Below are 52,822 nucleotides of genomic sequence, written 5' to 3'. Positions count from 1 at the left end.
GCCCTCTCCCCCGCCCCTCTCCCGCGTGCGGGAGAGGGGAGAAAAACCTCAGCGGTAATGCTTCTCGCGGCGGATCAGGCCTACTGCCAGCGTGAACGTCAGGATGACCAGCCAGATCAGCGACCATGCCGGGATCGACAGGCCGAACAGCGGTGGCAGCGGCGCGGTGCACAGGCCGTCCGAATAGAACACTTGCGGCAGCAGCTTGGCCGTGGGCAGCGCGTTGACCCAGTTTTCCAGCGGGTCGATGCCGCATGAGGCCTTCGGGTTCAGCAGCAGCGACACGTGATAGCCCGCCACGGCAATCCCGGCCACACCGGACAGCATGCCCAGCCCCTGCCACAGCGTGCGCGTGTTCTGCGCGATGGCGGCCAGCAGAGAGAACACCCCAATGCCGACGAAGGCAAAGCGTTGCATGATGCAAAGCGGGCATGGCTGGTAGCCCTCCACATATTGCATGTAGAGCGCGGCGCCGAGCATCGCGAACGAGACGATGGCGATCAGCAGGAAATAGGCACGGGAATTGGCTTGCATAGGCGCGTCAAGGGGCAAGGATTGCTTCGACGCGAATTATTACCCATTTTTTGCCGGACCATCACGGTGCCTGAACAATCCGCCACAGTGTCCGCTGTGGCGGATTGACGCAGCCAGCTGTCTCCGGGGCGCTCAGGCCGTTGCCGGAGCTGCCAGATAGCGGCGGCGCCAGGGCTTCAGTATCGCAATGGCCAGTACCGCCGTGATGATGTCGAGCGTGATGGCCACGCCGAAGACCGGCATCCAGCTGCCCATGCGTTCATGCATCAGCGCGGCCAGCGGACCACCGAAGATCGAGCCGATGCCTTGCGAGATATAGAGCCAGCCGTAGTTGGTCGTGGCAAATTTCGTACCGAAGGTGTCGGTCAGCGTCGACGGGAACAACGAGAAGATCTCGCCCCAGCCCAGGAAGACCACGCCCGACAACAGTACGAACAGCACCGCATTCTCGCGCGTCAGCAACCACAGCGTCATGGCCACCGCTTCCAGTGCAAATGCGAAGCACATCGTGTTCTCGCGCCCCCAGCGGTCCGAGATCCAGCCGAACATCGGGCGGGTCAGGCCATTGGTCAGCCGATCGATGGTCAGCGCCAGCGGCAACGCGGCCATGCCGAACACCACGGCATTGGCCACGCCAAAGTCCTTGGCAAAGGCCGCCATCTGCGATGTCACCATCAGGCCCGAGGTCGACATCATCGTCATCATCACGAACAGCAGCCAGAACAGCGGCGTCTTGAGCATCTTGCGCGTCGGCACATCCGCCACGTTCGACGGCGTAAAGGTGGGACGCAACGGCAGTTGTTCGCCTGCGGCAGGAGACCGCAGCCCCTGCGACGCCACGAAGCCGATCGCTGCAAACACCAGGCCGAACTGCCACAGCGTGGTCTCGAGCCCCTTGCCGGCCAGTGCCGCGGCAATCGGGAACGTGGTCACGATGGCCCCCATGCCATAGCCGGCCGCCACCATGCCCACGGCAAAGCCGCGGCGATCGGGGAACCAGCGCACCATCTGGCCCACCACGCCAACATAGACAATGCCGGTACCCAGCCCACCGATCACGCCATAGGTCAGGTACAACATGCCCACGCTCTGCGCCGAGGCCGCCAGCACCCACGACAGGCCCGCCAGCACCGTGCCCAATGCGATCAGCCGGCGCGGACCGAAGCGTTCGATCATGGCACCCTGGAACGGCGAGAAGAACGTCTGCAACACGATCAGCAGCGAGAACGTGATCTGCAGTTCGGACAATGGCACGCCAAGCTTGGCCGAAAGCGGCTTGGTAAAGAGCGTCCACACATACTGCGGACTGGAAATCGCCATCATGCACACGAGCCCCAGCAATAGCTGCAGCCAGCGCGTGCGCGCCAATGGCATGGCTTGCGGCACACCTAGTGTCGCGTTATCGGCAACGGAACGCATCGAACCACTCCTTCAAGCGAACATCGAGAGAGACACGCGGCCGGGCTGCACCACGCATTGTTGGAATTCGTACGGCGCTCACCACGCGGCCACGGCGCCGTCGCTGCGCGGGTCGCTGCCGCCCTGGTAGAGCCGGTCGGGCTGCAATACGATGGCGCCGGCGTGGCCCATCGTTTCGTCATAGGGGCGCAGCGTCTCGACTTCATGCCCGAGCTCGCGCAACGCGTGCTGCGTGGCCACCGGGAAGCGCGCCTCGAGCTTCAGCGTGTCGCTGGTCTGGCCCCACGTGCGGCCCAGCAACCAGCGCGGCGCATCGATCGCTGCCTGCGGGTTCATGCCGAAATGGACGATGCGCGAGAACACCGCCGCCTGCGATTGCGGCTGGCCATCGCCGCCCATGTTTCCGTAGACCAGCGTGCGGCCATCGTGCAGACGCGCCATGGCGGGGTTCAGCGTATGGAATGGCTTGCGACCCGGCATCAATGGATTGCGCGCGGCCGGGTCCAGCGAAAAACTGCAACCGCGGTTCTGCCAGTTGATGCCCGATCCGGGCAGCACGATGCCGCTGCCGAACTCGTGGTAGATGCTCTGGATAAAACTGACGGCCACGCCGTTGCCATCGATCACGCCCATCCATACCGTGTCGGCGGGCCCCATGCCCTGCCCCCAAGGCAAGACGCGATCGGGACGAATGCGCGCGGCCGCCGCGTCGAGCCAGGGAGGCGCCAGCAGATCCTGCGGGTCGATCTCCATATAAGCCGGGTCGGTGATATGGCGATCGCGCACATGGAACGCCTGCTTGGTCGCTTCCACACACGCATGCACGAACGCGGGTCCGAACGGATCCATGTCACGCGTGAGAATGCGATCGAGCTGGCCCAGGATCAGCAGCGATACCAGCCCTTGCGTGGGTGGCGGCATGTTGTAGACCGTGCCGTGCGAATGCGGCAACGCCAGCGGTGCTTTCCAGGTAGCGCGATGCGCGTGGAGATCGGCCGCGGTCAGCGGACTGCCACTGAGTTCCAGTTCGCGAGCCAGCAGGCGCGCGAGATCGCCGTGGTAGAAATCCCCAAGCCCCGCGCGCACCAGTTGCTCCAGCGTGGCGGCCAGGCGCGGCTGGCGGAAGCGGCTGCCGGGCGCGGGGGCGACACCATCGACCAGGAAGGTGTCGGCAAACCCGGCCAGGTCGCGCAGTTCGTCAGCCTTGCCGGCCACGCACGCGGCCTGGCTGTCCGTGACCGGCACGCCAACGCGCGCATAGTCAATCGCATCGGCCAGCAGGCGCGACAACGGCAGGCGTCCGCCGAGCGTATCGCGCGACCAGTCGAGCGCGGCCTGCCAGCCCGAGACCGTACCCGCCACGGTATTGGCCGCCATGCCACCGCGCACCGGAATCGACGCGAAGCCTGCCTCGCGATATCGCGCAATCGTGGCCGCACCGGCGGCGGCACCACAGGCATCCAGCGCACGCGGTGCTTCGCCAGGACGCGCGATCAGCCAGAAACTGTCGCCACCCAGGCTGTTCATGTGTGGGTACACCACGGCAATCGTGGCTGCGGCAGCGACCATTGCCTCGACGGCATTGCCGCCCTCGCGCAAGACAGCCAGTGCGCTCTGCGATGCCAGCGCGTGCGGTGCCACGGCCATGCCCCGGCTGCCCCGGATCGGATTCAGGTGGATGCTCACCATGCTTATGCCAGTTCCGCGATTTATGTATACATAAAATTCCTGCGCAGAACGATTGCAATAGGCGTGCCATACCCTGCCCTGTCGGCAGGCACGATGAGGCTTGCGGCCCGCGAAGCCGCATGAAATCTGGAAATCGGAAAATTAAGCCGAGGCACGCCCAGCGTTGCCGGACGTTGTGCGGATGGGTGAAGCGCCAGTCAGCCGAAGCGCCTGCGCCGCCCGGGTGCAACCGCGTCGGCCGGCCGCACGAGGCTGGTGCGCGCCTGCTCCAGCCGCTCCATTGTCAGGCGGCTGACTTCGGCGCGGCCATCCTCGATATGCGCCGACAGCAAGGCCACGGCGCGCCCCCCATCGGCGGCATCCAGCGCGGCCAGGATGGCGCTGTGCTCGTCATAGGTCAGCGCCATGCGGTCGTCGTAGGCAAAATCGAGCCGACGGATGATGCGGATGCGATCGGTGACCTGCTGATGTACGGCGGCGGACTCGGGATTGCCAGCCGCATCGACGATCGACAGGTGAAACGCCTCGTCGAGTTGCGCCACGGTATTGCCGTCGGCAAGGCGTTCGCCGCGGGGCACACGCCAGATCGGGTCGAGGGTAGCCACCAGTGCCCTGCGCTGCGCGGCGTGGGAAGGTTGGCAGAGCCGCGTTACCGCATGGGTTTCCAGCAGCGTGCGCAATTCATAGAGCGCTTCGAAGCGGGCCAGGTCCAGCGGCACCACTTCCCAGCCATTGCGGTAGTAGCCGCGCACCAGGCCGTCGCCCTGCAGACGCTGCAGCGCCTCGCGCACCGGCGTGCGCGAGATGCCGAGCCGCTCGGCCACATCGTTTTCGGTAAAGCGGTCGCCGGGCAGCAACCGGAACGCGAAGATGTCGTCGCGCAGCGTCTGGTAGGCAGCCTGCGAACGCTTGGCGCGTGCAAAAGAACGTGCCGCCGCACTGTCCTCGGGTTCCACGGCGGCGTCGGTCATGGCGTGTCAGTCCAGGTTTCGTACGCGGTCGATGGCCTGTTCCAGCCGATCCACCGCAATGACTTCGAGTCCGTCGACCGGCTGCTTCGGGGCATTGGCCTTCGGTATCACCGCCATCGTGAAACCAAGCTTGGCGGCCTCCTTGAGGCGCTCCTGCCCGCGCGGGCTGGGACGGATCTCGCCGGCCAGGCCCACTTCGCCAAACACCACCAGGCCACGCGGCAACGGCTTGTTGCGCAACGACGAGTGGATCGACAGCAGTACGGCCAGGTCGGCCGCCGGCTCCGTGATCTTGACCCCGCCCACCGCGTTCAGGAACACATCCTGGTCGAAGCAGGCAATTCCCGCGTGCCGATGCAGCACGGCCAGCAACATCGCCAGCCGGTTCTGTTCCAGGCCCACCGCCAGCCGCCGCGGGTTGGGAACGTTGGCCGTATCGACCAGCGCCTGTACTTCCACCAGCAGCGGCCGCGTGCCCTCTTGCGTCACCAGCACGCACGATCCGGCCACCTGGTCTTCATGCTGCGACAGGAACAGTGCCGACGGATTGCTGATACCCCGCAACCCGCGCTCGGTCATCGCGAACACGCCCAGTTCATTGACCGCGCCAAAGCGGTTCTTGAAGGCACGGATCAGCCGGTGCGAGGAATGGGTGTCGCCCTCGAAGTACAGCACCGTATCGACGATGTGCTCCAGCACGCGTGGCCCGGCCAGGCTGCCTTCCTTGGTGACATGGCCGACCAGGATGATGGTGATGCCGCTGCTCTTGGCAATGCGCGTCAGTTGCGCCGCGCATTCGCGCACCTGGGCCACCGAGCCCGGCGCCGAGGTCAAGGCCTCCGAATACAGCGTCTGGATCGAGTCGATCACGGCCACTTCGGGCTTGTCGATTTCCAGTGCGGCCTGGATCTTCTCCAGCTGGATCTCGGGCAACAGACCCAGCGTGGCGGCTTCCACGCCAAGCCGTTGCGCACGCAGTGCAATCTGGGCGCCGGACTCCTCGCCGCTGACATACAGCACCCGCTTGCTGGCCGACAGATTGGCCAGCGCCTGCAACAGCAGCGTGGACTTGCCGATGCCGGGGTCGCCGCCAATCAGCACCACCCCGCCCGATACCAGGCCACCGCCCAGCACGCGGTCGAATTCGTCGATGCCCGACGAGAAGCGCGGCACGTCGGCCGCCTCGATATCGCTGAGCTTGCGAACCACGGCCGACGCGGCCAGCGGCTGGAAGCGCCGGGCCCCGGACGGACCCGAGTCCGCCACGGTTTCCACCAGCGTATTCCAGGCATTGCATTGCGGGCACTGGCCGGCCCAGCGCGGCGAGCTGCCGCCGCACTCGGTACAGGTATAGACAGTCTTGGTCTTCGCCATCGATCGGAATTATCAGGCAGGTCAGGCCGAGACCACGGGGTCCGCGGTGGTCAGCGTGGCAACCGTGGTCGGTACACGCGGAGCCAGTGCGCACATGAGTTCATAACCAACCGTACCGCTGGCCGCGGCCACGTCATCGATCGGCAAGCCGTGGCCCCAGAGCGTGACCGGCGAACCGACCCGGGCTTTCGGGCATGGCGTCAGGTCCACACAGATCATGTCCATCGACACGCGGCCCACCAGCTCGGTACGCACGCCATCGACCAGCACCGGCGCGCGCTTGTCGCCCCATCCGGCCGCGTGGCGCGGGTAGCCGTCGGCATAGCCGCAGGCCACCACACCGATACGCATCGGGCGGTCGGCCGTAAACATCGAACCGTAGCCAACCGTATCGCCAGGCTGCAGGTCCTGGACACCAATCAGTTCACTGTGCAGCGACATGGCCGGCTGCAACCCGGTAGTGGCGATATCGGCAGACAGCCCGGTTGGCGAGGCGCCGTACAGGATCACGCCGGGACGCACCCAGTTACGGTGCGCCGACGGATGCCAGAGCACCGCGGCCGAATTCGACAGCGTGGCCTCGCCTGGCAAGTTGGCTGTGGCGGCGTCGAACGCTTCGATCTGGTGCGCAATGCCGCGCGGGCTGTCGGCATCGGAAAAATGCGTCATGTGGACGATACTGCCCACGCACGGCATGGTCCGGGCCCGTTCCCAGGCCGTTCGGTACTGCTCGGGGCGGAAGCCCAACCGGTTCATGCCGGTGTTGAGCTTGAGCTGGATGGCCAGCGGCCCCTTGGGCCGGGCAATCTCCAGCATGCGCAACTGCTCTTCGCAATGGATGGCGGTGGTCAGGCGGTATTGCTCGAGCAGGGGAACGTCCTGCGGCTGGAAGAATCCCTCTAGAAGCAGGATCGGTCCCTGCCAGCCAAGTTCGCGCAGCAGCACGGCCTCGTTGAGGTCCAGAAGTCCGAACCCGTCGGCGGCCTTCAGGCCGGCAAAGGCGCGGCGGATGCCGTGGCCGTAGGCATTGGCCTTGACCACGGCCCAGACGCGGGCGTCCGGCGCATGGCGGCGCACCACGTCCAGGTTGTTGGCCAGCGCGGGCTGGTGGATGACGGCGTGAATGGGTCTAGGCATGGATATGACAACTGACGTGGGCTACCGAACGCGTCTTGCACCAGATGCGGGAAGACCCGGTCGGCAGCCCACTGGATTCGGGCGTTGAGATGGCACGTACTGTGCGGCGGCAGGCATTTCGGAAAATTGCCTGCGCAATCGGGCGATGCCATCCCGCGCAGACGATATTTGACCACATCCGCAAGAAGATTCCGGGAATCCATACGGGCATGTACTGTCCAATGCGCGTCCGCCAGTGTGCTGAAATGTCGTGGTTTCGTGATATAAAGCCGGACGCTACGGCCATGTTTTAAAAGAGAAGCAATATGTCAATGACGGTCAGGCAAGCCGCAAGGCGCGCTAAAGTTGCGCACCCGCCCCAGTTTGACAGAGCCGGCGCTACAGGTTCCGCGCAAGCCGCGACGCTACCCGCCGGCTCGCTCTTGCCCGTCCACACGGACATCCGCGATGGAGACAGAGTCCAAGGTATGAAGAAGGGTTTCTACACGATCATGGCCGCGCAGTTCTTTTCGTCGCTGGCCGACAATGCCCTGCTTATCGCGGCCATTGCCCTTCTCACCGAATTGCATTCCCCGCAGTGGATGACCCCACTGCTCAAGCTGTTCTTTGTCTTGTCGTATGTGGTGCTTGCCGCATTCGTGGGCGCATTCGCCGACTCCATGCCCAAGGGCAAGGTGATGCTGATCACCAATGCGATCAAGATCGCCGGCTGCGCCATCATGATGTTCGGGCTGCACCCGCTACTGGCCTATGGCATCGTCGGCTTTGGCGCCGCGGCCTACTCGCCGGCCAAGTACGGCATCCTGACCGAACTGCTCCCCCCGGAAAAACTGGTCATGGCCAATGGCTGGATCGAGGGCCTGACCGTTGGCTCGATCATCCTGGGCACGGTCGTGGGCGGCGCATTGATCTCGGTCCATCTGTCGACGATCCTGTTGCGCTTCGACCTGCCCTATGTCGATACCGGCATCAATACCCCCGCCGAAGCGGCGATGGTGGTGATCATGCTGTTCTATTTCATTGCGGCGCTGTTCAACGTGTTCATCCCTGAGACCGGCGCGCGCTATCCCCAGCAGGAAAAGAACCCGATCAAGCTGATTGCCGAATTCGGTGACTGCTTTATCGCGCTGTGGCGCGACAAGCTGGGCCAGATTTCCCTGGCCGTGACCACGCTGTTCTGGGGCGTGGGCGCCACGCTGCAGTTCATCGTGCTCAAGTGGGCGGAAAAGTCGCTCGGCCTGAACCTGTCCCAGGGTGCGCTGCTGCAGGCCGTAGTGGCCGTAGGCGTGGCCGTGGGCGCCATCGCGGCCGCCGCGCGCATTCCGCTGCGCAAGTCGCTGTCCGTGCTGCCGTTCGGCGTGGCCATGGGCGCGACCGTGATGCTGATGGCGTTCTACACCAAGGACACCATCCCCGCTGTCATGCTCGACGTAATGGGCATGCACATGCCGCTGTACATGGCCATTGCCTATGTGTTCCTGATGATCGTGGGGGCGATGTCCGGGTATTTCGTGGTACCGATGAACGCCCTGCTACAGCATCGCGGCCATGTGCTGTTGTCGGCCGGCCATTCGATCGCCGTGCAAAACTTCAACGAGAATGTTTCGGTGCTGCTGATGCTGTGCCTGTACGCACTGCTGATCAAGCTCAACATTCCGATCGGCTTTGTCATCGTCGCGCTAGGCCTGTTCATCGTGGCGACCATGCTGTTGGTCATGCGCTTGCACAAGCACAACGTAAAGCTCTACAACTCGCTGGCGATGATCGGCGAAGACAAGCACCACTGACCAGGGTCGCAATTGCGACTTACCGTAAAGAAAAGAAAAAGCCGCCTGATTACCGGGCGGCTTTTTCCTTTCCAGGGGGCTTCAGGTTCGGCTGACTAGGGTTCGGCCGCCCGGGCATGGGCCTTCGATTCCCATCCCGGTGGCACCACGAAGCCGCGTGAACGCTCGATCCAGATGCCGGGCTCGGCGGCACCCGCCGGTTCCAGTTCGCAGATCATGACCGGCGCCTCGCGCCGCCATGCCTGGTGCGGATCGGTAAAGCGCTGCCGCAGGGTTTCGCCCAGTGCGGCGGCGCACTCCGTATCCGCCTCATCAACGCGTGCCCCCGAAAGCCAGTCCACGCGCGGCAGCCGGCACCAGCGCACGCCTTGCTTTTCATGCTCGACGGCCCACGCCGACCACGCGTCGAGCGTCGACCACCAGCCATGCTGGTGGTCGGGCGCAATCCCGAGCGCGTCGAGTCCCGCCGGCACCACGCCGTCGCGATAGAACAGCCAGCCCAGCAGATAGACCTCGCTACGATGCACCGCCTGGCCAACGATGGCCTGTGCCTCGGCGGTACGGCCCAGCGGCAACTGCCGGCGCACGATGTGGTCGAGCTTGTCGCCCAGCCGGTCAACGAGGTTCGGACCGACAAACGCGCGGCGATCCACCGTGCCTTCGACCATCAGGTAGAACTTGGCCGCCATTTCCCAATGCACCGTTTCGGCCGTGGCAGGATCGCGCCAGACCACATCGAGTTCGCCGAGCGTCTGGATGCCATGGCCATTGGCGCGCCGGATCGGCACATTGGCAGCCAGCAGTTCGATGCCGGTGCCATGCTGCAAGGCAAAGTGGAGCAGTCGCTCGGCGTGCCGGCCGAGCCGCAGGCTGCGGCTACCGGTAGGATCGGGATGGCCGCTCAGTTCGGCGATGGTCTCGGGAAGCAGTGCCGGATCGGCCTGCGCCAGCCATGCCTGCCACGCGTTACGCGTCCCAGTGGGCCAGCGGGCCAGTCGCGCCGCGCCTGCCTGGTACTCGTCGGGCAACCGCGACAGCAACATCGGCGACAGTGAACACCAGGCCAGATCGCGCGTGCGCTGGGAGGCCGCGCCGCGCCACAGTGGCAAATGCGGCGGCGGCAGCGGCGGATGCGCGTCCGCACCGGTCAGCGCGGAGCCACCCGGTGCAATGGGTTGCGCGGGATCAGGCTTGAGCTCCCGCACGATCATGTACCTCACGGGCCAGGCACAGGTCTTCCCACGCACGCGCCTTGTCGGTCAGCGTGCGCAGCAGGTATGCCGGGTGATACGTCACTACGACAGGAATGCCTTCGTAGGTATGCACCGTGCCCCGCAGCTTGCCGATCGGGGTGGTCGAGCGCAGCAGTGACTGCGCCGCAAAGCGGCCCAGCACCACGATCACCTTCGGCTTGAGCAGCGCGATCTGGCGCTTCAGGTAGGGCTCGCACTGCGCCACCTCGTCGGGCTCGGGATTGCGGTTGCCCGGCGGACGGCACTTGAGCACGTTGGCGATATAGACATTGCGGCCGCGCGCCAGTCCGAGCGCGCCGAGCATGTTGTCGAGCAGCTTTCCTGCCTGGCCGACGAATGGCTCGCCCTGCAGGTCTTCATTCTCGCCTGGGGCTTCGCCAACCAGCATCCATTCGGCCTGCTGGTCACCCACGCCGAACACGGTATTGGTGCGCGTGTTGCACAGGCCACAGGCCGTGCAGGCGGCCACGCTGTCGGCAAGCACCGGCCACGCCATCTCCGCGATCGCGGCCTCGCGACCGGCCTGCTCCACTGGCCGCACCGGCACCGGCGCTGCCGGACGCCCCGGATCGGGCGCATCGAACGCCTCGACGGTTTCCGCCAGATCGGTCAGATCCGCAAGATCCGCTTGTGCAACGGCTTGCGCATCGGGCTCGGCGATGACCTCGACCGGTTGGTCGGCCCGGGCCGCCGGCGCATCGATGATCCTCGGCGCTTCAACGGCAACCTCGGCAATCTCGGCGACTTCAGCGACTTCAGCGACTTCAGCCACGTCCTGGACCAGGGCGACCGGCTGGTCGACCACGGCGACCGCATCGGCCTGCGCGGCAACCTCGACCGCCAGGGCATGGCGCGGCACCCACTCGGCCGGGATGCCCAGCACCTCGAGAAACATCGCGCGACGGCTCATTGCGGATCTCCGCCATCGGTTGCCGGCCAGACCCGGCGTAGCACCAGCGCGTCCTCGCGCCCCAGCGCCGTGGCCGGGTAGTACCCCTTGCGGCGGCCAATCTCGGCAAACCCGGCTTCGACGTACAACGCGAGCGCGCCCAGATTCGACGGCCGAACCTCGAGCAGCATCGTATGCAGGCGATGGGCATGCGAGGTGGCCAGCGCGATGGCCAGCATCAGCCGCCCATAGCCACGACGCTGCAGCAACGGCTCGACCGTGATATTGAGCAGATGCATCTCGTCGACCACGGGCATCAGCATCGCGTACCCGACCAGCGCGGCCGACGGATCGCGCAGCGTCAGGCCAAAATGTCCGGCCTTGAGTGAGTTCTCAAAATTGCCACGTGTCCACGGATGGCTATAGGCACGTTGCTCGATCTCGGCCACGGCCTGCAGGTCGAGTGCGCTCATATGGTCGAGCGCCCAGCCGCGCGGTAGCACCGGCATCACCGGTACCGCCGGCCACTCGGGGCGCTCGGACGATTCCGGCATCAACGCGGCGCTCATGCGGCATCTCCCTGTGCAGCCAGCGCTGCCGCCTTGGCGGCCGCCACTGCTTCACGCTCGACAATGGTCTGGGCGACCTTGTCGCGTACGTAGATCGGCATTGCATCGGCGGCATTGACAGTCTCGCCCCGCGCCAGCGCGCGCAGGCCGATCGTCACCATGGCGCGGGCATCGGGCATGGCTTCGGGTATTACGCGCGCGGCGCGTGCCGCGACGGCCAGGCGTTCCCCGAAAACCGTTGCGGCATTACCGGCCAGCCAGAAATCGCCCTCAGGCGCGGCAATGGCTTCGGGCGCATCAACGTGCATGGCAACGTCCATCAGCCATTCGCCCGCGGCAGCATCCCAGCGGAACGTGGCGGCATAGGCCTGATCCATGCGCGCATCGAGCGCGACCAGTACCGAGGTACCGGGCGGCAGCGCAGGCGTGCCGGCACGCGCACTTTCGGCGCATGCCATCAGCACGTTGACGGGAATGACAGGCAGTTCGGCGCCGAACGCGAGGCCCTGCGCCACGCCGCACGCGGTGCGCAGGCCGGTAAACGAACCAGGGCCAGCGCCAAACGCAACGGCGGCACAGTCCGACAGGCGAATACCGGCTTCGGCCAGTACTTCGCCGGCGGCGGGCAGCACACGCGACGACGAACGCGCGCCCGTGTGCTCATGGCGGGAGAAACACTCGATGGCGCCATCAGGGCCGGCGCGGCCGAGTGCGACGGAACACCACTCAGTGGAGGTCTCGACAGCAAGAATCCAGGACATGGCAGCGATTGTATCCGTTGCCGGGGCAAAGCTGTATTGGCAACGGCACGCACCACGCCCTTGCAGCGGCAGTGCAACCGAAAGCTTCCTCGGTTTTTTTGCACCGAAACGGACCAGTGTGCCGCGTATCATCGGCACTGTTATCGACTTGCCACCCCGGAGACACCATGAGCGACCTGCAGGCCCGTTTCGACCAGGCTCAAATCGACGTCAAGACACTGTCCGAACGCCCCAACAACATGACGCTGCTGCGCCTCTATGCGCTGTACAAGCAGGGAGCGGAGGGCGATGCCCATGGCGACAAGCCCGGCATGACGGATTTCGTCGGCCGCTACAAGTTCGAAGCCTGGGAGGCGCTCAAGGGCACCAGCCAGGACGACGCCAGGCAGAAGTACATCGAACTGGTAGGCGACCTGCTGGCGGGCAACGCCAGCTGATCAGCCTTGCGGCACCGGCCGCGGGCGAATCCGCCACGCGGCCAGGATGGCCGTGGCGATCACCACGCCCACGGCCAGGAACGTTTCATCGAACGCATGGATGCGCGCGGCCTGTGCCGCCGCATCGCCGCCCTGGCCCAGCACCGCGCCGTGCTCGGCCAGGCGCCACTGCAAGCCCACGCCGGCCAGGCTCACGCCAATCGCCCCGCCCAGTTGCCGCAGGAAATTGATGCAACTGGAACCTTGTGCGATCAGCGAGAAATCGATGCCCCGCATCGAACCCAGCGTCAGCGACGGCAGGACGCAGCCAAGTCCGATCCGCCCGATTACCGCGTACAACACCAGCAGCAGGTATGGTGTGGCCATCGACCCGGTGGCCATCAGCAGGAATGACCCCGCCAGCAGCGCCAGTCCGAATGACACCAGCCGGTGCGGCGGGATGCGATTGGTCAGGCGGCCCGCCACGGCGATCGTCACGGCCAGCGCGATACCCGCCGGCATCAGCACGATGCCGGCCGCCGACGGCGTATAGGCCAGCGCCATCTGCATATAGACCGGCAGCAGATAGGTGGAACCAAACAAGCCTGCCCCATAGATGAACGCCACGATCGCGCCAGCCGAAAATTGCCGATAGCTGTACAAGCGCAAGTTCATCAGCGGGTCGGGCGCGCGCAGTTGCCAGGCCACGAAGCCCGCCAGCATGACCACGCCGAAGGCTGCCAGCCCGAGCCCTTCGCCCACGCTGTTGCGCATCTCCACCAGTCCGTTGAGCAGGCTTACCGTGGCCACGCCCACCAGCGCCAGGCCGCGCCAGTCCAACGGCTTGCGCTCGCCCATCATGGCCGAATCCACCGCCATGTAGCGACGCGCCATCCACAGCCCGGCCAGGGTCAGCGGCACCACCACAAAGAAGATCGAGCGCCAGCCAAACAGTTCGACCAGAAAACCGCCGAGGCTCGGCCCGATGGCCGGCGCCAGCACCACCCCGAATCCGAACAGCGACAGCGCCTTGCCCTGCTCGCGCTCTTCGAACACGCGCAGGATGAAGATATTGGGTAGCGGCTGCATGATGCCCGCGGCAACACCCTCGGCCGCTCGCATGGCCAGCATCACGCCAAAGGTTGGGGAGAAGCCGCCGATCAGGCCACCGGAACCGAGCAGCACCAGCGCGCCTATAAAGGTACGCCGCAGGCCGTAGCGGTTCAGCAGCCACGGGGTGAGCAGCATCGACAGCGTCATGGCAATCATGAAGCTGGCCGCCACCCACTGGGCGCGCTCCTGGCCCAATGCAAAATGGCGGCTCAGGTCCGGAATGGCCACGTTGACGATCGTCGACGACATGATCGACGACATCGTCCCGAGCATCAGCGTGACCAGGATCAGCCAGCGCAGCCGGTCACCATAACGCGCCCGCAACTCCGCGCGCGTGGGCCCGCCCCGCTTGCCGGACGGGTCGTTCGGCCCGGATCCGCCCGAGCCGCCTCCTCCCTGAGAATCCCCGCTACCGGTACGTGCCGGCGCAGTGGACGGGCGGTTCACCCGAGCTGCCCCGTGGCAGCGATTTCGCGGATCTTGCGCACGGTGTCGAGGTCCGCCTCGTGATAGGCGGACTTGACGATTTCCGCATAGCGGTCGTCGCCGGTCTCGTCAACGTTTGGCAACGTGGTCTCGTAGATGAAGCGCACCAGCAGCGCGCTGGGCGTAGGTGTCTCGATGATCATCGACAACGTGCCGCCAGCATGCTCGGCCGTGGCGGCGGTTTCATAGCGCACGGCGCTGCGCGGTTCGTAGACCACGCGATCCCGCACACTGGCCTTGCCGAAATGCAGCACGCGCCCGATCCAGCCATCGCCGCGCTCGACGATCTCGGCGCGATCCAGCCCGAGCACGAACAGCTCGGGCGACTCCGCCCGCAAAACAAGCCCCTGCCAGAGTTGTTCCGCGGTCAGCGGTTCCAGTGCGGGGCTGCCTGGGTCATTGATTTCCACCAGGTGTTCGAAGCGCAACTTGAATCTCCCAATCATGAATGGCCATATTATGAGCCCTCCGGGCCAGTCGTTGTCGGCCGTTTCGGGTGGGCTACTCCACATCACTCCTGACAGCGGCTGTCAGGAGCGCGGGCGCACAATGCCTGCCCGGTGTCCAGCCAGCGTCAGGAGTCGTCAGGAGCGGCTGCGCAGCGCACACGCCGGACGAACGCTCAGGAGGCAGGCATGGAGTTGTTAATAAACATCGACGTCGATGACCTGGAACGTGGCATCGGCTTCTATGAGGCAGGATTGGGGTTGCGGCTCGGCCGCAGGCTGTTCGACGGCACGGTGGCCGAATTGCACGGTGCCTGTGCACCGATCTATCTGCTGGCCAAGGCACCCGGGACGGTGGCGACCACGCGAACTGATTCCCGGCGCGACTACGCCAGGCATTGGACCCCGGTGCATCTCGATTTCGTGGTCGAGGCACTGGAACCGGCCATCGAGCGGGCGCTCGAGGCAGGCGCCGAACTGGAGGACTGGCCACGCGAGTTCGACTGGGGCCGCCAGGCCATGCTGTCGGACCCGTTCGGGCACGGCCTGTGTTTCATCGAGTGGAAGGGCGAAGGGTACGGAATGCCCAACCAAAGCTGAAGACACGGCTCCCCTCGCCCGCCATGCGGGCGAGGGGAGCAAGACAGCATCTACCCTCAGACTTCCTCGTACAGCGGCAGCGTCAGGAATTCGGCAAAGTCTTCCGAAGTCGACATCTGCTCGAAAATCTGCGCAGCACGGTCATAGGTTGCGCCGTTGCCCGCCACTTCCTTGACCTTGGCCAGTTCTTCCGGAATCAGCGCGCGCACGAGTTCGGCGGTTACCTTGCGGCCGTCTTCGAGCTTGCCCTTCGGCGAGCGGATCCATTGCCACACCTGCGAGCGCGAGATCTCGGCGGTAGCGGCGTCTTCCATCAGGTTGTGGATCGGCACGCAACCGTTGCCGGCCAGCCAGGAACCCAGGTAGTGGATGCCGACGTTGATGTTCATGCGCAGGCCGTGCTCGGTGATCGGGGCTTCCGGCTTGAAATCGAGCAGGTCGGCGCCCTTCACTTCCACATCCGGACGTTGCTTGCCGAACTGGTTGGGCTTGTCGCCCAGCACGGCCACGAATTCCTTCATTGCCGGCTCCACCAGGCCCGGGTGGGCCACCCAGCCGCCATCGTAGCCATCGGTAGCGTCACGGCGCTTGTCGCTGATGATGCCTTCCATGGCGATGGCGTTCTTTTCCGGATCGTTCTTGATCGGGATCAGCGCGCTCATGCCGCCAATGGCGGGCGCGCCGCGCTTGTGGCAGGTCTTCAGCAGCAGCAGCGCGTACGAACGCATGAACGGCGCGGTCATCGTCACCTTGGCGCGGTCGGCCAGGCAGAAGTTCTTGTCCACCTTGAACTTCTTGATGCACGAGAAGATGTAGTCCCAGCGGCCGGCGTTCAGGCCAGCGCTGTGGTCACGCAGTTCGTACAGGATTTCTTCCATTTCGAACGCGGCCAGGATCGTCTCGATCAGCACCGTGGCCTTGACCGTGCCTTGCGGCAGGCCCACTTCCTTCTGCGCCATCACGAAGACATCGTTCCACAGGCGCGCTTCCAGATGGCTTTCCATCTTCGGCAGGTAGAAGAACGGGCCATCGCCGCGAGCGATCTGCTCCTTGGCGTTATGGAACAGGAACAGCGCGAAATCGAAGATGCCGCCCGACACACGCTTGCCGTCGATCGTGACGTGCTTTTCGTCAAGGTGCCAGCCGCGCGGACGCACCTGCAGCGTGGCGATCTTGTCGTTGAGCTTGTAGTGCTTGCCGTTGCTGTCCAGCGTCAGCGTGCGGCGCACCGCGGCCTTCAGGTTCACCTGACCCTGCAACTGGTTGTGCCAGTTCGGGGTGTTGGAGTCCTCGAAGTCGGTCATGTAGCTGTCAGCGCCCGAATTGAAGGCGTTGATCACCATCTTGGCTTCGACCGGGCCGGTGATTTCCACGCGGCGGCATTCCAGCGCCTTGGGCACCGGGGCTACCTTCCAGTCGCCTTCACGGACACTCTTCGTTTCGGGCAGGAAGTCGGGGATCTCGCCGGCGTCCAGGCGCTTGGCGCGTTCCACGCGCGCGGCCAGCAGTTCCTGGCGGCGCGGCTCGAAGGCGCGATGCAGCTTGTCGACCAGGGCCAGGGCTTCCGGCGTGAGGATGTCTTCGTATGCCGGCAGGATCTCGCCGGTAATCTTCATGCCCGAGGGCAGCGTGATAGCCATCAGTCTTCTCCTGTAGGTGCGATGGTGTGTTGAGGGGTAGCCTGACGCGTCAGACCGTGGCGCCAGATGCGGCCACGAACGCGAGCAGGTCGTTCATGTCATGCCCGGTACCGGTGGGCGCCACGTCGAGGCGCTCCACCGGATGCCCGGCACGGTTGATCCAGAAAGTGGTGTAGCCATACCAGGTGGCCCCGCACGCGTCCCAGCAATTCGACGAGACAAACAGGATCTCGCTTGCCGGCACATTGAACGCTTGCGGACCCAGTGCGTAGGCTGCCGGTGCCGTCTTGTACTGTTTCACGGCATCCACCGACAGCACGTGGTCGAACAATCCATGCATGCCGGCGCTCTTGACCGCGATGTCGAGCATTTCCGGATTGCCGTTCGACAGGATGCCCAGCGGCAGTTCCGCGCGGCGCAGCCGCTTGAGCGCGCCCAGGTTCTCCGGAAACGCCGACAGGCATGCGTACTCCTTGAGCAGCTGCGCCTGCGTGGTGTCGTCCAGCTTCAGCGCCAGACGCTCCGCCGCATAGCGCAGCGCGTCGATCGTGATGTCCCAGAACGGCTTGTAGCGGGCGCCGTCGGGCGCCGCCAGCGAACGCAGCCGCGTGTAGTCGATCTGCCGTTCGCGCCACAGCAGCGCCAGCGCCTCGCCCTTTCCAGGGAACAGTTGCTCCGCACGCGCGGTGACCGAGTACACGTCGAACAGCGTGCCGTAGGCATCGAAAACGACTGCGCGAATCTTGTTCATCTAAGCACGCCAGAGACTGAATGGACCTGTACACGATTGAATGCATCGAATTGTAGAGAGACGTTGCAGTGCGGCAAAGCCGCACACGGTCACTTGATCTTTTACTTTTGCACTACTAATCTTGGCCATTCTCATCAAGACTTGTGTACAGACAAGCGAACATCCGTGGACCACTTCAAGCAACTGGAGACTTTTGTATCGGTCGCATCACGTGGCAGCCTGTCCGCCGCCGCTGCCGCCGAAGGTGTCGCACCGGCCATCATCGGGCGCCGCATCGACGCACTGGAAGAGCGCCTCGGCGTCAAGTTGCTGGTGCGCACCACGCGCAAGATCACGTTGACGTTCGAAGGCTCCGCGTTCCTGGAAGACTGCCAGCGCATCCTCAACGACCTCCACAATGCCGAAGCCAGCGTCTCCGCCGGCGGCGTCAAGGCCAGCGGCCACCTGCGTATCACGGCACCCGCCGGCTTTGGCCGCAAGCATGTGGCACCACTGGTACCACTGTTCATTGAATCCCACCCCGACGTGACGCTCACGCTCGATCTTTCCGATCGCGTGGTCGACCTCGTCAACGAGGGCTTCGACTGCGCGATCCGCCTTGGCGACCTGCCCGATTCGAGCCTGGTCTCGATCCGCCTGGCCGAGAACCGCCGCGTCGTGGTGGCCTCGCCCGAATACCTGGCGCGTGCCGGCACGCCGCAACTTCCCGAAGACCTGGCGCGCCACAACTGCCTGGCCTTCGGTGCCAGCGCCAACGTGCAGCGCGGCTGGGTGTTCCAGCAGGACAACCGTACCGTCACCGTCAAGGTGGGCGGCACCATGGAGTGCACCGACGGCGCCGTGCTCCATGCCTGGTGCCTGCAGGGCCACGGCCTGGCCTGGCGTTCCTGGTGGGAAGTCGGCCAGGAAATCGTCAGCGGCCGCCTGGTGACCGTGCTCGACGAATTCCAGGCGCCGCCAATCGGCATCCACGCCGTATTCCCGCAGCGCAAACACCTGCCGCTGCGCGTGCGCCTGTTTATCGACCATCTCAAGAACACCTATGGCAATCCGGCCTACTGGCGCCGCGCGGAACAGGCCCCGAGCAGTGCTGCCGCCGAAGTCCATGCCGTGGTTGCCTGATCCAACTCACCAGTTCAAATCCGTGCGCAATCGCACAACCTTGATATTTCGCAATGACGCAGACTGCACACTGACTACAATCAAGTCAGACAGGCGCAGGTCCGGCCTGCCACCTGCCCCACTCGTGAAAGGAGGTCCGGTATGTTCAAGCACATCCTGCTACCCACCGACGGTTCCGAGCTGTCCAAGAAAGCCATTGATGGCGGCCTGGAACTTGCCAAGGTGATTGGTGCACGCGTCACCGCCTACGTCTGTCTAGAGGAGTATCCGTATACGCCCTTCAGCGAGATCGTGGTCGAGGCCCCGCAGGCGTTCAAGGAACGTATCGAGAACCAGGCCAGGCTGTACTTGAAGGAAATCGAGGCCGCCGCAGTGGCCGCGGGCCTGCCGTTCGACGCGGACATGACCACCTTCGCGGTGCCATACCTCGGCATCATCGACGCGGCAGAGCGTCATGGCGCCGACGTGATCTTCATGGCGTCGCACGGCCGACGCGGCCTCTCGGGCCTGCTGCTAGGCAGCGAAACCCAGAAGGTCCTAACGCATACGGATATTCCAGTAATCGTCTATCGATAAGCGCCCTTAAAAAACCGCGCCGCAGATCGTGCGGCGCGGTGCCAAACTGACGGCGCGATGGTCGCGCGCCGTCCCCGAATTTTCCTTCCCTACCCGAAGGCTCAGGCCACCTTCTTGTCGAAGAACTGTTCGTCTTCGGTCGAGCCCTTGAGCGCGGTCGTCGACGACTGGCCGCCTTCGATGGTCTGCGTCACGGCGTCGAAGTAACCGGTGCCCACTTCGCGCTGGTGCTTGACGGCGGTGAAGCCCTTCTCGGCAGCGGCGAATTCCGATTCCTGCAACTCCACGAAGGCCGACATCTGGTTGCGGGCGTAGCCGTAGGCCAGGTTGAACATCGAGTAGTTGAGCGAATGGAAGCCCGCCAGCGTGATGAACTGGAACTTGTAGCCCATGGCGCCGAGTTCGCGCTGGAACTTGGCAATCGTGGCGTCGTCGAGGTTCTTCTTCCAGTTGAACGACGGCGAGCAGTTGTAGGCCAGCATCTTGCCCGGGAATTTGGCGTGCACGGCGTCGGCAAACTTCTTCGCAAACTCCAGGTCCGGCTTGCCGGTTTCGCACCATACAAGGTCGGCCACTTCGGCATATGCCAGCGCACGGGCAATCGATTGCTCGATGCCGGGTCGGGTACGGTAAAAACCTTCCACGGTGCGCTCGCCGGTCAGGAACGGCTGGTCGCGCTCATCGACGTCCGAGGTCAGCAGGTCGGCGGCTTCGGCATCGGTACGGGCAATCACCAGGGTCGGCACGCCCGACACATCGGCAGCCAGACGTGCGGCGGTCAGCTTGGCCACCGCCTCGCGGGTCGGCACCAGCACCTTGCCGCCCATATGGCCGCACTTCTTGACCGAAGCCAGCTGGTCTTCGAAGTGCACGCCCGCGGCGCCCGCCTCGATCATCGACTTCATCAGTTCGAACGCATTCAGCACGCCGCCGAAACCGGCTTCGGCATCGGCCACGATCGGGGCGAAGAAGTCGGTATCGCCGGTGCCTTCGCTCCACTGGATCTGGTCGGCACGCTGGAACGTGTTGTTGATGCGCTTGACGACCATCGGCACCGAGTTGGCCGGATACAGCGACTGGTCGGGATACATCTCGCCGGCCAGGTTCGCGTCGCCGGCAACTTGCCAGCCCGACAGGTAGATCGCCTTCAGCCCGGCCTTGACCTGTTGCATGGCCTGGTTGCCGGTCAGCGCGCCCAGCGTGTTGACGAACGGCTCGGTATTGAGCAGATGCCAGAGCTTCTCGGCGCCGCGGCGGGCCAGCGAATGCTCGATGTGAACCGAACCGCGCAGGCGCACGACGTCTTCAGCGGTGAAGTTGCGCTGCACGCCTTTCCAGCGCGGATTGGTGTCCCAGTCCTTCTGCAGGGCGTCGATCTGTTGTTGGCGCGTCGTCATGTTCGCACTCCCGATAACTATTGCGGATTTGGCGTGGAAATCTGTGACACCGCCCGGCGCTGTGTCCGGGGCATCGTAGCGCCGCTTTTTGGCGCCAAGGTCATGTGTCTTATATAAGAGTGTAGAGAAGGCTGCCGCGTCGCAACAAGCGCCGAATGTAAATGAATTACGGTTTTTTTATTATTCAAATTCAACTAGTTACGCAGCTCATTTCACGATACGGCACGTGGTCTTTCATCATGAGAAATGCCGCTTGTGCCCCGCACCCAAGGATTTTTGCGCATCAAAACAACATTCCGCATCGTGAAAAATTGGCAGCCTCAGGGGTAACATGAAGCAGGCGAGACGAAGCCGCGCCCTGGCTGGCAGCCAAGGCGCATCGACAAGAAAACCGGGCGGGGAAAAAACAGGAGGGAGGTGAAGCGGGGAAAAACGGGGGGATCAGGCCGCCGCAGCGGTATCGCGTGCCTGGCGGTAAGCCACCCAGTCACCGCTGTCGATGCGTGCGAGCCCGGCCACCGCGCTGTCCGCTACCGGGTATAGCAGGCAGTCCAGCGGCGCGCCATCGCGCATCACCGGCCGGGATTCGCGAACAAACAGCGTGGCCTGCCCCGGATAGACTTCCTCGATCTCGTCCAGCACCGGCAGCAAGGCATCGGGAATCTCGTAGATATCGCCGATCACGGCGCCAGCCGCCGCGTCCAGTACGAAGCCCGGATACGTGCCGAAGTCATACAGGCGGCCCGCGATGGTGCCGGTCCCGACCAGCGTCGGGGCCTCGATACCGTGACGCTCGGCCGCACGGTTCAGATCGTTGACTTCGCCGGCACGCAACGTGCCATAGACAAACACTCGCAGCATCGTGCGCATTCCCGTCATTTGCAAAGTGCCTATGGTAGTGGATTACGTGCGCGTCTTGCTGCGCTACATCTGCTTGAACAGGTGCGCATACTGCCTGGCAACCGGCAGTGACTCGGGGCGATCGCGCAGTTTCAGCGACAGGCGTCCCAACGACTGGTTCACCGCACTGGCCACGCAATCGATATTGACCACGGTACCGCGATGGATCTGCCAGAACCGGTCCGGATCAAGCTGCTGGGTCAGTTCGCGCAGGCTGGTGCGGATCAGGGCCGCGCCGCTGGTGGCCACCACATTGACGTACTTGTCGGTCGCCTCGAGGTAGACCACCTCGTCGACGGGAATGATGCGTACCTCCTGCCCCACCAGCGCCTTGATAAAGCGCAGGTACTGGCCCCGCGCCGCTGCCGGCCGTTCAAGCGATTCGAGCCGTTGCAGCAGTTGTGCGAGCCGGTCGGTGTCGACCATCGTGCCGATATCGGCTTCCGCATCGTCATCGTCCTCGCCAGTCTTGAGCTCCATGCGCGCCTTGAGCCGCGCCACCGTGGCTTCGAGCCGCTCGTGCTGCACCGGCTTGAGCACATAGTCGACCGCCGCACGCTCGAATGCTTCCAGTGCGAACTGATCATAGGCCGTGACAAATACCACCAGCGGCGGACGGTCGAATTCGATCAGCTCGCGCGCCACGTCCATGCCGCTCATGCCCGGCATGCGGATATCGAGAAAGGCCACATCGGGCTGGTGCTCGCGCGCAGCATCGAGCGCCGCCATGCCGTCGTGCACCACGGAGACGATCGTGGCCTCGGGCCACAGGGCTTTCAGTTCGGATTCGAGCACGCGTGCGAGCAGCAGCTCGTCATCGGCGATCAGCAAGGTTGGGGACATGAGGGGCGTATGCCAGGGGCTGGCGGTCAGGTGCGTGAAATCGCGGCAGCAACGGTGGTGGCAGGTACCGGTGGGCGATGGTCGGGGCTGCTGTGCATTGGCGCGAAGGTCGGATCATTGCTGCGCGTCAGCGGCAAGGTCAACCGTACCACCACGCCGCGTGGCGTGTTCTCTTCCATCTGCATCGACGCCGCCGCTCCAAAGATGCGCGCCAGTCGCTCGCGTACATGGGTCAGGCCCAGACCCGAACCGCCCTTGCCACCCTGGCAGAAGCCCACCCCGGTGTCGGTAATGCTGACCTCCAGGTTGCCATCGCCGGTTTCACGTGCGGAAAGCAGTATCTTGCCGCCGCGCATGCAGGGTTCGATACCGTGTGTCACGGCATTCTCCACCAGTGGCTGGATCAGCATCGGCGGAATCTCGGCCTCGGCCAGCGCCCGCGGCAAATCGATCTCGTACTCGAGCCGCGCGCCAAATCGCATGCCCTGGATGTCGAGGTAGCTGCGCAGCAGTTCGAATTCCTGCGCCAGCGTGCAATGCTCGGCGCGTGTGTGCGACAGCGACATGCGCAGGAAACCGATCAGGCGCTGCAGCAACTGGCGTGCCGCGCGCGGGTCGGTGGCAATCAGCCCATCGAGGTTGGCCAGCGAATTGAACAGGAAGTGCGGCTCGATCTGCGCCTGCAGCGCCATCAACTGGGCGCGCACCAGTTGCTTTTCGGCTTCCTCGCGCTGCAAGGCGTCCAGCGCGGCCTGGCGTTCGAGGTAGGCGAGTTTCTCGCGCGACCAGTAGAAATAGATCATGCTCGCCGAGGCCAGCATCCCGACGATCAGGCACATACGCAGCATGTCGCCAGTGGCCGCGGCGGACTTCTCGGGCAGGCTCAGCAGTTCGCGCGTGGCCCAGCTGCCCAGCACCACGCCCAGCGGCACCGCCACCACGGCCAGGCACATGAATGGCCAGCGGCGCGGACGGTCGTTCCACCAGATCAGCACGCGTGGAATGTCGATCAGCATCCAGATCGACAGCCCGATCAGCTGGCTGTAGACAAAGTTCTGCACCAGCGTTCCGCCGGTCTGGAAGCCATAGTTGAGGCTGACGGCGATGACCGTGTTCATGCAGACCACGAACAGCAGGTCTCGCGCCAGAATATTGAGCCGCGACGGCACCGCGCATGACATGCGCATGGGTTCTCCCTCCTTCTGCTCCACAATCCGCGTGCAAATCTGTGATGCACTGCAGCACAAGCAGCATCCCGGGCATTCGGTCGGACCCGGGTAGCTGCGTTGAAGGGCACTTTACGCCGGACCGGCGCGGGAGGAAAGCGTCGTGCGACGAACCGGCGGCAGACGGCGCGAGAGGTTCAGGGCCCGGACCGGAAGGGGCCACGCGCGCTGGAACGCGCGTTTGACAACCGGCCCGGTCCTGTCTGAGTGGCGCTCAGGCGGCCACGGCCAGTCGGCTCGACGCCTCGGCCAGTGCGGTCGACACGGTGTCCCGTGACAGGTGCGGGGCGAACATGTTGATGAACGCATGCGCATAACCACGCAGGTAGGCGCCACGCCGCACGGCCACGCTGGTGGTGTTGGGCGAGAACAGATGGTCGGCCTTGATCTGCACCAGGCCGGCATCCTTGCGTGCGTCGTAGGCCATCGACGCAATGATGCCCACGCCGAGATCGAGTTCCGCATAGGTCTTGATCACGTCGGCGTCCATCGCGGTCAGCACGATTTCGGGCTGCAGCCCCGCCTCGGCAAACGCGCCATCGATCTTGCGGCGGCCCGTAAAACCCGCGTCGTAGGTGATGATCGGGAAGTTGCTCAGGTCTTCGAGCGTGGGCTCGGGCAGCCGCGTCAGCGGGTGCTCGGGCGATACCACGATCACGTGCTGCCAGCTGTAGGCCTCGAACGACGTCAGCCCCGCCTCGTTGGCCACGGCCTCGGTGGCGATACCGATATCGGCCTGCCCCGTCAGCAGCAGCTCAACGATGTGCGATGGCGACGCTTCCTGCAGCGCCAGCGTCACGTGCGGATACTCGCGCCGGAAGCTTTGCACGACTTTCGGCAACGCATAGCGTGCCTGCGTGTGGGTCGTGGCCACGGTCAGGCGACCGGTATGGCGACCCGCGAACTCGTCGCCGGCCTGGCGCAGGTTCTCGGCCTCGAGCAACAGACGCTCGACGATCCTGACGATCTCACGCCCCGGCTCGGTCAGCCCGGTCAGGCGCTTGCCGTAGCGCTCGAAAATCTCCACGCCGAGTTCTTCCTCGAGCTCACGGATCTGGCGCGACACGCCCGGTTGCGAGGTGTACAGCGCGTTGGCCACTTCGGTCAGATTGAACTGGCGGCGCACCGCCTCGCGAATCGATCGCAGTTGCTGGAAATTCATCGTGCCGCCCCCTGTTCTTGTGTAGTTGTCTGGCCCCGGTTGAAGACCCGCAACTGGCGCGGACGCACCGCGAGCAGTTCGCCTTCGCGGAAACCCTGATGGCGGAAGCGTTCGAGCGGCAGCGCCACTTCGATCACATCCTGGTTGTCTTCGCGTTCCAGTTCGAGCTGGGCCACCGGACCCAGCGTCAGCGCACGGCGCAGTGTCACGGCGATACCGTCGGTGCCCGGTGCATAACGTTCCAGTTCCAGGTCATGCGGGCGCACATACGCCACCGCGTCGCCGGCCGTCTCGTGGCCGCTGCCAATCACCGGCAGGACCGAATCGCCGGTATGCAGCAGGCCGCCGCTGTCGCCCACTTCAAGCCGGCCATGGAACAGGTTCACATTGCCCAGGAAGCCGAATACGAATGGCGTGGCGGGGTGGTTGTAGACCGCTTCGGGGGTGCCGAACTGCTCCACGCTGCCGCGGTTCATCAGCACCACCTGGTCGGCCACTTCAAGCGCTTCTTCCTGGTCGTGCGTGACGAACACGCTGGTCACATGCAGTTCGTCATGCAGGCGGCGCAGCCAGCGGCGCAGTTCCTTGCGCACCTTGGCATCGAGCGCGCCAAACGGCTCGTCCAGCAGCAGCACGCGCGGCTCCACCGCCAGCGCGCGGGCCAGTGCGATACGCTGGCGCTGGCCGCCCGACAGTTGCGTCGGGTAGCGGTCGCCCAACCAGTCGAGCTGCACGAGTTCGAGCAGCGACTTCACCTTCTCGCGGATCTTCTCTTCCGACGGGCGCTCGGCGCGCGGCTTCACGCGCAAGCCGAAGGCCACGTTCTCGAACACGGTCATGTGCTTGAACAGCGCGTAATGCTGGAACACGAAGCCCACGTTGCGCTGGCGCACGTGCTGCGTCGACGCATCGCGCCCGGCCAGCACGACCTGCCCCGCATCGGCACGTTCCAGGCCGGCGATGATTCGCAGCAGCGTGGTCTTGCCGCAGCCGGATGGCCCCAGCAGCGCGGTCAGTTCACCTTCGGCGAAATCCAGCGAGACGTCATCGAGCGCCACGAAGTCGCCGAACTGCTTGTGCACGTTACGAACCTGAATGCTCATGATGGCTGCCCTTGCGTTGCATGTTCCTTGCTGGCGCGAATCTCGACCAGCGTCTTGATACCGAGCGTGACCAGCGCCAGCAGCGTCAGCAGTGACGCCACCGCGAACGCGGCCGCGAAGTTGTATTCGTTGTAAAGAATTTCCACGTGCAGCGGCATCGTGTTGGTCAGGCCGCGGATATGGCCCGACACCACCGACACGGCGCCGAATTCGCCCATTGCGCGCGCATTGCAGAGAATCACGCCATACAGCAGGCCCCAGCGGATATTCGGCAACGTGACATGCCAGAAGGTCTGCCAGCCCGATGCGCCCAGCACGATCGCGGCCTCCTCTTCCTCGCTGCCCTGCGCCTGCATCAGCGGGATCAGCTCGCGCGCCACGAACGGGAACGTGACGAAGATCGTGGCCAGCACGATGCCCGGCACCGCGAACATGATCTTGATGTCATGCGCTTCGAGCCACGGGCCGAACCAGCCCTGTGCGCCGAACATCAGCACGTAGATCAGGCCCGAGATCACCGGCGACACCGAGAACGGCAGGTCGATCAGCGTGATCAGCAGGTTCTTGCCGCGAAAATCGAACTTGGCAATGGCCCAGGCCGCAGCCACGCCAAACACCAGGTTGAGCGGCACCGCGATTGCCGCCACGGTCAGCGTGAGCTGGATGGCCGCCACGGCATCGGGCTCGACCAGCGCCGCCAGGTAAGTGTCGGCGCCCTTGCGCAACGCTTCATAGAACACCGAAGCCAGCGGAACGAACAGGAACAGCCCGAGAAACAGCACGGCCACACCGATCAGCGTGTAGCGCACCCATGGCGATTCGCCGGTGGCGTCGTGCGGATGCGCGGCGCCGTGCGCGCCAAGACGGGAAATTGCGCCGGCCATGTCAGTTCACCTCCGGGTTCGCATCGGGCAATGCCGCGGCGCGGGCACCGGTCTGGTGGCGGCGCGTCCAGGCTTGCAGCAGGTTGATCAGCAACAGCAGCGCGAACGAGATCACCAGCATCACCACGGCCACGGCGGTGGCACCGGCGTAGTCGTACTGCTCCAGCTTCGAATAGATCATCAGCGGCGCAATTTCGGAAACCATCGGCATGTTGCCCGAGATAAACACCACCGAGCCGTACTCGCCGGTGGCCCGCGCAAACGACAACGCAAACCCGGTCAGCAGCGCCGGCAGGATGGCCGGCAGGATCACGCGCCAGAACGTCTGCAGTCGCGACGCACCCAGGCTGGCGGCAGCTTCCTCGAGCTCACGCTCCACGTCTTCGAGCACCGGTTGCACCGTGCGCACCACGAACGGCAGGCCGATGAAGGTCAGCGCCACCACGATCCCCAACGGCGTGAAAGCCACCTTGATACCGTGCGGTTCCAGCCAGCGGCCGATCCAGCCATTGCCGGCAAACAGCGCCGTCAGCGCGATACCGGCCACGGCGGTGGGCAAGGCAAACGGCAGGTCGACCAGCGCATCGATGAACCGCTTGCCAAAGAAGCGGTAGCGCACCAGCACCCAGGCCACGATCAGTCCGAAGACGGTATTGATGATGGCCGCGACCAGCGAGGCGCCAAAGCTCAGTTCCAGCGATGCCACCACGCGCGGGTTGCTCACGGTCGTCCAGAAGCCGTCCCAGCTCAGCGTGAACGTCTTCAGGAACACCGCCGACAGCGGGATCAGGACAATCAGCGTCAGGTAGAAGATCGTGAAGCCCAGCGACAGACCGAAGCCCGGCAACACGGTAAAGCGCTGGCTGGCGGGCAATGGTCGCCGTGGGGCGGCGTCGGCCGTCGGCGGGGGCGCGTCCGCCAGGGAAATCGTGGAAGGCATGCGTGTCTCGTCTTTATGAAACCGGCGCATAAGGCGCCGGTGTACGAGACAAATTTTGCAGATACGCCCTTATAAGTGAAACGAATCTTTTCGAATTTTCTTAGACGTTTTAGATATATGGAGCGGACTGCGTCACCTCTGCGGACGCTTCCCAGGTGTCCGTTCCGTCACCCATGGCCAGAATCCGGCCATTCGAGTCGATCCGCTGCAGCAAAGCGGCGAGCAAGCCCTGCCCTGCCGACCAGTCGTCGAGGCGTGAGTCGGCATTGATATGCCCGAGCGCGCCAGCATCGACGAGTTCGCTGCCCCATAAGGTGCCCCAACTGAAAGCGGTGCGTTGCGACATCCACGGATCGTTGGTGCTGGCGACCAGAACCGTCGGGAACGGCAAGCGCCATGTCGGCAACAAAGCACCCACGCCGAACTTGTCGGGATCGGCCGGCGCCACCAGCAAGGCCCCGGCAATTCCCACCGGGTCGAGCGATGCCTGCCGTAGCGTGGCCAGGCACCCGAAGCTGTGTGCCACCAGCACCGCCCCGCGCGACGCCACGCGCAACGCCCGCGACACGCCTTCGGAAACGCGCTCCGCCCACAGCGGCAGGCTGGGACGCCCCCAGTCATGTTGCTCGATTCGTTGCCAGTCCGGATAGGCCGCTTCCCAGCGGCTCTGCCAATGTGCCGGGCCGCTGCCATGCAGCCCCGGAACGGTCAGGATCTGCAAGCCACGCGGCACTTCCAGCCGCGCGGAACCGCCCGATAGTGTCGATGCCGCCATACGCGCTCCTTCTCCGTCTTCCCTTCGTTATTCACATCCTTATGGAGTACTGCCTGCCGTTTCATGCCCGCGCAATTGACGCGCGGGCACCGGCCCGCCGGCCACCGCCTCGCCCTGCCCCAACGCAATGCCTGCGTTCTGCAGACGCTCGACCACTTCATCGTTCTGCAGGCGCCGGCCGATCAGCGTGACGCCGGCACCATCGGCACTGGCGCGCAGGCCAGCCAGTTGCCGGTCGGTCCAGGTACGGCGCATGTCGAGCTTGAGCCAGTCCGGCAACGCATGCGCCATCAGGGCACCGGCTTCGGCCGGATCGGAAGCCTGCAGGCTCACGGCAAAGCCATTGCGCCGATAGTTGCCCACCACGTGCAGCAGCAACGGCAGATCGTCGTTGGCGCTGGCCGGCACCTGGATCACGAAGCGGTCCACGGGCAGGCCCAGCGATTCCAGCGCGCGCCGGAACGCCGCGCCATGATCGTCGGCTACCGCGGCCAGCAGGCGGTTATGGACATTGAGCACGAGCTTGTGCTCGCCATGTGCCGCAAAGTAGTTCATTGCATGCACCAGCCGCGACAGGCGGTCCAGCGACACCAGCGACGCATCGTCCGCCGCCATCGCGAACAGCTTCCATGCGGCCAGCCCCACGCCGTCCTCGGCGTACGTGCGGATCGACCCCTCGTGGGCCACTACCTCACGTCCGGCCAGCGTCACCAGCGGTTCGAATGCGCTGGTCAGCGAGCAGTTGAAATACTGGCCCTGCACCTGCCCGCGCGCGTCGCGCCACAGCTCGCGGCCGGGCACCGGTTCACGGGGCAGTGTTTCAAGATAGCGTTCGAGTGCGGCAGCAATGGTCATGGTTGTTCCATGTCGTTACGCGCCAATCGCCTGATTGCTCATGATAGGAGCTCTCCGGCAACCGGGGCATGAAGTTTCGTTGATGTCGAAGGGGGCAACGATGGCTGCTGCATTACGCGGCGCAGCACCGTGTCCTCGAGTTGCGCAAACGCCGCCGCGCCGCGCTGGCGCGGCCGTTCCAGCGGTACGCGCTGGTCCAGCGCAATGCGGCCATCCTCGATCAGCACCACGCGGTCGGCCAGCGCAATCGCCTCCGACACATCGTGTGTGACGAGTAGCGCCGTGAAACCGAGTCGGCGCCACAGCGATTCAATCAGCGCCTGCATGTCGATACGCGTCAATGCATCGAGCGCGCCCAGCGGCTCGTCGAGCAGCAACAGGCGCGGATGGTGTACCAGCGCACGCGCCAGTGCCACGCGTTGCCGTTGCCCGCCAGACAGGCGCGCGGGCCATTCGTCCGCGCGCTCGGCCAGTCCCACCTGGGCCAGCACCGCGGCGGCATCGGCACGGCGCTCGCGCGACAGGCCCAGCGCCACGTTGTCGAGTACACGCTTCCACGGTAGCAGCCGTGCATCCTGGAACATCACGCGGATGCTCTCCTGCAACGCCCGGCCCGCTTGCTGGTCGAGCGTGATCGCGCCGTCATCGGTGTCTTCCAGTCCTGCCACGAGCCGCAACAAGGTACTTTTGCCGCAGCCGCTGCGACCCACGATGGCGACGAACTCGCCCGGCGTGACCTCCAGATCGATGCCGTGCAAGACCTCGCGGCCGTTGTAGCGCTTGACCACCTGCTGCACGCGCAGCGCGATGCCACCCTCCACGCGCGCCGGACGTACCTCGGGACGCGCAGCCTCACGCCGGGCGAGATCGCGTTCGAGCCACGCCTGCGCTGCCTGTTCCACCGGGAAAAGCGTTTGCATGATTTTTTCTCCTGAGGTTACTGATCAGGTTGCCGGTCAGGCCGTCTGGTAGCCGGGATGCCAGCGCAGCCAGAAGCGTTCCAGCGTGCGCGACAGCACATCGGCCAGTTTGCCCAGCAGCGCATAGAGCAGGATGCCCACCAGCACCACATCGGTCTGCAGGAATTCGCGCGCGTTCATCGTCATGTAGCCGATCCCCGATTGCGCCGAGATGGTCTCGGCCACGATCAGGATCACCCACATCAGGCCCAGCGAAAAACGCACCCCTACCAGAATGTTCGGCAACGCGCCCGGCAGGATCACCTCGCGATACAGGCGCCAGCCGGACAGGCCATAGCTGCGTGCCATCTCGACCAGGCCCGGGTCCACCGCGCGAATGCCGTGATAGGTGTTCAGGTACACGGGGAAGAACACGCCAAGCGCTACCAGGAACAGCTTGGCGGTCTCGTCGATACCGAACCACAGGATCACCAGCGGAATCAGGGCCAGCGTGGGAATGTTGCGCACCATCTGCAACGTGCTGTCGAGCAGCGTGGCGGCAGTGCGGAACGTGCCGGTCAGCAGGCCCAGTACCAGGCCCAGGCCGCCGCCGACGGCCAGCCCCACTACCGCGCGCCATGTGCTCACCCAGACATGGCGCCACAACTCGCCGGACACCGCGAGCGACCACGCGGCCTCCACCACGGCCAGCGGCGCGGGCAATACGCGATTCGACAACCAGCCCAGCTGCGATGCCGCCTGCCAGACCACGATCAGCAGCACGGGCACGATCCACGGCGCGATGGCCTGTGCCAAGCTCCGTTTCGACTTCAGTTCGGAAGCAGCCATACTCGTCTCCTTAACTCTGCGAGGCGCGCGGCACGATGCCCGTGGCCATCACTTCGCCAAACGGGCCCGACAGCACTTGCCCCGGCAACTTGTCGCGCACCTGGCGCGGCAGCAGCGGGAACACCAGTTCGGCAAAACGGTAGGCCTCTTCCAGGTGCGGGTAGCCCGAGAAGATGAAGGTGTCGATGCCCAGCGATGCGTATTCCTCGATGCGCGCGGCCACGGTCTTCGGATCGCCAACCAGTGCGGTTCCGGCACCGCCGCGCACCAGGCCCACGCCGGCCCAAAGGTTCGGGCTGATCTCGAGCGCCTCGCGGGTCCGCCTGGCGCCGCCGGCATGCAGCGCGGCCATGCGGCGCTGCCCTTCGGAATCCATCTTCGCGAACACCGCCTGCGCACGCGCCACGGTCTCGTCATCGAGCCGGCTGATCAGGTTTTCCGCGGCGGCCCATGCCTCATCCTCGGTCTCGCGCACAATCACGTGAAGGCGGATGCCAAAGCTGACCTTGCGGCCGTGCTGCGCGGCGCGCGCACGCACATCGGCAATCTTCTTTGCCACCTCGGCCGGCGGCTCGCCCCATGTCAGGTACTTCTCCACCTGTTCGGCAGCCAGGTCATGCGCGGCTGCCGACGACCCACCGAAGTACACCGGCGGATGCGGGCGCTGCACCGGCGGATACAGCACGCGCGCACCCTTGACGGTCAGGTGCTTGCCTTCGAAGCTGATTTCGCCGTTGTCGTGGCTCGCCGCCAGCACGTCGCGCCAGATCCGGATGAATTCGGACGAGGCCTCGTAGCGCTCGGCATGATCGAGAAACAGGCCATCGCCTTCGAGTTCGGCCACGTCGCCGCCAGTCACCAGGTTCACCAGCAGTCGCCCACCCGAAATGCGATCGAAGGTGGCGGCCATGCGCGCGGCCAGCGTTGGCGTCATCAGGCCCGGCCGCACCGCCACCAGGAACTTGAGCTTTTGCGTGACCGCGGCCAGCGCCGATGCGGCCACCCAGGGGTCCTCGCACGAGCGGCCGGTCGGAATCAGCACGCCTTCATAGCCCAGCGTATCGGCAGCCACTGCGATCTGCTTCAGATAGTCGAAGCTGACTTCGCGCGCGCCTTCGGACGTGCCAAGGTAACGGCTGTCGCCATGAGTGGGGATGAACCAGAAGACTTGCATGTCGTGCCTCTCTAATTGGAATTGGGGGTTCAGCGTTGCGCCTGCTGTGGCAACGCAGGGGCCGTCCAGGCGGCGTCGGATACCTTGATCGGCTTCGGAATCAGCTTCAGGGTCACGAACGCATCGGCAATCCGTTGCTGTTCAGCCAGCACCTCGGCCGTGACGGGCTTCGCGCCGTACGAGAAGCGCGAGACGGCCAGGTCCAGCACACTGGTATCGAGGCCGGTTTCCTTGACCAGCACCTGCGCTGCTTCCTTCGGGTTCTTTTCGGCCCACTGACCGAGCGCGAACAGTTCGTCCAGAATCACGTTGACCACGTCGGGCCGGGCATTCGCATAGGGGCGCGACGCCAGGTAGAACTGGTGATTGCTGACCACGTTCTTGCCGCCGGCATCGCGACCATCGGCCAGCACGCGCGCGCCAAGCTGCTTTTCGGCGGCGGCCAGGAACGGGTCCCAGATCACCCAGGCATCGACAGCACCGCGCTCGAAGGCCGCGCGCGCGTCGGCAGGTGGCAGATAGACGGGCTGGATGTCGCCATAGGCCACGCCCGCCTTCTCAAGCTGTTTCACCAGCAGGTAGTGAACGTTCGAACCCTTGTTCAGCGCCACGCGCTTGCCCTTCAGTTCAGCCACGCTCTTCAGCGTGGAGCCCTTGGGCACGACGATGGCCTCGGCGGTAGGGGCCGGCGGCTCATTACCGATATAGGCCAGTTGCGCACCGGCAGCCTGCGCGAAGATCGGCGGGGCCTCGCCCACGGTGCCGAAGTCGATCGCCCCCACGTTGAGGCCTTCCAGCAATTGCGGGCCGGCCGGGAATTCGGTCCATTTGACGGTGATGCCTTGCGGCGCAAGACGCTTTTCCAGCGTGCCGCGTGCCTTGAGCAGCGTCAGCGTGCCGTACTTCTGATAACCGATGCGCAGTTGCTTCGGATTCACGGTTTGCGACTGCGCGGCGGCCGGCGTGGCCGTCAGTCCGTAGACCAGGCCGGTGGCCAGCACCAGCGCACCAAGCAGCAGGCGCCGGCGCAGCGAGATTGGTTTGAACGAAGCGTTGAGCGAGGTCATGTCAGGTTCCTGAAGATGGGGAAAGCGAATTCGATGGCGGCACGACGCCCTGCCGGCTTGCATCAGCGGCATGCGGAACATCAGGCGCGGGGAGAGTCAGGTCAGGCGGGACATCGCCCCATGGCGATGCGGGATGGCAAGACGGGGACAGCGCGGACAGCGGACATCGCAGGCTCCTTCCTCAGGACTGCCGGGGCAGCTGGACCGCCCCGGCATCAGGATTACCGCTTGCCAGGCTGGTACACCTGGTCAAACGAACCGCCGTCGGCAAAGTGTGCCTTCTGCGCCTTGGCCCAGCCGCCGAACGCCTCGTCGATCGTGAACAGCTTCACCTTCGGGAAGTTGGCGGCATACTTGGCTGCCACTTTCTCGGAGATCGGACGGTAGTAGTTCTTGGCCGCGATCTCCTGGCCCTCGTCGGTGTACAGGAATTGCAGATAGGCCTCGGCGGCCTTGCGCGTACCCTTCTTGTCGACCACCTTGTCGACCACGGCCACCGGCGGCTCGGCCAGGATCGACACCGACGGCGCAACGATATCGAACTTCTCCGGTCCCAGTTCCTTGATGGCCAGGATCGCTTCGTTTTCCCAGGCAATCAGCACGTCGCCAAGGCCGCGCTCGACAAACGTCGTGGTGGCGCCGCGCGCGCCGGAATCGAGCACCGGCACGTTCTTGAGCAACTGGCCGACAAATTCCTTGGCCTTGGCCTCATTGCCACCCGGCTGGCGCAACGCATAGCCCCACGCGGCCAGGTAGTTCCAGCGCGCACCACCCGATGTCTTCGGATTCGGCGTGATCACCTGCACGCCCGGCTTGACCAGGTCGTTCCAGTCCTTGATATGTTTCGGATTGCCCTTGCGCACCAGGAACACGATCGTCGACGTGTACGGCGATGCGTTGTGCGGCAGGCGTTTCTGCCAGTCCGGCTTGATCAGGCCCTTCTCGGCAATCGCATCGATGTCGTAGCCCAGCGCCAGCGTGACCACGTCGGCGTCCAGCCCGTCGATCACCGAACGCGCCTGCTTGCCCGAACCCCCGTGCGACTGGCGGATCTGCACCGTATCGCCGCCCTGCGCCTTGTAGGCCTTGGCAAACGCGGCATTCACATCGACATACAGCTCACGCGTCGGGTCATAGGACACGTTCAGCAGATTGGTATTGGCCGAGGCGGTCTGGGCGGCGCCGATTACGGAAAGTGCGGCGAGGCCAATGGCCAGCTTGCGAATCATCTTCTTTTGCTCCCGTCAGAGTGTCGTGAAATGTCCCTGTCTTGGTGCGACAAGGCTTCTGTCAGGGAGAAAGGCTACCGGCCGGCCTATCTGAACGGAACGAATGGTTTCGCCGATCCAAGCACGTTTTCTGCATAAGATCGGACGGGAATATGGACATGCCGGGGAAGGCCAGAAAATGACTTGACACCGCAACATAAATGTTGCATTTTGCTTCTTGCGCAACACAACATATATGTTGCAGAATCATCCCCTCTCAACCGACAAGGGAGGGACATGAAATACAGCGAGTTCAAACGGTGGCTCGAACAAAACGGCGCGACGTTCCAAAAGCACCGTGCCGGCTCCAGTCACTACCGGGTCACGCTTAATGGCTTCACGACTATCTTCCCCTTTCACGGCGCCAAGGAGATGGGGAAAGATCTGGAACTGAGGATCAGGAAGCAACTCGGCCTGAAGTAAAAGGCAGGCCCGCGAAGGGCCTTCCCACTTCTCCACTCGCCATGCCTGCACCCCTGGATTGATTAACCACAGGATTCAAGCAATGTTCTCGTACCCCGTAACGCTGACGCCCGACAGCAATGGCACCCTGCTTGTCACGTTCCCGGATATCCCGGAGGCCAACTCGGTTGGCGTCGATGAAGCTGACGCACTGGAACAAGGGCTGGACGCCCTGGAAGCGGCGCTCGACATCTACTTCGACCTGCGGCGACCGATTCCGCTACCGTCGAAGCCAAGGCGCGGCCAGCGCACCGTCACATTGCCTGCACTGGTGACGGCAAAAGTGCTGCTCGCCAACGAGATGCTGGCGCAAGGCGTTCGCAAGGCCGAACTGGCACGCCGACTGGATGTGCATATGCCGCAGGTAGACAGGCTGCTGAACCTGCGGCATTCCTCGAAACTGGAAATGATCGAAAAGGCGTTGGGCTCGCTGGGCCGTCGACTGGACGTACAACTGGCCTGATCGGACACCGCCGTCCGACGCCCCAAAAGAAAAAACCCGCAGCGCCGGAGTTGCGTTGCGGGTTAAGTTTCCATTCCGGAAACGGGTAGACAAGTCATGAAGAGCGCCCCCGCATCTCCATGACGGTTTAGATATTAGCCACCCATTCCCATTTGCAGGTTGATGCAGGTCAAGCGGTTGGCAATCATGGCTAGAAGCACTGGAAGCGCTGCTTATGCCCTGGGTTGCCTCCCCTCTCCCGCACGGCGGGAGAGGGGAGTAAACCGTCAGTGCACCATCCGTCCAAACGTGAACTCGCCGTCCACGTAGTCCACCGGCACCACGTCCTTTGCCGCGAACTTGCCTTCCAGGATGGCCTTGGCCACCGGGTTTTCGATCTGCTGCTGGATCGCGCGCTTCAATGGCCGCGCGCCGAACACCGGGTCGTAGCCCGCGCTGGCGATCTTCTCCAGCGCCTTCTCGCTGACTTCCAGCGTCATGTCCATGCGCGCCAGACGCGACTGCAGGCGATGCAGCTGGATGCGGGCGATCGACTCGATGTTCTTCTGGTCCAGCGAGTGGAACACCACCACCTCGTCGATCCGGTTCAGGAACTCGGGCCGGAAATGCGTCCGCACTTCCTGCCACACCGCGCCCTTCACCGCTTCCTGCGGCTCGCCGCTCATCGACTGGATGATGTGCGAACCAAGGTTCGAGGTCATCACGATCACCGTGTTCTTGAAGTCCACGGTGCGTCCCTGGCCATCGGTCAGGCGGCCATCGTCCAGCACCTGCAGCAACACGTTGAACACGTCCGGGTGCGCCTTCTCGACTTCGTCGAGCAGGATCACCGCGTACGGCTTGCGGCGCACGGCCTCGGTCAGGTAACCACCTTCGTCATAGCCAACATATCCGGGCGGCGCGCCGATCAAACGGCTGACGCTGTGCTTCTCCATGAATTCGCTCATGTCGATGCGGATCAGGTGTTCTTCGGAGTCGAACAGGAACTCCGACAGCGCCTTGCACAGCTCGGTCTTGCCGACCCCGGTCGGGCCCAGGAACAGGAACGAGCCATATGGCTTGTTCTCGTCCGACAGGCCCGCGCGCGAACGCCGGATGGCATCGGACACCAGCCGCACGGCTTCGTCCTGGCCCACCACGCGCTGGTGCAGGCGCTCTTCCATCTTCAGCAGCTTCTCACGCTCGCCCTGCATCATCTTGGCCACCGGAATACCGGTGGCGCGGCTCACGACCTCGGCAATTTCCTCGGCACCCACATGCGTGCGCAGCAGCTTGTTGGGCTGCTTCTGCTCGCTGGCCTCGGCCTTGCTGGCGGCCTGCAGCTTGCCCTCCAGGGCCGGCAACTTGCCGTACTGGAGCTCGGCCACCTTGTCGAGCTTGCCTTCGCGCTGCAGGCGCGTGATCTCGAGCTTGATCTTCTCGATCTCTTCCTTCAGTGCGGCCGTGCCCTGTGCAGCACCCTTCTCGGCACGCCAGATCTCGTCCAGGTCCGCATACTCCTTCTCCAGCCGGACGATTTCCTGCTCGATCAGCTCCAGACGCTTGCGCGAAGCCTCATCGGTTTCCTTCTTGACAGCCTCGCGCTCGATCTTGAGCTGGATCGTGCGACGCTCGAGCTTGTCCATCGCCTCGGGCTTCGAGTCGATTTCCATCTTGATGCGGGCGGCAGCCTCGTCGATCAGGTCGATTGCCTTGTCCGGCAGGAAGCGGTCGGTAATGTAGCGGTGCGACAGCTCCGCCGCGGCCACGATGGCCGGATCGGTGATCTCCACGCCGTGGTGCAGTTCGTACTTTTCCTGCAGGCCGCGCAGGATGGCAATGGTCGATTCCACGCTCGGCTCATCGACCAGCACCTTCTGGAAGCGGCGTTCGAGCGCGGCGTCCTTCTCGATGTACTTGCGGTACTCGTTCAACGTGGTGGCGCCGATGCAGTGCAGTTCGCCGCGCGCCAGCGCCGGCTTGAGCATATTGCCTGCATCGATCGCACCCTCGGCCTTGCCCGCACCAACCATGGTGTGGATCTCGTCGATAAAGACGATGGTCTGGCCTTCGTCCTTGGCCACGTCGCTCAGCACAGCCTTGAGCCGCTCCTCGAACTCGCCACGATACTTGGCGCCGGCCAGCAGGCCCGCCATGTCAAGCACCAGCACGCGCTTGTTCTTGAGCGTCTCAGGCACTTCGCCGTTGACGATACGTTGCGCCAGCCCTTCGACGATGGCGGTCTTGCCCACGCCGGGTTCGCCAATCAGCACCGGATTGTTCTTGGTACGGCGCTGCAGGATCTGGATCGCGCGCCGGATTTCGTCGTCGCGACCGATCACGGGATCGAGCTTGCCCGCACGGGCGCGCTCGGTCAGGTCCACGGTGTACTTCTTGAGTGCTTCGCGCTGCGACTCGGCATCGGCGCTGTTCACGCTGTCGCCACCGCGCACGGCCGTGATGGCCGCTTCGAGCGACTTGCGCGACAGGCCGTTCTCGCGTGCGATGCGCCCCGCGTCGCCCTTGTCGTCGGACACGGCAAGCAGGAACAGTTCGCTGGCAATGAACTGGTCATTGCGCTTGATCGCTTCCTTCTCGGTGGCATTGAGCAGGTTGTTGAGGTCGCGTCCGATCTGGACCTCGTTGGTGCCCTGAACCTGGGGCAGGCGCTTGATGGCCGCGTCCAGCGCGGTCTGCAGGCCGCTGATATTGACGCCGGCGCGCGACAAAAGCGTCTTGGCGGCGCCGTCGTCCTGGGCCAGCAGCGCGCGCAGCACGTGCTGGGGTTCGATGTACTGGTTGTCGTTGCCCAGGGCCAGGCTTTGCGCTTCGGCGAGCGCTTCCTGGAACCGGGTAGTAAGTTTGTCGATACGCATCAGGATCCCTCTCTCTTGAACGAAAGTGTGTCCTGTTACGGGGCCACGTGCCGGCAGCATGCCAGTTGCCGTTTCACGTATGCCCTGCCGGACACGTTACTTCCGAAAGATAGGGCTTGAGTGAGCCATTTCAAGATTCCGCCACACAACTTGTACAGACCGCAGGTGCATGGCGGGTTACCTGATCAAAACAAGGCTAGTTCGGCACATCCACGGTCCCGCCCGCAGACAGGATGGCATCGCTGCCGGACGGCGCCAGCAGGATCGGCGGCACGTTGGACGGCAGGATCTGCGGCCCGACGACATCGGTGTCGTTGCCGCCACGCGGGGTAGTCCGCACGACTTGTGACGGCGGCAACACCGCCCCGGTCTTCAGGTTGGCGTACACCGCATCCAACGCCCGGTTCACGTAGACATGCATCGGGATAAAGCGCTTGGCGTAGCCCGGCACCACATCGATAAAACCGTCGAAATGCTGGCCGTTGGTTACCTCGATATACGACAGCTTGCTCTCCGGCCCTTCCACCGACTTGTTCAGCCCCAGGTACGGGCGTGACGTATGGTTGACCGGCAGCAGCGCATCGCTGCGCCCATGGACGATGATCGCAGGCTTGCCGCGCAGGTTGCCGGTGCGGTAGGTCTGCTTGATACCGGCCAGCAGTGCCGCATTGCTGGTATCGAGCAAGTTGCGCAGGCACAGCGCGCCATCGAGGTTGGCGTCGGCAACACTGTTCGACTTCGACTGCGACGCGAAATCACGCACCGGGCCGCCCGGTGCATCGTCATTCATGATCGTCACCGAGGTGGTCGGCGGAATGCCATTGCCGGTGGAGAACAATCCCGCCAGCGAGATCGCCGGGATCGTGGTCGGTACGAGCGTCGAGGCGGCCGGCGAGGCAAAGCTGAAGTTGCACAGCCGATCGGTCACGCTGGCGCGTGAATACGAGTTGGCATACGTCAGCGAAATCGAACTGGCCACCTCCAGCAGCGACAGCGAGGTATGCAGTTCATCGGACTCCGGTTCCCAGCCGGCATTGCGCAGCGCTGCCAGTGCCGCGCTCGCCTGGGCCGAGGTCGACGCACCGGCGATCTTGCCCGCGGTCACCAACGACGCGCAGCGGTTGACGGTCTGCGGCGGGAAGGTGCCGATCTTCGGCGCATTGGCCAGCGCCGGATCCTGGCTCGCACAAAGCTGATACAGGTTGGCGATGGTCGTGTAGTCGTACAGATGCTTGCCCGTCGATGCCACCACCGCCCCGCCGCGACGCACCGTGATGGCCGGTGAGGGCGGCATTTCTACATTGGGCTCGCCCACGGCCACACCGTCGATCAGGCCGGTGGTGTCCTGTTCGGCGGCGGCAATCGCGGCGCCTCCGCCGTTGGAGATGGCCGAGGCAATCACGATCGTGTTGGCGCGCGTGAATGTCGAGGTCGCAGCCCCGCTGGCATTACGCACGCCAAACTTGTCGTTGATCGCGAACAGCGTGAACTCGATCGCCTGCAGCGTATTCAACCCCCAACTGGCTTCGGGGTTCTGCTTCGAATGCGCGTGCTTGAACGCCAGCCGATGCGGATTGGCGGTGGTGAAATCCGCCAGCGATTGCGCACCAGGCTGGGCGGCAAACTGTGCCAGCTTGGCCGCGCCAAGTCGCGTCGTGCGGGTGCCATCGATCAGCGGCACGGTGTCGCTGTCGAGGTCATGCGGCGCGGCGCCCGTGCCCTTGTCGGTATAGGCCACCGCGCAGCCACGCTTGAGCCCCCATTCGGCCACGGCGATCCCGCCGTAGATGCCCCGCGACCCTGACGAGGTAGCCGAGATGATGCAGGGGTTCTTCGGATCGAACGTGTCGGGCACCTGGGCCATGAGCGTGACGTTCAACTGGCCGGTACCGTCGTCGGCGTAGGCAATGTACTCGGTGCCCGGCACCTTGCCCTGCCCTGCGGTCACATTGCCCTGCGCATCGATGTTGGGCCCATAGAGCGAGCCATAGCCGCCCGCCGCCGAGACATCGACGATGGCGCGGTAGTTGACGAAGATTGCGTTGCGGCGCAATTCGGCGGCCGTGGGCGCATTCGGGTTGGCAAACACTGGCGCAGTCCCGCCCAGTCCATCCTTGCCCAGCCCGCCGGTGGCGAGATCGTCGGATACGCCGTCATAGGTCTTGACGCTGATATTGCCCGACACGAAGGCCGGGCGCGTAATCGGATCGCCAACACTGGTGCCATTGCCGGGCGAGACAATGGTGGTCGAACCGCCGCCGCCACCGCAACTGGTGGCAAACAGCACCCCCACGGCGGCGGCACTGGCGGTCAGGTATCGGGAAGCAGGCAAGGAACGCGTGGAACCACGGGCATTACGGGGCTGCATGGGGATGTCTCCTTGTTATGAACCGAAGCGGGCAAGAACCGAAGCGGGTAACACACAGGGACTGCAACTGCCGAACTGCTGCCGGATACTTGGCTGCCACGGCGAACCGGCTGGCGCGCGTGGCTGAGTGGAAACGAACCTGGCAAAGACGTGAAATCCGGCAGGACGCCGGAAAAAAGGCGGGCAGGCGTGGAGAGGCGCGTTACGCACCCGCATGCCATGCCGCAATAGTAGACGCTCCGCGCCTGCTAAAGGGGAGCGTTTGTATCGGGACTGTTACCTAGTGAACAGCGTGGTGGAACCTGCTTGCCCCTACCTTCAGACATTCGGTCAGACATTCACTCACCGGCATGGATGTCACCAGGACACCAGAAACGGGGAGCCCGGCACATCAGGACAGCACGCGATACGTCCAGATGCCAAATGCCGTCAGCACCAGCGAGCCGCCGAGATGCATCACCAGGTGCATCACTGCCCAGCGGTAATCGCCGGCCAGCAGGTTACCAATGACTTCGCTAGAAAACGTGGAGAACGTGGTCAGGCCGCCCAGGAAGCCGGTCACGGCCAGCAGGCGCCATTCCGGCGGCAGCGTGGGATGGGTATCGAAGAACGCCACGGCCAGGCCGATCAGATAGCCGCCCACCAGGTTCGATGCCAGCGTGCCATACGGCAACGCCGGATTGACGGCATTCCACATGACCGAGAAAAACCAGCGCAACCAGGCGCCCACGGCGGCACCGACGCCGACCGCCACAAAACCCAACGGAGCCATTATTCGCCCTTGTTCTTGTCCGGATTGTTGGAGGTCGTGACTGCATTGAACGATTCGATACCCCAGCGGCGCAGCGCCGCATCGTCCGACACACGCGCATCGACCCAGCGCGCGCCTTCCGGCGTGGCTTCCTTCTTCCAGAACGGCGCCTCGGACTTCAAATAGTCCATGATGAATTCGCACGCGGCGAATGCATTGCCGCGATGGGCCGAGGCCACCGCCACCAGCACGATCTGGTCCAGCGGTTGCAGCAGACCCACGCGATGCACGATGGTCACGCCCAGCAGTTCCCAGCGTTGGCGCGCGGCGGTCTCGATCTGCGCCAGCGCCTTCTCGGTCATGCCCGGATAGTGTTCAAGCTCCATCGTGCTGACACGCGAGCCATCGCTGACATCACGCACGGTGCCGATAAAACTGGCTACCGCACCCACGCCGGGATTGTCCGCCCGCAGGGACGCCACCTCGGCGCCCAGGTCGAAATCCTCCAGTTGTACGCGCACGGTCATCTCAGCCCCCGGTTACCGGCGGAAAGAAGGCCACTTCGCAGCCATCGGCCAGCGGCGTATCGGCATGTGCCACGGCATGGTCCACGGCCATGCGCAACGCCCGGCCCTCGGCCAGCGTCTCGCCCCAGGCCCCGCCACGCTCGCGCAGCCAGCCGCGCAATTCACCCACGGTGCGGACTGAGGGCGGCACCTCGACACGCTCGGCGCCCTGCCCTAGCTGTTCGCGCACGCTGGCGAAGAATCGAAGTTCAAGTTGCATGATCAGGCCAGCAGGCTGGCAAACGGAATGAACTGCACGGTATCGCCCCGCGCAATCGTCTGGTTAGGTGGATTGTCGATCAGGCCATCGCCCCACACCGTCGACGTCAACACGCCCGAGCTCTGGTTCGGGAACAGGTCAAGGCCGCCGGCATCGTTCAGGCGCGCACGCAAGAACTCATTGCGGCGGTCTCCCTTTGGCAGGTCGAAGTCGGCACGCATCGCGATGCGGCGCGGGGTCACGTCCGCCACACCCTGCAGGCGCAGCAGGAACGGCCGCACGAACAGCAGGAACGTGACAAAACTCGATACCGGGTTGCCGGGCAGTCCGATGAAAAACGTCGGCTGCGCCGTGCCATTCGCCACCTGCCCGAATGCCAGCGGCTTGCCGGGCTTGATTGCGATCTGCCACAGGTCCAGGCGTCCTTCGGCAGTCACGGCCGGACGAATATGGTCTTCTTCGCCAACGGAAACACCGCCCGAGGTAATGATCAGGTCGTTGCCCTCGGCGGCACGGCGCAGCGTATCGCGCGTAGCAGCCAGCGTATCGGGCACGATGCCAAAATCGGTCACCTCGCAGCCCAGGTTCTCAAGCAGGCCACGCAGCGTAAAGCGGTTCGAGTTGTAGATCGCCCCGGGCTTGAGCGGTTCGCCTGGCATCGCCAGTTCGTCGCCGGTAAAGAACACGGCAACCCGCACGCGGCGAATCACGTCCAGACTCGCCTGCCCCACCGAGGCCGCCAGCCCCAGCGCCTGCGGCGACAGCCGCGCCCCCACCGGCAGGATCTGGCTGCCCGCCTCGATATCCTCGCCGGCGCGACGAATCCACTCACCCGAGCCCGGCACATGATTGACGATCACCGCATCGCCATCGGCCTGGCACTGCTCCTGCATGACCACCGCATCGGCACCCGGCGGAATCAGGCCGCCCGTAAAAATCCGCGCCGCCGTACCCGGTGCCAACTCGGCGCCAACGTGGCCGGCCGGAATCCGCTGCGACACCGGCAGCCGCGTACCTGCTACCGGTACGTCGGCCGCACGCATTGCATAACCATCCATCGACGTATTGTCGGCGGGCGGCACACGCAGCGTGCTCGTGACCGGCGCAGCCAGCACGCGGCCGTTGGCCTCAAGGGTGTCGACGGTTTCCGTATCGGTGATCGGACGAACGCCGGCCATCAGGGCTTCAAGCGCCTGGGCCATGGTCAGCATCGGGGGACGCGCTGCGGATTGGGTCATGGAATCGTGATCATCAGGGTTGGCCCCGCAAATGAAACGGCCCCCGGCGTGAACGCCTGGGGGCCGCGGCAGCGGCGCCCGGCAAACCCGATTGTAGCGAGTTGGCGCCGGGACCGTAGGGGTACGGAAGCAATACCCGTTATCAGAGCCCCGTGTGCTGTGCGATGTACGCCTTGACCTGATCGGCGTTGGCGGGCATGACCTCGAAACGCTGCGGCAGCTTCTCGATGCCATCGAACGCGGCCGGACGCTCGGGTTCATGACCCAGCGCCTCGCGAATCGTATCGGCAAACTTGGCCGGCAGCGCCGTTTCCAGCACCACCATCGGCACGCCCGCGACCAGATGCTCGCGCGCCACCTTCACGCCATCGGCGGTATGGGTGTCGATCGTCACGCCGTAGCGGCTGTTCACATCGCGAATCGTCGCCAGGCGGTCCTCATGCGTACTGCGGCCCGAGACAAAGCCGAACTGGCGGATACGGTCGAATTCCGGCGTGCCGGCCAGGTCGAAGCCACCCTGGGTATCGACGTCACGGAACAGCGCCGCCAGCTTGCCCGCATCCTGACCCAGCAGGTCGAAGACAAAGCGTTCGAAGTTCGAGGCCTTGGAGATGTCCATGCTCGGGCTCGACGTATGGTACGTCTGCGCCGAGGAACGCACGCGGTAGGTGCCGGTGCGGAAGAACTCGTCGAGCACGTCGTTCTCGTTGGTGGCCACCACGAGCTTGTCGATCGGCAAACCCATCATGCGCGCGATATGCCCTGCGCACACGTTGCCGAAGTTGCCCGACGGCACGCAGAACGACACCTTCTGGCCCGGGCCATCGGTGGCCAGCAGCCAGCCCTTGAAGTAGTACACGACCTGGGCCACCACACGCGCCCAGTTGATCGAGTTCACGGTACCGATGCACTGGCGCGCCTTGTACGCGTGGTCGTTCGACACCGCCTTGACGATATCCTGTGCATCGTCGAACACGCCTTCGATCGCCAGGTTGAAGATGTTCGGGTCCTGCAGGCTGAACATCTGCGCGGTCTGGAACGCGCTCATCTTGCGATGCGGGCTCAGCATGAACACGCGGATGCCTTCCTTGCCGCGCATCGCGTACTCGGCGGCGCTGCCGGTATCGCCCGACGTCGCGCCCAGGATATTGAGCTTGAGCCCGGCACGCTTGAGCGCGTACTCGAACAGGTTGCCCAGCAACTGCATGGCCATGTCCTTGAAGGCCAGCGTCGGGCCATTCGACAGGCCCAGCAGTTGCAGCTTCGTGCCACCTTCCTCGCCCAGCGTACGCAGCGGCGTGATGTCGGCGGTATTGTCGCCGGGGCGCGCGTTGCAGTACACGTCAGCCCGGTAGGTCTTGCGCGTCAGCGCACGCAGGTCTTCGGCCGGAATGTCGTCACAGAAACGCGACAGCACTTCGTACGCCAGGTCGGCGTACGGCAGCTTGCGCCATGCCTCGAGTTCGTCGGCCGTGATTTGCGGGTACTGCTTCGGCAGGTACAGGCCGCCGTCCGGGGCCAGGCCACCGAGCAGGATCTCAGAGAACGTTTGCGGCACGTCATGGCCGCGCGTCGACTGGTATTTCATGGGCGCCTTAGTTCAGTTCTTCCATGCGCAGGCGCGTCACGGCGGACAACACCGTCGACAGGCCCTCGATGCTCTTGATCGCAGCATTGACGTGCTTTTCGCGCGTCAGGTGCGTCAGGATGATGATGTCGGTCTGCGGCTCACCTTCACGCGATTCCTTCTGCAGCATCGCGTCGATGCTGATGCCCGCCTCGGCCAGGATGCGCGTGATCTCGGCCAGCACGCCGGTTTCGTCGGACACGCGCATGCGCAGGTAGTACGAGCTCGTGACTTCGTCGATCGGCAGCACCGGTACGCTCGACAGTTCGTCCGGCTGGAACGCCAGGTGCGGCACGCGGTGGTTCGGATCTGCGGTGTGCAGGCGCGTCACGTCGACCAGGTCGGCGATCACGGCCGAAGCGGTCGGCTCGGCACCGGCACCCTTGCCGTAGTACAGCGTGGCGCCCACGGCGTCGCCCTGCACCAGCACGGCGTTCATGGCGCCTTCCACATTGGCAATCAGGCGCGAGGCCGGCACCAGCGTCGGATGCACGCGCAGTTCCACGCCCTCTTCACGGCGGCGCGTGATACCCAGCAGCTTGATGCGGTAGCCCAGTTCCTCGGCATACTTGATGTCGATGGCGGACAGGCGCGTGATGCCTTCCACGTGCGCCTTGTCGAACTGCACCGGCATGCCGAACGCAATCGCGCTCATCAGCGTGACCTTGTGCGCGGCATCGACACCCTCGATGTCGAACGTCGGGTCGGCTTCGGCGTAACCCAGTTGCTGCGCTTCCTTGAGCACGGAGTCGAAGTCCAGGCCCTTGTCGCGCATCTCGGACAGGATGAAGTTCGTGGTGCCGTTGATGATGCCGGCAATCCACTGGATGCGGTTGGCCGTCAGCCCTTCGCGCAGCGCCTTGATGATGGGGATGCCACCGGCCACGGCCGCTTCGAACGCCACGATCACACCCTTCTTGCGCGCGGCCTCGAAGATCTCGTTGCCGTGCACGGCCAGCAGCGCCTTGTTGGCGGTGACCACGTGCTTGCCGTTCTCGATGGCCTTGAGCACCAGCTCGCGCGCAATGCCGTAGCCGCCAATCAGTTCCACGACGATGTCGATGTCGGGGCGCGTCACCACTTCGTTGGCGTCGCTGACCACGTCCACGGCGCCACCGGTCAGTTCGCGCGCGCGTTCGGTATTGAGGTCGGCCACCACCGCAATCTCAATGCCGCGGCCTGCGCGGCGGCGAATTTCTTCCTGATTGCGCTGGAGCACGTTGAACGTGCCGCTACCGACGGTACCGATGCCGAGAAGGCCGACTTTGATGGGATTCATGGACGTCTGACTCTGGGTTGCTTGATACGGAAAATGGGGACGTACGGCGGCTCAGGCCGTGCCGTGGCGCTTGCGATAGTTTTCAAGGAAGCGTGCCACGCGGCCAATGGCCTCGCGCAGGTCTTCCTCGTGCGGCAGGAACACGATCCGGAAATGGTCCGGTGCGCCCCAGTTGAAGCCCGTGCCCTGTACCAGCAGCACTTTCGATTCCTGCAGCAGTTCGTAAATGAATTCCTGGTCGTCCTGGATCGGATACATCGACAGGTCGAGCTTCGGGAACAGGTACAGCGCGGCCTTGGGCTTGACGCAGGTGACGCCCGGGATCTGCGACACCAGTTCATGGGCCAGGTCGCGCTGGCGGCGCAGCCGGCCGCCTTCGGCCACCAGGTCGTTGATGCTCTGGTAGCCACCCAGCGCGGTCTGGATTGCCCACTGGCCCGGCACATTGGCACACAGGCGCATCGACGACAGCATGTTCAGGCCTTCGATGTAGTCCTGGGCGGGACGCTTGTCGCCCGACACCACCATCCAGCCCGCGCGATAACCGCACGAGCGGTAGTTCTTCGACAGGCCGTTGAAGGTCACGGTCAGCACGTCGGTGGACAGCGAGCCGATCGACGTATGCGTGTTGCCGTCGTACAGGACCTTGTCGTAGATCTCGTCGGCGAAGATGATCAGGCCGTGCTCGCGCGCGATGACCACGATCTCCTTGAGCAGGTCGTCCGAGTACAGCGCGCCGGTCGGGTTGTTCGGGTTGATGATGACGATGGCACGCGTGTTCGGCGTGATCTTGCGACGGATGTCGTCGAGGTCGGGCATCCACTCGTTGGCCTCGTCGCAGACATAGTGCACCGGCGTTCCGCCGGACAGGCTGACCGCGGCCGTCCACAGCGGATAGTCGGGCGCAGGCACCAGCACTTCGTCGCCGCTGTTGAGCAGCGCGTTCATCGACATCACGATCAGCTCGGATGCGCCGTTGCCCACGTAGATGTCTTCCAGCCCCACCCCCTGGATCTTCTTTTCCTGGGTGTAGTGCATGATCGCCTTGCGCGCCGCGAAGATGCCCTTCGAATCGGAGTAACCGGCCGAGTTCGGCAGGTTGCGCATCATGTCCTGCTGGATTTCCTCCGGCGCATCGAAGCCAAACACGGCCAGGTTGCCGATGTTCAGCTTGATGATCTTGTGGCCCTCTTCTTCCATCTGCCGGGCCTTTTCCAGCACCGGGCCGCGGATGTCATAGCAAACGTTCTGGAGCTTGTGCGATTTCTGGATGGGTTTCACGGCGATGTTGGCGATGTCAGGGCAAGCTGCCGGTCTCTGCGGCAGCGGTCTTGGGAATCTTCTGGATTGTCCTGGGCGTCTGGCGGCGCGAGTCGCCGTGCGGCGGGCGAGCGTGGCAGACCGGGAGGCAAAAGCTATAAGATATCGGATTATGACAGACTTCGGCATGGATTCTTGCATTGCAGCGAGGCTTTTGGCCCGGCGCGCGCACGATCCTGCCACCAACCCGCCGCCAGCCCGCCCCGCCATCGGGACCGGACACCCGGAACGCCCGGCGGCATGAGGCCCCCGACTTGAAACTCCACGCCGATAAAGCCCAGAGCCTGAATACCGTGACCAGCTACGGTCCCGGCTACGTTGAAATCAACGCCGTACGCCATGGCCAGTCCGTGCTCGTGATGCCCGAAGGCGACATCGAGCCCTGGCCTGTCAACCGTTTCGAGGACCTCGAACCGGCTCATTTCGAGGCGTTGCTGGAACGCAAGCCCGAAGTGGTGCTGCTGGGAACCGGCGACCGCCTGCGCTTTCCGCACCCCCGCCTGACCGCGGCACTGGCGCGGCGCCATATCGGCGTCGACGCCATGGACCTGCAGGCCGCATGCCGTACCTACAATATCCTCATGGCCGAGGGCCGCAAGGTGGCGGCGATCCTGCTCGTGGAGCCCGCCATTCCAGGCTGAGAGCTGGCCGCATCGCCGTTGCCGGCCTGATTTCGTCCAGGTTAAGCCTGCGCCACGCTTGAAGTCTGGCGGACTGCCCCAATCTGCACCCGCCATGGCGCAAAGCCCAGCCCAGGCCATTCAGACCGGCCAGATACATGGGCCCGCGCCGTCACCGATGATGCATCGCCATCCAGGAGAGCCACCAGCATGACCGTCAGTCTCAACAAGGCCATTCCCGACTTCCAGGCGCCCGCTACCGGCGGCGACTTCCGCCTTGCCGACCAGCGCGGCAAGACCGTGGTGCTGTACTTCTACCCGAAGGACAACACGCCCGGCTGCACCACCGAGGCCATGAACTTCCGCGACCAGTACGATGCATTCGAGAAAGCCGGCGCCGTGGTGTTCGGCATTTCGCGTGACAGCCTGAAGTCGCACGAGAACTTCAAGGCCAAGCTGGAGTTGCCGTTCGAACTGATCTCGGATGGCGACGAGGCGATCTGCCAGATCTTCGACGTCATCAAGATGAAAAAAATGTATGGCAAGGAGGTGCGCGGCATCGAACGCAGTACATTCATCGTCGACGCCAAGGGTGTACTGCGTCACGAGATGCGCGGCATCAAGGTGCCCAACCACGTTGACGGGGTGCTGGAGATCGTCAAGGGGATGTGAAGCGGGACCTGAAACGGGATGTGCAGCACGGCATCCTCGGGCTGGTGATGCAGGACCCGCGCATGCCAAAGATAGTTGCGTGGCAACGACGCGAATCTGACCGATTGCAAAACCGAAAACGTTCGGGTAGATTGGGCCTCAATGCGTTCAGATCCCAGTTGCCACGCTGCCTCTTCGTACCGGCCCAGGAGCCTCAGTCCCCGGGCTGGTAGCGGACCTGCAGCGTCGCGGGTCCGCCAGCAAGCCGCCACACCTGTTCATCAGGCCTGGCGGCTTTTTTGTTTCCCCTCCAGCTTTTCTTTTTGCTTCTCCATTCCTTCAACCCCTGACCCCTCCGGTTTTCCGGAGCTTTGCCGTTCATTGGTTGTACGCCAGCTTTTTCGCCCCCTTTAGACGCCCTGAAAGGAAAGCCAAGCATGCCGCTGCCTACCATGCCCGCCAAGCCTGCCCAACTGCTGGACCCGAGCGAATTCGCCCCGGTCACACTGCCCAAGGCCAAAGTCGCGCAGGGTAAGAAACCTGTGCCGGTCCTCGAGCGTGTGTCCTTGCTCGAGACCGGCGATACCCAGGCGCCCGCCACCCGCGCACGCGCCGGCAGCACAACCCGCGCCAAGACCGTCGATGCTCCGGCACCGGCCACCACCGCGCCCGCGGCGCCAGCCGTGAGCCTGGTCAAGCCTGCCGCCGGCCCGACGCGACGCACGCGCAAGACCGCCGGCCCGAGCAAGCTGTTCGTGCTCGATACCAACGTGCTGATGCACGACCCGAGTTCGCTGTTCCGCTTCGAAGAGCACGACGTCTATCTGCCAATGATGACGCTCGAGGAGCTGGACAACCACAAGAAGGGCATGAGCGAAGTCGCGCGCAATGCGCGCACGGTCAGCCGCACGCTGGACCAGCTGGTCGGTGGCACCGATGGCGTGCTCGACGAAGGCCTGCCGCTGGCCAAGCTTGGCAACCGCGATGCGGCCGGCAAGCTGTTCTTCCAGACGCGCCTGAACGACATCAAGCTGCCGGAGGGCCTGCCACAGGGCAAGGCCGACAACCAGATCCTGGGCGTGGTCAGCGCGTTGCAGCAGCAGTTCCCGGAGCGCCAGGTGGTACTGGTGTCGAAAGACATCAACATGCGCATCAAGGCGCGCGCACTGGGACTGCCGGCCGAGGACTATTTCAACGACCAGGTCCTGGAAGACAAGGACCTGCTCTACTCGGGCGTGATGCAACTGCCCAATGATTTCTGGGCCCGGCATGGCAAGGGCGTGGAAAGCTGGCAGGACCCGAAGTCGGGCACGATGTTCTATCGCCTGACCGGTCCGCTGGTGCCGTCGTTCCTGGTCAACCAGTTCGTCTACCTGGAACCGATGGACGGCAGCCTGCCGCTCTACGCACAGGTCAAGGAAATCAACGGCAAGACCGCACTGCTGCAGACGCTGAAGGACTACACCCACAACAAGAACAATGTGTGGAGTGTGGTGGCGCGCAATCGCGAGCAGAACTTCGCGCTGAACCTGCTGATGAGCCCCGACGTCGATTTCGTGACGCTGCTGGGCCAGGCCGGTACCGGCAAGACGCTGCTGGCATTGGCCTCGGGCCTGGAGCAGGTACTGGACCAGAAGCTCTACAACGAGATCATCGTCACGCGCGCCACGGTGCCCGTGGGCGAGGACATCGGCTTCCTGCCGGGTACCGAGGAAGAGAAGATGCAGCCGTGGATGGGTGCCTTCGACGACAACCTCGAAGTCCTGCAGAAGAGCGATGACAGCGCCGGCGAATGGGGTCGCGCGGCTACGCAGGAACTGATCCGTTCGCGCATCAAGGTCAAGAGCATGAACTTCATGCGCGGCCGGACCTTCGTGAACAAGTTCGTGATCATCGACGAGGCGCAGAATCTGACGCCAAAGCAGATGAAGACGCTGGTCACGCGGGCCGGCCCGGGCACCAAGATCGTCTGCCTGGGCAATATCGCGCAGATCGACACGCCGTACCTGACCGAGGGTTCGTCTGGCCTGACCTACGTGGTGGACCGCTTCAAGGGCTGGAGCCACAGCGGTCACGTGACGCTGGCCCGCGGCGAACGTTCGCGGCTGGCCGATCACGCTGGCGACGTGCTGTAACGGCAGTCGAAAGTCTGGCGACGCCATTGGCCGGCCGGTTCCATGGCCGGCCAATGGCCGCATCGCGTAGTGTGGCGAACCCCACGGCGTCGGCGTTTGACCGACAGCCAGCGTCGCACGGCCCGGCTATGATGGCCAGGTGTTCATGTCGATACGGGAGGCGTCGATGAACAGGCAGCAGTCATTCAGCAGGTACCTGTCGAGCAGCAGGACCCTGTTTTCACAGAACGCGCGTACAACGCGGCGCAAGCGTATTGCGCTGGCCACGCTGATTGGCGCGACGGTATTGATCGCCGCCGCCTGGCACCCGGCCAATGCGGCCGACGAGATGGTGATTCGCACCATGGGGCCGGTCAGCTATGTTTGCGGCGGCATTGCCGAGGACGAACGCGCAAAACTGGACCAGCAGGAAAAGAACTTCAACATGGGCATCCTGTTCACGCAGGGGGCCAATGGCGAGTTCCTGTCGGACGTTGATGTCAAACTGACACGCGATGGCCAGACAGTGGCCGATTTCCGCGCAGGCGGACCGCGTTGCCTGATACGTGCGCCAGAAGGCAGCTACAATATCGAGGCCAGCTACAAGGGTCAGCCCAAGTCCATCAAGATCAGCACCGGCACGCGTAACGCGCAGTTGCGCTGGTAGGTTTTTTTATCCGGCGGACGCATGACCCGGCTACCCAACGACAGGAAGGATGCCGCAGCGCCCGCTTTCTCTCCCCTTTTCGCCCCGCCTCGCGCTGGCTACGCTGTGTGCGAGCGCCCTGCTGCTGGCCGCATGCGCGGGCCCGCCCGCGCGCCACACGTCTTCGCTACCGCGCGCCCCGGGCAAACCAATGATCGACCCCAGCGCCGGACTCGAGGAAATCTCGATCCAGGCCATGTCGCTGGTTGGCACGCCCTACCGCTACGGCGGCAACACCCCTGATTCCGGATTCGATTGCAGCGGCCTGGTGCGCTACGTGGTACAGCGCGCCGCCAACGTCAATCTGCCCCGCACCACCGAGCAGATGGGCCAGCGCGGCACATCGCTGGAACGCAGCGATGTTGCATCTGGCGACCTGGTGTTCTTCAACACCACCGGCCGCGCCAACTCGCATGTTGGTATCTACGTCGGGCAGAACCGCTTTGTTCACGCGCCGGCCACTGGCGGAACGGTGCGGCTCGAGGACATGGGGAAGTCCTACTGGGCGTCGCGCTACAACGGTGCAAGACGCGTGGTGGCAGTCGGCAATCTTCCAGTGACACCGGTGCCGGAGCCGGTGCCGACTCCGGCGGACGACGATCCGATCGCCGCGTTCGCGAATCAGTAGCGTAACGCTGTTTTGCTTTGGTTTGCTCCCCTCTCCCGCAGCGCGGGAGAGGGGTTGGGGGAGAGGGCATGAGGTTCAA

At 64.3% G+C, this 52,822-nt stretch carries 50 protein-coding genes; 12 read left to right on the top strand and 38 right to left on the bottom strand.

The features are described 5' to 3' along the window. Positions 1-48 precede the first annotated feature (48 nt). From ACO550_RS35400 to alr, 6 genes are all read right to left on the bottom strand, one after another. Entirely contained in the window at positions 49-534 is a 486-nt protein-coding gene (locus ACO550_RS35400; protein ID WP_315597000.1) for a disulfide bond formation protein B, read from the bottom strand. Positions 535-666: 132 nt separating this feature from the next. Further along, complete coding sequence (gene oxlT, locus ACO550_RS35395; protein ID WP_485995115.1) at positions 667-1,953, bottom strand: oxalate/formate MFS antiporter; 1,287 nt, start codon at positions 1,951-1,953, stop codon at positions 667-669. Between the two features lie 78 nt (positions 1,954-2,031). Further along, positions 2,032-3,642 (bottom strand): gamma-glutamyltransferase, encoded by a 1,611-nt coding sequence (locus ACO550_RS35390; RefSeq protein WP_315597001.1) that lies wholly within the window; start codon positions 3,640-3,642, stop codon positions 2,032-2,034. A 197-nt stretch (positions 3,643-3,839) separates the two neighbouring features. Continuing rightward, positions 3,840-4,613 (bottom strand): FCD domain-containing protein, encoded by a 774-nt coding sequence (locus ACO550_RS35385; RefSeq protein ID WP_315597002.1) that lies wholly within the window; start codon positions 4,611-4,613, stop codon positions 3,840-3,842. 6 nt (positions 4,614-4,619) lie between these two features. Continuing rightward, on the bottom strand, positions 4,620-5,987 hold the full coding sequence (gene radA / locus ACO550_RS35380; protein ID WP_315597003.1) for a DNA repair protein RadA: 1,368 nt from the start codon (positions 5,985-5,987) through the stop codon (positions 4,620-4,622). Between the two features lie 21 nt (positions 5,988-6,008). Beyond that, positions 6,009-7,124, bottom strand: coding sequence for an alanine racemase (alr, locus tag ACO550_RS35375; protein WP_315597004.1), 1,116 nt, complete (start codon positions 7,122-7,124; stop codon positions 6,009-6,011). A 467-nt stretch (positions 7,125-7,591) separates the two neighbouring features. Here alr and lplT point away from each other — a divergent pair, with 467 nt between their 5' ends. Beyond that, entirely contained in the window at positions 7,592-8,911 is a 1,320-nt protein-coding gene (gene lplT / locus ACO550_RS35370; protein WP_315597005.1) for a lysophospholipid transporter LplT, read from the top strand. 95 nt (positions 8,912-9,006) lie between these two features. Here the strand turns inward: lplT and ACO550_RS35365 are convergent, their stop codons facing one another. Genes ACO550_RS35365 through tsaB form a run of 4 tightly spaced genes read right to left on the bottom strand, consistent with a single transcriptional unit; the run spans position 9,007 to position 12,383 of the window. Then, positions 9,007-10,122 carry a DUF1853 family protein gene (locus ACO550_RS35365; RefSeq protein WP_485995114.1) on the bottom strand — a complete coding sequence of 372 codons (1,116 nt, stop codon included), beginning with the start codon at positions 10,120-10,122 and terminating at the stop codon, positions 9,007-9,009. Then, positions 10,097-11,074, bottom strand: coding sequence for a uracil-DNA glycosylase (locus ACO550_RS35360; protein WP_315597006.1), 978 nt, complete (start codon positions 11,072-11,074; stop codon positions 10,097-10,099). Before ACO550_RS35360 ends, ACO550_RS35365 begins: the two co-directional genes overlap by 26 nt. Further along, the gene (gene rimI / locus ACO550_RS35355) at positions 11,071-11,622 is read right to left on the bottom strand and encodes a ribosomal protein S18-alanine N-acetyltransferase (protein WP_315597007.1); all 552 of its coding nucleotides are present in this window, start codon (positions 11,620-11,622) and stop codon (positions 11,071-11,073) included. Before rimI ends, ACO550_RS35360 begins: the two co-directional genes overlap by 4 nt. Further along, positions 11,619-12,383: a tRNA (adenosine(37)-N6)-threonylcarbamoyltransferase complex dimerization subunit type 1 TsaB gene (gene tsaB, locus ACO550_RS35350; RefSeq protein ID WP_315597008.1), complete on the bottom strand. Its 765-nt coding sequence runs from the start codon at positions 12,381-12,383 to the stop codon at positions 11,619-11,621. Before tsaB ends, rimI begins: the two co-directional genes overlap by 4 nt. 167 nt (positions 12,384-12,550) lie before the next feature. On the opposite strand from tsaB, the gene ACO550_RS35345 reads away from it, so the two are divergent. Beyond that, positions 12,551-12,820, top strand: coding sequence for an acyl-CoA-binding protein (locus ACO550_RS35345; RefSeq protein WP_315597009.1), 270 nt, complete (start codon positions 12,551-12,553; stop codon positions 12,818-12,820). On the opposite strand, the gene ACO550_RS35340 is transcribed toward ACO550_RS35345, so the two are convergent. Together ACO550_RS35340 and ACO550_RS35335 are read right to left on the bottom strand one after the other, a co-directional pair. Next, positions 12,821-14,236, bottom strand: coding sequence for a DHA2 family efflux MFS transporter permease subunit (locus ACO550_RS35340; RefSeq protein ID WP_315597049.1), 1,416 nt, complete (start codon positions 14,234-14,236; stop codon positions 12,821-12,823). It lies immediately after the preceding gene. Positions 14,237-14,355: 119 nt separating this feature from the next. Beyond that, positions 14,356-14,826, bottom strand: a complete 471-nt coding sequence (locus tag ACO550_RS35335) for an AtaL-like protein (protein ID WP_315597010.1) — start codon at positions 14,824-14,826, stop codon at positions 14,356-14,358. Positions 14,827-15,033: 207 nt separating this feature from the next. Between ACO550_RS35335 and ACO550_RS35330 the strand changes: the two genes are divergently transcribed. Then, positions 15,034-15,444: a VOC family protein gene (locus ACO550_RS35330; RefSeq protein ID WP_315597011.1), complete on the top strand. Its 411-nt coding sequence runs from the start codon at positions 15,034-15,036 to the stop codon at positions 15,442-15,444. A 56-nt stretch (positions 15,445-15,500) separates the two neighbouring features. Here the strand turns inward: ACO550_RS35330 and aceB are convergent, their stop codons facing one another. Continuing rightward, positions 15,501-17,084 carry a malate synthase A gene (gene aceB / locus ACO550_RS35325; protein ID WP_315597012.1) on the bottom strand — a complete coding sequence of 528 codons (1,584 nt, stop codon included), beginning with the start codon at positions 17,082-17,084 and terminating at the stop codon, positions 15,501-15,503. Between the two features lie 49 nt (positions 17,085-17,133). Then, complete coding sequence (locus tag ACO550_RS35320) at positions 17,134-17,835, bottom strand: haloacid dehalogenase type II (protein ID WP_315597013.1); 702 nt, start codon at positions 17,833-17,835, stop codon at positions 17,134-17,136. Between the two features lie 93 nt (positions 17,836-17,928). Here ACO550_RS35320 and ACO550_RS35315 point away from each other — a divergent pair, with 93 nt between their 5' ends. Both ACO550_RS35315 and ACO550_RS35310 read left to right on the top strand, forming a co-directional pair. Further along, on the top strand, positions 17,929-18,957 hold the full coding sequence (locus tag ACO550_RS35315; protein ID WP_485995113.1) for a substrate binding domain-containing protein: 1,029 nt from the start codon (positions 17,929-17,931) through the stop codon (positions 18,955-18,957). Between the two features lie 141 nt (positions 18,958-19,098). Continuing rightward, entirely contained in the window at positions 19,099-19,533 is a 435-nt protein-coding gene (locus tag ACO550_RS35310; protein ID WP_315597015.1) for a universal stress protein, read from the top strand. A gap of 101 nt (positions 19,534-19,634) precedes the next feature. On the opposite strand, the gene aceA is transcribed toward ACO550_RS35310, so the two are convergent. The 15 genes from aceA to ACO550_RS35235 all read right to left on the bottom strand — a co-directional run bounded on the left by aceA (position 19,635) and on the right by ACO550_RS35235 (position 34,836). Continuing rightward, entirely contained in the window at positions 19,635-20,930 is a 1,296-nt protein-coding gene (gene aceA / locus ACO550_RS35305; protein WP_315597016.1) for an isocitrate lyase, read from the bottom strand. Between the two features lie 441 nt (positions 20,931-21,371). Continuing rightward, a complete protein-coding gene (locus tag ACO550_RS35300) occupies positions 21,372-21,791 on the bottom strand; it encodes a gamma-glutamylcyclotransferase (protein ID WP_315597017.1) in 420 nt (139 codons plus the stop codon). A 63-nt stretch (positions 21,792-21,854) separates the two neighbouring features. After that, positions 21,855-22,673: a LytTR family transcriptional regulator DNA-binding domain-containing protein gene (locus ACO550_RS35295; RefSeq protein ID WP_315597018.1), complete on the bottom strand. Its 819-nt coding sequence runs from the start codon at positions 22,671-22,673 to the stop codon at positions 21,855-21,857. 26 nt (positions 22,674-22,699) lie between these two features. Next, positions 22,700-23,860: a histidine kinase gene (locus tag ACO550_RS35290; RefSeq protein WP_315597019.1), complete on the bottom strand. Its 1,161-nt coding sequence runs from the start codon at positions 23,858-23,860 to the stop codon at positions 22,700-22,702. A 253-nt stretch (positions 23,861-24,113) separates the two neighbouring features. Further along, a complete protein-coding gene (locus ACO550_RS35285) occupies positions 24,114-25,061 on the bottom strand; it encodes a CysB family HTH-type transcriptional regulator (protein WP_315597020.1) in 948 nt (315 codons plus the stop codon). Then, complete coding sequence (locus ACO550_RS35280) at positions 25,058-26,164, bottom strand: TOBE-like domain-containing protein (RefSeq protein ID WP_315597021.1); 1,107 nt, start codon at positions 26,162-26,164, stop codon at positions 25,058-25,060. Before ACO550_RS35280 ends, ACO550_RS35285 begins: the two co-directional genes overlap by 4 nt. Then, positions 26,161-27,048, bottom strand: a complete 888-nt coding sequence (gene cysW / locus ACO550_RS35275; RefSeq protein WP_315597022.1) for a sulfate ABC transporter permease subunit CysW — start codon at positions 27,046-27,048, stop codon at positions 26,161-26,163. Before cysW ends, ACO550_RS35280 begins: the two co-directional genes overlap by 4 nt. Position 27,049: 1 nt before the next feature. Then, positions 27,050-27,988, bottom strand: a complete 939-nt coding sequence (gene cysT, locus ACO550_RS35270; RefSeq protein WP_315597023.1) for a sulfate ABC transporter permease subunit CysT — start codon at positions 27,986-27,988, stop codon at positions 27,050-27,052. Positions 27,989-28,097: 109 nt separating this feature from the next. After that, positions 28,098-28,763: an RBBP9/YdeN family alpha/beta hydrolase gene (locus ACO550_RS35265; protein ID WP_315597024.1), complete on the bottom strand. Its 666-nt coding sequence runs from the start codon at positions 28,761-28,763 to the stop codon at positions 28,098-28,100. A gap of 39 nt (positions 28,764-28,802) precedes the next feature. Then, positions 28,803-29,618, bottom strand: coding sequence for an EAL domain-containing protein (locus ACO550_RS35260; RefSeq protein ID WP_315597025.1), 816 nt, complete (start codon positions 29,616-29,618; stop codon positions 28,803-28,805). Positions 29,619-29,656: 38 nt separating this feature from the next. After that, complete coding sequence (locus ACO550_RS35255) at positions 29,657-30,538, bottom strand: ATP-binding cassette domain-containing protein (protein ID WP_315597026.1); 882 nt, start codon at positions 30,536-30,538, stop codon at positions 29,657-29,659. Between the two features lie 36 nt (positions 30,539-30,574). Continuing rightward, on the bottom strand, positions 30,575-31,366 hold the full coding sequence (ssuC, locus tag ACO550_RS35250) for an aliphatic sulfonate ABC transporter permease SsuC (RefSeq protein ID WP_315597027.1): 792 nt from the start codon (positions 31,364-31,366) through the stop codon (positions 30,575-30,577). 10 nt (positions 31,367-31,376) lie between these two features. Continuing rightward, complete coding sequence (gene ssuD / locus ACO550_RS35245; protein ID WP_315597028.1) at positions 31,377-32,540, bottom strand: FMNH2-dependent alkanesulfonate monooxygenase; 1,164 nt, start codon at positions 32,538-32,540, stop codon at positions 31,377-31,379. Between the two features lie 29 nt (positions 32,541-32,569). After that, positions 32,570-33,607, bottom strand: a complete 1,038-nt coding sequence (locus tag ACO550_RS35240) for an aliphatic sulfonate ABC transporter substrate-binding protein (protein ID WP_315597029.1) — start codon at positions 33,605-33,607, stop codon at positions 32,570-32,572. Positions 33,608-33,828: 221 nt separating this feature from the next. Next, positions 33,829-34,836, bottom strand: a complete 1,008-nt coding sequence (locus tag ACO550_RS35235) for a sulfate ABC transporter substrate-binding protein (RefSeq protein ID WP_315597030.1) — start codon at positions 34,834-34,836, stop codon at positions 33,829-33,831. 276 nt (positions 34,837-35,112) lie between these two features. Here ACO550_RS35235 and ACO550_RS35230 point away from each other — a divergent pair, with 276 nt between their 5' ends. Next, positions 35,113-35,298 carry a type II toxin-antitoxin system HicA family toxin gene (locus ACO550_RS35230; protein WP_315597031.1) on the top strand — a complete coding sequence of 62 codons (186 nt, stop codon included), beginning with the start codon at positions 35,113-35,115 and terminating at the stop codon, positions 35,296-35,298. Between the two features lie 82 nt (positions 35,299-35,380). Then, the gene (locus tag ACO550_RS35225; RefSeq protein WP_315597032.1) at positions 35,381-35,800 is read left to right on the top strand and encodes a type II toxin-antitoxin system HicB family antitoxin; all 420 of its coding nucleotides are present in this window, start codon (positions 35,381-35,383) and stop codon (positions 35,798-35,800) included. A gap of 266 nt (positions 35,801-36,066) precedes the next feature. Here the strand turns inward: ACO550_RS35225 and clpB are convergent, their stop codons facing one another. The 9 genes from clpB to ACO550_RS35180 form a co-directional block, all read right to left on the bottom strand. Then, positions 36,067-38,655 carry an ATP-dependent chaperone ClpB gene (gene clpB, locus ACO550_RS35220; protein WP_315597033.1) on the bottom strand — a complete coding sequence of 863 codons (2,589 nt, stop codon included), beginning with the start codon at positions 38,653-38,655 and terminating at the stop codon, positions 36,067-36,069. A 196-nt stretch (positions 38,656-38,851) separates the two neighbouring features. Then, positions 38,852-41,023, bottom strand: coding sequence for a 3-hydroxybutyrate oligomer hydrolase family protein (locus ACO550_RS35215; protein WP_315597034.1), 2,172 nt, complete (start codon positions 41,021-41,023; stop codon positions 38,852-38,854). 391 nt (positions 41,024-41,414) lie between these two features. Next, on the bottom strand, positions 41,415-41,795 hold the full coding sequence (crcB, locus tag ACO550_RS35210) for a fluoride efflux transporter CrcB (protein ID WP_315597035.1): 381 nt from the start codon (positions 41,793-41,795) through the stop codon (positions 41,415-41,417). Next, a complete protein-coding gene (gene moaE, locus ACO550_RS35205; RefSeq protein WP_315597036.1) occupies positions 41,795-42,301 on the bottom strand; it encodes a molybdopterin synthase catalytic subunit MoaE in 507 nt (168 codons plus the stop codon). Before moaE ends, crcB begins: the two co-directional genes overlap by 1 nt. A gap of 1 nt (position 42,302) precedes the next feature. Next, positions 42,303-42,560: a molybdopterin converting factor subunit 1 gene (gene moaD, locus ACO550_RS35200; RefSeq protein ID WP_315597037.1), complete on the bottom strand. Its 258-nt coding sequence runs from the start codon at positions 42,558-42,560 to the stop codon at positions 42,303-42,305. A gap of 2 nt (positions 42,561-42,562) precedes the next feature. Then, positions 42,563-43,798, bottom strand: a complete 1,236-nt coding sequence (locus tag ACO550_RS35195) for a molybdopterin-binding protein (RefSeq protein WP_315597038.1) — start codon at positions 43,796-43,798, stop codon at positions 42,563-42,565. Between the two features lie 142 nt (positions 43,799-43,940). Next, entirely contained in the window at positions 43,941-45,386 is a 1,446-nt protein-coding gene (gene thrC, locus ACO550_RS35190; protein WP_315597039.1) for a threonine synthase, read from the bottom strand. A gap of 7 nt (positions 45,387-45,393) precedes the next feature. Beyond that, positions 45,394-46,704: a homoserine dehydrogenase gene (locus tag ACO550_RS35185; protein ID WP_315597040.1), complete on the bottom strand. Its 1,311-nt coding sequence runs from the start codon at positions 46,702-46,704 to the stop codon at positions 45,394-45,396. Between the two features lie 51 nt (positions 46,705-46,755). Further along, positions 46,756-47,985 (bottom strand): aminotransferase class I/II-fold pyridoxal phosphate-dependent enzyme, encoded by a 1,230-nt coding sequence (locus ACO550_RS35180; RefSeq protein ID WP_315597041.1) that lies wholly within the window; start codon positions 47,983-47,985, stop codon positions 46,756-46,758. Positions 47,986-48,278: 293 nt separating this feature from the next. Here ACO550_RS35180 and ACO550_RS35175 point away from each other — a divergent pair, with 293 nt between their 5' ends. From ACO550_RS35175 to ACO550_RS35155, 5 genes are all read left to right on the top strand, one after another. Next, a complete protein-coding gene (locus ACO550_RS35175) occupies positions 48,279-48,665 on the top strand; it encodes an MTH938/NDUFAF3 family protein (RefSeq protein WP_315597042.1) in 387 nt (128 codons plus the stop codon). 189 nt (positions 48,666-48,854) lie between these two features. Next, positions 48,855-49,316 (top strand): redoxin domain-containing protein, encoded by a 462-nt coding sequence (locus ACO550_RS35170; protein ID WP_315597043.1) that lies wholly within the window; start codon positions 48,855-48,857, stop codon positions 49,314-49,316. A 416-nt stretch (positions 49,317-49,732) separates the two neighbouring features. Beyond that, positions 49,733-51,430: a PhoH family protein gene (locus ACO550_RS35165; RefSeq protein WP_315597044.1), complete on the top strand. Its 1,698-nt coding sequence runs from the start codon at positions 49,733-49,735 to the stop codon at positions 51,428-51,430. A gap of 166 nt (positions 51,431-51,596) precedes the next feature. Then, the gene (locus ACO550_RS35160; protein ID WP_315597045.1) at positions 51,597-52,076 is read left to right on the top strand and encodes a hypothetical protein; all 480 of its coding nucleotides are present in this window, start codon (positions 51,597-51,599) and stop codon (positions 52,074-52,076) included. A gap of 49 nt (positions 52,077-52,125) precedes the next feature. Further along, positions 52,126-52,743 (top strand): C40 family peptidase, encoded by a 618-nt coding sequence (locus tag ACO550_RS35155; RefSeq protein ID WP_315597046.1) that lies wholly within the window; start codon positions 52,126-52,128, stop codon positions 52,741-52,743. Positions 52,744-52,822 lie beyond the last annotated feature (79 nt).

The organism is Cupriavidus sp., from assembly GCF_057315035.1.
Note: the sequence above shows the minus strand (reverse complement) of the source record. Positions and strands in the feature narration are given on the sequence as shown.

Coding starts and splice junctions, on each gene's coding strand:
- moaE (WP_315597036.1), bottom strand. CDS start 42,301: ATGACCGTGCGCGTACAACTGGAGGATTTCGACCTGGGCGCCGAGGTG.
- ACO550_RS35295 (WP_315597018.1), bottom strand. CDS start 22,673: ATGTCCCCAACCTTGCTGATCGCCGATGACGAGCTGCTGCTCGCACGC.
- aceB (WP_315597012.1), bottom strand. CDS start 17,084: ATGGCTATCACGCTGCCCTCGGGCATGAAGATTACCGGCGAGATCCTG.
- ACO550_RS35170 (WP_315597043.1), top strand. CDS start 48,855: ATGACCGTCAGTCTCAACAAGGCCATTCCCGACTTCCAGGCGCCCGCT.
- cysW (WP_315597022.1), bottom strand. CDS start 27,048: ATGGCCGGCGCAATTTCCCGTCTTGGCGCGCACGGCGCCGCGCATCCG.
- ACO550_RS35265 (WP_315597024.1), bottom strand. CDS start 28,763: ATGGCGGCATCGACACTATCGGGCGGTTCCGCGCGGCTGGAAGTGCCG.
- thrC (WP_315597039.1), bottom strand. CDS start 45,386: ATGAAATACCAGTCGACGCGCGGCCATGACGTGCCGCAAACGTTCTCT.
- ACO550_RS35280 (WP_315597021.1), bottom strand. CDS start 26,164: ATGAGCATTCAGGTTCGTAACGTGCACAAGCAGTTCGGCGACTTCGTG.
- ACO550_RS35255 (WP_315597026.1), bottom strand. CDS start 30,538: ATGCAAACGCTTTTCCCGGTGGAACAGGCAGCGCAGGCGTGGCTCGAA.
- ACO550_RS35360 (WP_315597006.1), bottom strand. CDS start 11,074: ATGAGCCGTCGCGCGATGTTTCTCGAGGTGCTGGGCATCCCGGCCGAG.
- ACO550_RS35310 (WP_315597015.1), top strand. CDS start 19,099: ATGTTCAAGCACATCCTGCTACCCACCGACGGTTCCGAGCTGTCCAAG.
- ssuD (WP_315597028.1), bottom strand. CDS start 32,540: ATGCAAGTCTTCTGGTTCATCCCCACTCATGGCGACAGCCGTTACCTT.
- ACO550_RS35345 (WP_315597009.1), top strand. CDS start 12,551: ATGAGCGACCTGCAGGCCCGTTTCGACCAGGCTCAAATCGACGTCAAG.
- ACO550_RS35240 (WP_315597029.1), bottom strand. CDS start 33,607: ATGACCTCGCTCAACGCTTCGTTCAAACCAATCTCGCTGCGCCGGCGC.
- alr (WP_315597004.1), bottom strand. CDS start 7,124: ATGCCTAGACCCATTCACGCCGTCATCCACCAGCCCGCGCTGGCCAAC.
- moaD (WP_315597037.1), bottom strand. CDS start 42,560: ATGCAACTTGAACTTCGATTCTTCGCCAGCGTGCGCGAACAGCTAGGG.
- ACO550_RS35195 (WP_315597038.1), bottom strand. CDS start 43,798: ATGACCCAATCCGCAGCGCGTCCCCCGATGCTGACCATGGCCCAGGCG.
- aceA (WP_315597016.1), bottom strand. CDS start 20,930: ATGACGACGCGCCAACAACAGATCGACGCCCTGCAGAAGGACTGGGAC.
- ACO550_RS35400 (WP_315597000.1), bottom strand. CDS start 534: ATGCAAGCCAATTCCCGTGCCTATTTCCTGCTGATCGCCATCGTCTCG.
- ACO550_RS35300 (WP_315597017.1), bottom strand. CDS start 21,791: ATGCTGCGAGTGTTTGTCTATGGCACGTTGCGTGCCGGCGAAGTCAAC.
- ACO550_RS35160 (WP_315597045.1), top strand. CDS start 51,597: ATGAACAGGCAGCAGTCATTCAGCAGGTACCTGTCGAGCAGCAGGACC.
- ACO550_RS35155 (WP_315597046.1), top strand. CDS start 52,126: ATGCCGCAGCGCCCGCTTTCTCTCCCCTTTTCGCCCCGCCTCGCGCTG.
- ACO550_RS35260 (WP_315597025.1), bottom strand. CDS start 29,618: ATGACCATTGCTGCCGCACTCGAACGCTATCTTGAAACACTGCCCCGT.
- ACO550_RS35330 (WP_315597011.1), top strand. CDS start 15,034: ATGGAGTTGTTAATAAACATCGACGTCGATGACCTGGAACGTGGCATC.
- rimI (WP_315597007.1), bottom strand. CDS start 11,622: ATGAGCGCCGCGTTGATGCCGGAATCGTCCGAGCGCCCCGAGTGGCCG.
- radA (WP_315597003.1), bottom strand. CDS start 5,987: ATGGCGAAGACCAAGACTGTCTATACCTGTACCGAGTGCGGCGGCAGC.
- ACO550_RS35390 (WP_315597001.1), bottom strand. CDS start 3,642: ATGGTGAGCATCCACCTGAATCCGATCCGGGGCAGCCGGGGCATGGCC.
- ACO550_RS35215 (WP_315597034.1), bottom strand. CDS start 41,023: ATGCAGCCCCGTAATGCCCGTGGTTCCACGCGTTCCTTGCCTGCTTCC.
- ACO550_RS35290 (WP_315597019.1), bottom strand. CDS start 23,860: ATGCGCATGTCATGCGCGGTGCCGTCGCGGCTCAATATTCTGGCGCGA.
- tsaB (WP_315597008.1), bottom strand. CDS start 12,383: ATGTCCTGGATTCTTGCTGTCGAGACCTCCACTGAGTGGTGTTCCGTC.
- ACO550_RS35165 (WP_315597044.1), top strand. CDS start 49,733: ATGCCGCTGCCTACCATGCCCGCCAAGCCTGCCCAACTGCTGGACCCG.
- ACO550_RS35230 (WP_315597031.1), top strand. CDS start 35,113: ATGAAATACAGCGAGTTCAAACGGTGGCTCGAACAAAACGGCGCGACG.
- oxlT (WP_485995115.1), bottom strand. CDS start 1,953: ATGCGTTCCGTTGCCGATAACGCGACACTAGGTGTGCCGCAAGCCATG.
- ACO550_RS35365 (WP_485995114.1), bottom strand. CDS start 10,122: ATGATCGTGCGGGAGCTCAAGCCTGATCCCGCGCAACCCATTGCACCG.
- ACO550_RS35225 (WP_315597032.1), top strand. CDS start 35,381: ATGTTCTCGTACCCCGTAACGCTGACGCCCGACAGCAATGGCACCCTG.
- ACO550_RS35285 (WP_315597020.1), bottom strand. CDS start 25,061: ATGAATTTCCAGCAACTGCGATCGATTCGCGAGGCGGTGCGCCGCCAG.
- ACO550_RS35320 (WP_315597013.1), bottom strand. CDS start 17,835: ATGAACAAGATTCGCGCAGTCGTTTTCGATGCCTACGGCACGCTGTTC.
- clpB (WP_315597033.1), bottom strand. CDS start 38,655: ATGCGTATCGACAAACTTACTACCCGGTTCCAGGAAGCGCTCGCCGAA.
- ACO550_RS35235 (WP_315597030.1), bottom strand. CDS start 34,836: ATGATTCGCAAGCTGGCCATTGGCCTCGCCGCACTTTCCGTAATCGGC.
- crcB (WP_315597035.1), bottom strand. CDS start 41,795: ATGGCTCCGTTGGGTTTTGTGGCGGTCGGCGTCGGTGCCGCCGTGGGC.
- lplT (WP_315597005.1), top strand. CDS start 7,592: ATGAAGAAGGGTTTCTACACGATCATGGCCGCGCAGTTCTTTTCGTCG.
- ACO550_RS35385 (WP_315597002.1), bottom strand. CDS start 4,613: ATGACCGACGCCGCCGTGGAACCCGAGGACAGTGCGGCGGCACGTTCT.
- ACO550_RS35185 (WP_315597040.1), bottom strand. CDS start 46,704: ATGAATCCCATCAAAGTCGGCCTTCTCGGCATCGGTACCGTCGGTAGC.
- cysT (WP_315597023.1), bottom strand. CDS start 27,988: ATGCCTTCCACGATTTCCCTGGCGGACGCGCCCCCGCCGACGGCCGAC.
- ssuC (WP_315597027.1), bottom strand. CDS start 31,366: ATGGCTGCTTCCGAACTGAAGTCGAAACGGAGCTTGGCACAGGCCATC.